The sequence below is a fragment of the Natrinema sp. LJW11 genome, assembly GCF_056135975.1.
Map to the genome: position 1 here is coordinate 611,213 of NZ_JBWBDM010000002.1, position 57,671 is coordinate 668,883.

A 57,671-nucleotide genomic window follows, 5' to 3' on the forward strand; every position below is an offset into this window, starting at 1 on the left:
GTTTCTCGATCGTATCGGCGAAGGTGTGGCCCCAGCCCCGCCCAGCTCCGTCGGATAGCGATTTGACGTGACAGCCGGGGACGCCCCACTTGACGAACGACCAGTGATCGCTGTGGGGACCGAGTTTCGGTACGGTGCCGATCGGATGGTCGTACCGGTCCGCGACCTCGTTCGCCGCGTCCCGGAGCGCGTCGAATCCGTGGGTGACGATCGAGAGCGTCCGATCGCGGACGACGCCGTCGTTGTTGACCACCGCTTTGATCGACTCGCGATCGATCCGCTCGGCGGCCCGCGTCGAGCCGACCAGTCCGACCTCCTCGGCGCCGAAGGCGACGAACTCGACGCGGGTCTCGAGGTCCCCCTCGCGATCCGCGAGGGCGTTCGCGATCTCGACGATCATCGCGGTTCCCGCCCCGTTGTCCATCGCTCCCTCGGCGATGTCGTGGGCGTCGACGTGACTCGTCACGAGAACGCGCTCGTCGGTGTCGGGACCGAGTTCGGCGCGGACGTTCTGGCTTTCCGCGGGGTGGATATCGGCTTCGACGGAGAGCGTGATCGACTCGCCGTCGAACCGGCGGGCCAGCCGCGACCCGACCTCGCTCGAGACGCCGACGGCCGGGATCTCGCCGACGGGATCCTCGTCCGTTCCGACGCTACCGGTCGGGGGGAGACAGCCCTCGACGTGATTCCGGTAGACGAACCCCACCGCGCCGTTCTCGACGGCGTGATAGTACTTCTCCCGGCGGTGGAGGTGCCGGTCGTAGTAGTCGGGCACGTCGCTGCGGACCATGACGACGGCGTCCTCGACGTCGCTCTCCTCGAAGTCCGCGGGGAGGCCGTAGCCGAGATCGATCAGCGGCGCGACGACGCGGTCGGACGGACTGCGCGGCAGCGCGATACAGTCCTGCGTGGTGTCGCCGACCGTGATCGCGCTGTCGCCCCGGGTCCAGCCCTGAATCTCGAACGACTCGAGTCGGGCGTCTCGCGCGCCGACGTCGGCGAGCGCGTCCCGCGTCAGCTCGGCGGCTTCGCGTTCGCCCTCGCTGCCGGCCATGCGATTCCCCACGTCGACGAGGGCCTCGAGGTGGTCCCAGCCGATGTCGCTCTCGAAGACGGAGCCGATCCAGGCGGTCATGACTGGACCGTGGACCGATGGACTGGTAACTGTACCGCTCGGTCGCGACGGACACCGAGAACTGTCCGACGGGTTGTAACCGTTGGTGACACGACAAACTACGAATCTTTTTCACGCCGCTCCCTCTCGGACTCGATATGCGGGAGACGCTAGCCGACTGGCGGCCGGCCATCGACGAAGCGATCGCCGACCTGGTTCCGCGCGAGGTCGACGCCGACTACCTCGAGTCGTTCTTCGGGTCCCCGACGTACGAGTACGATCCCCACGGCATCCAGCGCGCGCTGGCGACGCCGCTGTGGGATCTGCTCGACCGCGGCGGCAAACGGTGGCGCGCGATACTCTTCCTCGTCTTCGTCGAGGGGTTCGGCGAGGACCCGGCAGCGTATCTGCCCTACGCCTGCATTCCGGAGATACTGCACAACGGGACGATCATCGTCGACGACGTCGAGGACGGTGCCACGATTCGGCGCGGCGAACGCGCGCTCCACCGCCTCTACGGCCGCGATATCGCCCTCAATGCCGGCAACGCGATGTACTTCCTGCCGTTGAAGGTCATCAGCCGGAATCCGGCCGACCTCCCGGCCGCTCGGCGCCTGGCCGCCTACGAGATGCTGATGGACGAACTCAACCGTACCCACCTCGGTCAGGGGATGGACATCTGCTGGCACAACGAACGCGACGTCCGGATCAACACGGCGCAGTATCTGGAGATGTGCGCGTGCAAGACGGGCTGTCTCGGCCGGATCGTGGCTCGCCTCGCCGCGATCATCACCGACCAGCCCGACGACGTCGAGGAAGCGATCGCCGAGTACGCCGAACTGACCGCGGTCGCCTTCCAGATCGGCGACGACATCCTCGACGTCGAAAACTCGCTGGGCCGGGCCGGCGAGTTCGGCAAGGAGTTCGGCAACGACATCCGCGAGGGGAAGAAGACCCTCATGGTCATCCACGCCATCGAGGCGAGCGACGCGGAACGGGCCCGCCGGCTGCAGTCGATCCTCGAGGCCGACGAAAATACCGACGAGCAGATCAGAGAGGCCCTGGAAATCCTCGAGGCCGCCGGCAGTATCGAGTACGCCCGCGAGCGCGCGCTCGAGCTGGCCGCCGATGCGCGCGCGGCGATCGACGGCGTGGACTTCGACGCGGAGACGACCCGGAAGCTCGAGGAGTTCACGGAGTTCGTCATCGAGCGCGACGAGTAATCGTCCTCGCGGGGCTCGAGCGGTTCGGTCGCGAGGCGGCGACGGATGAGAATTCGACCGCTCCATTCGAAATTCGAGACAGTCACGAACGGTGAACAGTAGGGCCAGATACTACAGTCTCGAGGTGGAACCCCGGGTATGGCCGACCACTCGAGGCGGACCGAGACCGATCGCACGGACGCCACGAAGCCGTGGCCGATCCTCGTGGCCCTCGGACTCGTCGGCTCGGAGGTCGGCATCGTCGTCGATCTCGTCCCGATCGCCGTCGGCGGACTCGTCGTCTTCGCCGCGAGCGTCGCCGGCATCCTCGCGGACGCCGACTACGTGGACCGGCCGCTCGCGTTCGCGGCCAAGTTCGGCGCGGCGTTCGTCGTCGGCGGCGCGTTACTGGCCGCCCACGGCACCGGAACCCTGTCGATCGCCCCCCTCGAGCCACTCACTGGACTGGCGAGTCGCGGCGCGGCGCTCGTCACCGCCGGTCTGGTGACGATCATCGGGGCCGGCCTCGTGCGATCCCGCCGAACCCAGAGCAACGAGAGCCGCGGAATCGAAACGTGAATCGAACCGGTCTCCGAACGAATCGCGCAAGACGCCCCGAACCTGATACCTCACTATGAGCCGACGTGCCTTCGACGCGGAAGTGGCGCTCGACCTCGCAGTCAACACGGTCCCCTTCCTGATCATGGCGTTTTTCGTCGCGGTCTTCGCGGTGTTCAACCCGTGGGGGTTCGATCCACTCCAGTCGACGATCCAATTTTCGATCCTGGTGGTGACGATGGTGTCGCTCGCGATCGTGACCTACATCGCGGCTCGAGCGATTGAAACCGACGACCGGACGCGACACGACACGTCCGAGACGTAAGGATGCGACACAGCACGTTCGAGCTGTGAGGACGCGAACACGACACGTCCGAGACGAGATGTCGGCCGAGAGCGCCGCTGGTCGAGTCAGTTGATGATGAGGACGAATCCGGTCACCGCCATCAGCAGCGTGATCCCGACCAGCAAGAGCAAGAACAGTTCCTTTTCGGAGGGGCGGCGCTGCGATGCCGGTCGGTCGGAATCGGTGTTATCGGGGCTCATGGACGACCACTATCGGCGAGATACGCGGCAGAGAGGGAAGAGCGTTTCCCAGCGATTCGGAATCGCCGGTCGAGAACGCAAGCGGAGCGGCCGATCGCAGAGCTAGCATGTGGCCGAGGGGAGACTACCTGTCGAACAGTCGTACTACGATGAGGGCGTCCTCGACTTGCGCTCGATCCGCTCCGCGGCGCGCGGGTCGACGCAGTTCGAACAACGAGCGGGACCTGCGATCCGAGCAAACAGTCTCTCACCGCAGTCAGGACAGCTTCCATCAGGATACCGAACCATACACCTAGAAGACAAGAACGGGACCATAGGTTTTGCGGCTATCCCGGTCCGGGAGGAAACGACGGGAATGCGCGTATTGTGTCCTCGTCGGGAATCATTCACTCATTCTTATGGGATGCGATACCATCACGGGACGTGCATCGCTCGTCAGAACGCGTATTCGATCGGGAACCCGGGATCGCCACAGCACAAAGCCCTCCATCCGGGACGGCGTAGCGGGAGTCGTGATCGACGATCGAACGATCGGCGGCCGAGGTGCCGTCGCCGGCCTCGGCCTCGCGCTGATCGCCGCGACCGCCGCATTCGGTGCACTGCTCGGTGCGACCCTGCCTGTCTACACCGGGCTCGAGGAGATCACCGTCGTTACACTCGCGGTGCCAGTTTCGCCGCTCACGCTGGCCGTCTACGGTGCCGTCGCCGTCGGCACCCTATTGGTCTCACTCGGCGCCGTCGTCAGCGTCCTCTCTCGGTTCGACGACGGCTCGTCGTAGCGCTTCCACGACGGGCGGTCGTCGGGCCAGCCTACCTCGTAGGAACGGTCGTCAGGCCAGCCCGATGTTCTCGCTGTACGCGCCGTACTGGTCCTCGAAGACCGCCATGATCTCGCCCATCGTCGCGTAGGCTTTCACGGCGTCGACGATGTACGGCATCGCGTTCTCGCCGCGTTCGCTGGCCTCGCGGAGCGCGTCGAGCGCGTCCGTCACCGCCTCGTCGTCCCGATCCGATTTCACCTCCTCGAGGCGGCCGAGCTGGCGTTCGGCCGTGGTCTCGTCGATCTGGAGGATATCGGGGCTGGTGTCCTCCTCGAGCGTGTACTCGTTGACGCCGACGACGACCTCCTCGCCGCGCTCGACGCGCTCCTGGTACTCGTAGGAGGCGTCCTGAATCTCCCGGAGGAAGTAGCCGTCCTCGATCCCCGTGAGAATGCCGTCGCGGACCGAGCCGTCACCAATCTCCCGGATCTCCTCGATGTAGCGCATCGTCCGCTCCTCGATCTCGTTCGTGAGCGTCTCGACGGCGAAGGAGCCGCCCATCGGGTCGACGATGTCCGCCGCGCCGGACTCCTCGGCGATGATCTGCTGGGTTCGCAGCGCGACGCGGACCGCATCCTCGCCGGGCAGGGCGAGCGCCTCGTCGAAGCTGTTGGTGTGCAACGACTGGGTGCCGCCGAGGACGCCGGCCAGCGCCTGCATCGTCACCCGAGCGACGTTGTTCAGCGGCTGCTGGGCCGTCAGCGATTGGCCCGCCGTCTGGGTGTGGAACTTGAGCCGCTTGGACTCGTCGGCCTCGGCATCGTACCACTCGTCCATCACCCGCGCGTAGATCCGGCGGGCCGCCCGGAACTTCGCGATCTCCTCGAAGAAGGAGTTGTGACAGTTGAAGAAAAAGGAGAGCCGCGGCGCGAACTCGTCGACGTCGAGTCCGCGCTCGATCGCGTCCTCGGCGTAGCCGAAGCCGTCCGCGAGGGTGAAGGCGAGTTCCTGGACCGCCGTCGAGCCCGCCTCGCGAATGTGATAACCCGAGACCGAAATCGGATGGAACTTCGGGGTCTCCCGCGTGCTGAACTCGAGGGCGTCCGTCACGAGATCGAGCGACGGTTCCGGCGGGATCACCCACTCCTTCTGGGCGATGAACTCCTTGAACATGTCGTTCTGGAGGGTTCCGCGGAGTCGCTCGCGGGGAACGCCTCGCCGATCCGCCAGCGCGACGTACATCGCGTAGATCACCGGCGCGGAGGGGTTGATCGTAAAGGAGGTCGAGATCTCCGCGAGGTCGATCCCGTCGAAGAGGATCTCCATGTCCCGGAGCGTGTCGACGGCGACCCCCTCCCGACCGATCTCGCCCTCGCTCATGGGGTCGTCCGAGTCGAGTCCCATCAGCGACGGCATGTCGAACGCCACCGAGAGACCGGTCTGCCCCTCGTCGATCAGGTAGTGAAAGCGCTCGTTGGTCTCCTCGGCGGTGCCGAAGCCGGCGAACTGGCGCATCGTCCACGTCCGCCCGCGGTACATCGTCGGGTACGGTCCCCGAGTGTAGGGTTCCTCGCCCGGGAACCCCAGATCCTCGAGATAGTCGAGTTCCGAGACGTCCTCGGGGGTGTAGAGCCGATCGACATCGTGGTTCGAAACCGTCGCGAACCGGTCCTTTCGTTCGCCGTGGCGCTCGAGGACCGGATCGAGCGACTCGTTCTCCCACCGCCGGCCCTCCTCGCGAATCTCCTCGAGATCCTCGTCGTCGTACATGGTCGTAATATTTGCCGACGATGCAATGAAGGTTCGGGGAGGACGGATCGAAATGAAAACCGGTCGGTGGGAGAACCCGATCCGCGGGAGGGACGACCAGTGTTCGAGGTCGAGACGAGTCGATTTGACGGGAGAAGGGGGCGGTCGTCGGACAATCACCGACTCCGACCGGCGGCGTCCGACGAGTGTAAGACACCGTCACGAGCGGCGGCTACCGACGGCGTTACTCCGTCTCCCTGCCGTCACCGCCGTCGGACTGGAGTCGCTTCGTCGTCTGCACCAGCGGATGGCGGGCGTAGTCGACGACGTCGATGTCGTCGATCCGCTCGAGACCCTCCTTTTCGGCCGTACGTGCCATCCCCAGATCGATTTCGTGGTCCACGACGATGACGTAGGCGTCCATCTCGTCGATCCCCAGCCGGTCGGCCGCGAGCACGCGGTGGTGGCCGTCCGCCAGCAGGAGGGTGCCGCCGTTGTCGATGACGACCAGCGGCTCGGCGAGTCCCCGCTCGAGTTCGTAGCGTCGCCCCTCGAGTTCGTCGGCGTAGACCCGTCCCTGCGTGGGCGTCAGGTCCGAGAGCGGAACGGTCCGGCGCTGCTCCGTCAGGTCGATCTCGTGGATCTGCTCGAGGGTTCGCATCAGCTTGCCGACCTTCTCGGGGGTCGCGCGCTCGATCTGACTGCGGATGACGTCCGCGTTGGAGATGATCCCCACCAAATTGCCCGCGTCGTCCACGACGGGGAGTTTCTGGATGCCAGAGCGGAGGATGACTCGAGCGGCGTCGTTTACCTTCATCTCGGGGTGGGCGACCAGGAGATCGGTCGCCATGACCTTGAAGATCAAATCGTCGTCCTCGGCCAGCAGCAGGTCGCGGGCGCTGACGAACCCCTCGACGCGCCGCCGCTCGCAGACCGGAAAGCCGCTGTGCTCCTCGCTCTCGGCGATCCGGGTCGCGACGTCACGGACGGTCTCGTCCGGCGATACCGTCGCCACGTCGCGCGTCATATACTCCTTGACCTGGGGTTTCGTCCGGTCCGATACGACGTCCATACACGGGGACACGGGAGCGGCGCGCAAAAGTACTGTTACTGACGCTGCCAACCGATCTTCTACTCTCGGCTCTCGACACCGCTCACGCCGACTCGCCGTCTTCCGGCTCGCCGCGCTGGGTGAACAACCACTCGCTGGTCTGCGTGTACGCGCCCACCGGGACTCCGGGTCGCGTCCGAATCGCCTCGAAGAACCGGTTCGTGATTACTTCCTCGACCACGCTAACGATCGATTCGACCTCCACTTCGTGGTCGGCGCTGCCCAGAATCCCGATCTCGAGTTGCGCGCCGGCCATGTCCGCGTGGCCGCCGGCGCTGCCGATCCGATCGAACCCGTCCCGGAGCGTCTCGCCGAGGTCGACATCGCTGGCTCGCGAGCGGGCCGACAGGAACACCATCTCGTCGTCGAACCCGAACACGAGCGTTGTCTCGACGCCCTCCATCGCGAGCAACTGATCGGCCGCCTGGGGCAACGCGTCCCGATCCCCGATCCGGCCGACGCTGGCGACGGCCACCGAATCTCGCTGAACGCGGTTCTTGATCGCCCGCGCGATCGTCTCGAGGGTCTCGCCCTCGAGCGAGGGCTGTTCGATCTGGCGCAAAATCGACGTATCGACGTGGGGAGACAGGGTGGAGGCGGCCCTGAAGTCGGCGGGCGAGACTTCTCGCGTGAAATCGTTCGTGTCGACCCGAATGCCGTACAACAGCGCCGTGGCCGTCGAGGGGTCGAACGCGAGATCGAAGCGATCGAGGTACTCCGTCAGGACGGAACTGGTCGCACCCGCACCCTCCCGGAGGTCGACGAACTCGCCGGGAACCGGCCCGCGCGGCGGATGGTGGTCGATGACGATATCGACGTGAAGGTCCGCCGGAAGCTGATCGTTGACGCCGGGGCGAGAGTGATCGACCAGCGCGAACGCCGAGTACTCCGCGAGCGAGTCGTCGGGAGCCATGTTTCGCAGCTCCAGGTCGAGCAGGTTGACCATGGCCCGGTTCTCCTGGTGGGAGATATCGCCGAAGTAGCAGGCGTCGGCGGCGACGCCGACGGACTCGGCGACGTCGACGAGCGCGACCGCGCTCGCGATCGCGTCCGGGTCCGGATTGTCGTGGGCGACGACGGCCAGCCGACCGTCGATCCGCCCCAGCCGCTCCCGGAGTTCGATCGCCGCTTCGGCGGACGGGCTCGCCGTCCCGTCGACCGCGCGGTCGGCCATCGCGTCCGTCGGGTCGACGATCCGATCCGCGAGTTCTGCGAATCGGTCGCGGTCGGCGGCCGTCGCGTTCCCGCCCAGATAGGCCACGATCACGGCGTCGGGAAACCGCTCGCGCGCGGCCTCGAGCGCGGCCCGATTGACGTCGGTTCGGTCGCTCGCGACGAAGATCACGTCCGGCGCGTCGACGTTCGCGATGGTGTCGGGATCGGCCGGTTCCGCGCTCCGAGCCGGCACGCTCTCGTCGCGCAAGGTCTCGACGACGCTCTCGTCGTCGGTGATGACGAGTAGCCGGCCGTCGCGCTCGGCGACCCGCTCGGTCACCTGACGGCAGACGGTTCCGCAACCGAGCACGAGCCGAAAAACCATTTGTCGCGGCTTGCAACCCCGAGGGGTAAAAGCTACCGGGTCTCCCGTCGGGCGACTACGCGACGACCGCGGCCGCCGCCTCGGTCGCGGCGTCGGCGATCGGGCCGAACGCCGGCAGGATGAGGACCGTGATCACTGCGGCGACGATGATCGCCGCGTAGAGCCCGGTCGGCTGGGCGAGGCGATCCCGATCGACGACCGGGTCCTCGATCCAGAGCGCCTTGACCAGCCGCGAGTAGTAGTACAGCGAGAGCGCGCTGTTGACGACGAGCGCGGCGGCCACGACGAGCAGGGCCGCGTTGTCCGCGGCCGCCTCGATCGTCGCGGTGTACAGGAGGTACTTGCTCCAGAAGCCGCCGAACAGCGGGATGCCCGCGAGGCTGAACATGAAGACCGCCATCGCGGCGCAGGCGAACGGCGCCTGCTTCGCGAGGCCGCTGTAGTCCTCGAAGGTGCGGCCGACGCCCCAGTACTCCGCCAGGCCGACGAACAGGAACGCGCCCGTGTTCATGAAGCCGTAGACCAGCAGGTGCATCATGGCCGCGCCCATGACACGTTCGCCGGCCCCGGTCGAGAGGGCCGCCAGCCCGATCAGCACGTAGCCGGCGTGCCCGATCGAGGAGTAGGCGAGCATCCGCTTGACGTTCTCCTGGGTCGCCGCCGCGAAGTTCCCGACCGTCATCGTGACGATCGCGAGAATGACGAACGCCCACGTCCAGTCGACGCCGATGACGGCGGTCGTCGCCTCGAGCGGGAACGCCGTCGTGAACACGCGGAAGGCGAGCACGAAGCCGGCGGCCTTCGAGGCCGAAGAGAGGAACGCGGAGATCGGTGCGGGCGCGCCCTCGTAGGCCTCGGGCGCCCAGAAGTGGAAGGGGACGCTCGCGGTCTTGAACGCGATCCCGCCGATCAACATGAGGATCCCGAGACCGAGTAATCCGCCCATCTCGCCGGCTCCGCCGAGGTTCGCCGCGATCGCCTCGAGTTGCAGCGAGCCGGTCGCGCCGTACACCAGCGAGACGCCGTAGACGAAGATCGCTGACGAGAGCGCCCCGATCAGGAAGTACTTCAGGCCCGCTTCGACGCTGCCGCGGTTGTCCTTCAGGATCGCGACGAGCGCGTACGACGGCAGGCTCGTCAGCTCGAGCGCGATGAAGATCGTCACCAGACTGTTCGACGCGGCCATCGTCGACATCCCGGTCGCCGCGAGGATGACCAGCGAGTAGTACTCGGCCTGGTAGGTGTGATCTCGCAGGTAATCGTAGCTCGCGACCGTGACGAGGGCCGTGACGACCGCGATGATGATCATGAAGTACAGCGCCAGCTGATCGACGACGAACTGGCCGTCCATGATATCGATGACGCCGTAGTTGTCGATGCCGGTCGCCCCGACGCCGGCGGCGGTGAACCAGACGGCGACGGCCAGCGACGACAGCGACCCGGCGACGGCGGTGCCGGCGAGCAGCGCGCGGTTCGTCGAGCGCGGGTTGATGCTGTCGAGCAGGAACAGGACGAGCGCCGTCCCCGCCAGGATCAGTGCCGGTGCGAGCGCCGTCCACTCGGGAAGTTCAAGGACCGCCATCAGAGATCACCTCCCTGGACGATCGGATCGATTGCGTCGGTTATCATGTCGAAGATCAGGTCGGGAGCGACGCCGAGGGCGATGATGAGTCCCAGCAGGACGACCATCGATGCGACGTCGTGGACCGGCGCGCGGCCGACCTCGTAGTCGGTCTCGAGTCGATACGGGCCGAACACCGTCCGCTGGAGGGCAAAGAGCAGGTAGCCCGCGACGATGACGATGCCGAACATCGCCAGCGACGTGAAAACGGCCGAGTACTCGAGCAGTTCGGAGCCGAAGGAGCCGAAGAAGATGAAGTACTCCGCGGCGAAGCCGCTCATCAGCGGCAGCCCCATGTAGCCGAAGGCGCCGGCGATGAGGATGCCGACCGCGATCGGCATCCGGTCGGCCATCCCGGACATGTCGGTGACCATCCGGGTGTGAGTCGCGTTGTAGATGACGCCGACGGCCATGAACATCAGCCCCGAGATCAGGCCGTGGGAAACCATCTGGAACGTCGCGCCGCCGACCCCGAACTGGGTGTACGCGACCAGTCCGAGGATGACGTAGCCCATCGACGAGACGGAGGAGTAGGCGACGATCCGTTTGAGGTCGGTCTGGGCGAGCGCCAGCATCGCGCCGTAGATGACGCTGATGACGGCGATCGCCGCGATCGGCACCGCGTAGGCCTCGACTTGCTCCGGGAACATCGTGAAGTTGAATCGGAGCAGGGCGTAGGTCCCCATCTTCAGCAGCACGCCGGCCAGCAGTATCGAGGCCGGCGTCGGCGCCTCCACGTGGGCGTCGGGCAGCCACGTGTGGAACGGGACGATCGGCACCTTCACCGCGAAGCCGAGGAACATCGCGACGAAGACGACCGATGCGAGGGCCGTCCCGCCGAGACCGAAGAGCCCTTCGGGACCGCCCTCGAGCATCGCCGTCGCGATTTCGGGCAGCGCGAAGGAGGTGACCGAGTCGCCGAGCCCGAAGACGAGCGCGATGAACGCGCCGAACATCACCAGCGACGCCACGTTCGTGTAGACGAAGAACTTGATCGCGGCGTACTTCCGGCGCGGGCCGCCCCAGATCCCGATCAGCAGGTACATCGGGATCAGGACCGCCTCCCAGAAGACGAACCAGAGGAAGAAGTCGAGCGCGGTGAAGACGCCGAGCAGCATCGCCTCGATGAAGAGGACGAGCCCGTAGAACTGGGACTCGCGCTCGTCGATCGGCGTCCACGAACTCACGATCGCCAGCGTACAGAGGATCGTCGTCAGGACCACCAGCGGCATGCTGATCCCGTCGACGCCGACGAACCACGAGATCGACCGCCCGCCGATCTCGAGCCACGCCGCCCGCGATTCGAACGCCAGTTCACCCTCGAGCAGGGCGTTCCCGCTGCCGTCGAACGCGGCGAACAGCCACAGGGACAGGGCCGCCGGCACGAGGCTGATGGCGAACGCAAGTTTGCCGGCGATGCGATTCGGCGCGACGAACGTCACCAGCGCGCCGATCAGTGCGACCGCGATCAGTGCTTCGATCATCATGCGAACCACCCTCCGAGATAGCCGAGGACGAGTAGTAAGCCGATGAACCCGCCCACCAACAGCGCCGCGTAGTTAGTCACGATACCCGTCTGGAGCCGCTTCATTCGATCGCTGCCGAACAGACTGATCGTCGAGGTCCCGTTGACGACCCCGTCGATGACGGTCTGATCGAACCGGTCGGCCGCTCGAGCCAGCGGCAGCGTGAACCCTTCGGCGAGCCAGACCTGGTACTCGTCCTGGTAGTAGTTGCTCTTGAGGACGCGGTACGCGCCGCCGATCTTTCGCGTGTGACGCGACGGGTCGGAGACGTTGTACAGCGTGTGTGCCGTGAACGCGCCCGCCAGCGCGAGGCCGAGCGACAGTCCGGCGCTCAACAGCATGGTGGTGGTCTCCGATCCGATGTAGCTCTCTTCGAAGGCCACCGTCTCGTGGTAGGCGTGGTAGGTCAGTCCCTCGACGTAGCCGTACTCGCCGTCGAGCCAGTGCTCGAGGAAGGTGATGTCGAGGTTCAGCAGGTTCGCGACGGGCGCGAGATTCGCGAAGCCGGCGACGGCCGCGAGCGTCCCGAGCGCGAGCAGCGGGACCTTGACGGCCCAGCCGACCGCGTGGGGCTCCTCGGCCGTCTCGGAGCGCGGCTCACCGTGGAAGGTCAGGAAGACCATTCGGAAGGTGTAGAAGCCGGTGAAGAAGACGGCGAGCAGTCCCATCGCGTAGGCCGCGAGGATGACCGGCTCCGCCAGGCCGACGGCCAGCGCGTCGAACAGCACCTCGTCTTTCGACCAGAAACCAGAGAAGGGAACGATCCCAGCGAGCGCGAGCGCGCCGGCGAGGAACGTGTAGTAGACGACGGGCGCTTCGTCCTTCAGCCCGCCCATCTCCCACATGTCCTGCTCGTGGTGCATAAGGATGATGACGGCACCGGCACCGAGGAACAGGAGCGCCTTGAAGAAGGCGTGGTTCATGAGGTGGAAGACGCCGGCAACGTAGCCGCCGACGCCCAGTCCGAGCATCATATAGCCGTACTGGCTGATGGTCGAGTATGCCAGCACCTGCTTGATGTCGTCTTTGACGACGGCCATCGTCGCGGCGAACAAGGCGGTGAAGCCGCCGACGAAGGCGATGATCGCCAGCGCGGTCGGAGACAGCGCGTAGTAACCGAACATGCGAGCGACCAGGTAGACGCCGGCCGCGACCATCGTCGCCGCGTGAATGAGTGCGGAGACGGTCGTCGGACCCTCCATGGCGTCGGGCAGCCAGGTGTGGAAGGGGAACTGCGCGGACTTGCCCAACACCCCGCCGAGCACGAGGAGTCCGGTGATCGTCACCCAGGTTTCGGCGTCGAAGCCGAAGAGAGTCGCGCCGTCGTCGATCGCCGTCTCGGCGGCGGTGACGAAGGACTCCTCGCCGGCGAACCCGACCGTGCCGAACGTCGCGGCGATGGCGACGACCCCGACCAGGAAGAAGTAATCACCGAAGCGGGTGACCAGGAACGCCTTCTTCGCGGCCGAGGGGGCCGATTCCGTGCGGAACCAGAACCCGATCAGCAGGTACGAGCAGAGCCCGACGAGTTCGAAGAACATGAACGCCATCAGCAGGTTGTCCGCGAAGACGAACGCGAGCATGCTGAAGGTAAAGAGGCCGAGTTCGGCGTAGTAGCGCCGGAGTCCGGTCTCCCCTTCGGCGTTCATATACCCGAGGCTGAAGACGTGAACGAGCAAGGCGACCAGCGAGACGATCACCAGCATAAGCGCCGAGAGCGGATCGATCAGAATGCCGAAGGTGAAAGCGATCCCCTCGGCACCGGTCGCGCTCGCGGCCGCGCCGGCCGTCCACTCGTAGAGCGTCGTGTGATGCGTCTCGCCGCCCGCCACGGCCGCGAACATGACGAGCGACACGACGAGCGAGCCCGCCGTCGCGATGATGCCCGCGAACGCGCCCTTCTTCGGCATGTACTTCCCGAAGACGAGCGTGACCGCGAAGGCCACGAGCGGGAACACTGCGATCGCCGGTGCGAATCCGAACGGTCCTGTTGCTGTTGCTGCCATCTTACCACCTCATCGTCGTCGGTACCGTGACGTCGACGTCACGGAAGTTGCGGTACAACACCAGGATGATCCCGAGTCCGACGGCCACTTCGGCGGCAGCGAGCGCCATCGTAAAGAGCGCGAACAACTGCCCCGTGAGGTTGCCGTGATAGAACGCGAACGCGATCAAATTGATATTCGCCGCGTTCAGCATGAGCTCGACGGACATCAGGAACAACAGTGCGTTTCGACGCGTCAGCACCCCGAAGAGACCGATGCAGAACACCGCCATCGACAGCAGCACGTAGTACTGCACGTCGACGGTCATCGATCCACACCTCCCGTCTCGGCTGACCCACCGTCAGCCCCGCCGTCGGTGACGGCCGGCTCCGGACCCGTCTCGTTGCTCGAGGCTTCGGCGGTGCTCGAGAGCGCGGCGACGGGTTCGCCCTCCGCTTCGCGCTTCGCGAGGACGAGCGAGGCGTCGAGCGCGGCGTCGAGTGCGATCGCCACGAGCAAGACGGCGGCGAGGAACGGTTCCGTGCCCCCGATTTGCTGCAGCGAGTCGAAACCGAACAGCGCGTAGCCGAGTTCGGCCGTGATCGAGACGTCGTCGGGGAAGCCGGCCCCCGCGGCCTGGGTCATCGGCTCGAAGGCCGTGTTCAGCGTGATGAGCGCCATCACGCCGAACAGCCCGACGGCGAGTAGCCCCGGAACCAGCGTCTTGCCGAGTCGAAGTTTCGGACCGGTCGTCATGCCTGTACCACCTCGTCTGCGTCGGCGTCGTCGCGCTCGGTCAGCATGACGGCGAACGTGATGAGAACGAGGACCCCGCCCACGTAGACGAGGACCTGCATCATGGCGACGAATTCGGCCGCCAGCATCACGTAGTGAACCGCCACGCTGAGCAACGCTACGCCAAGCAGGAGCGCCGAATGCCACGGGTCCTGCATGAGCACGACACCCACCGCGCTGGCCAGCGTCACGATGGCGAACAGCGCGAACGCGATCAGCTCGTAGTTCATGGTTGTTGATAGTGCCCGTTTGCGGGACGGGCGGACCCGTTACTGGTAGTCGACCTCCCCCTCACCCTCACCGACCCACGCGCCCCGGTCGGGTTCGCGGGCGGCGAGCGGGTCGATGTCCTTGTACCACGGTACCGCCTTCAACTGCTCTTTGTTGTAGACGAAATCGTGTTTCGTGTCCGCGGTGAACTCGAAGTTCTCCGTCAGCAGGATGGCGTCGACCGGGCAGACCTCCTCGCAGAGTCGGCAGTAGATACACTGCCCGATGTGGAGGTTGTACTGCTCGCCGTTTCGCTGGTCGTCCATCACGATCTGGATCGTATCGTTCGGACAGACGTTCTCACACTGGCGACACCAGATACACCGCTCCTGACTGAACTTATGAACGCCCCGAAATCGGGGCGAAACGTCGGGTGCGGTCTCCGGGTACTCCACCGTGAAGGTGGAACCGTCCAGTGCGTGTTTCATCGTCGTTGCCATCGATTTGAGTATCCCGATCATGCTATCAGTCCCACGATTACCGCGGTCAGGACGAGATTGGCGAAGGACAGGACCAGCAGCCCCTTCCAGCCGATCTCGATCAGTTGGTCGATCCGGACGCGCGGCACCGCCGAACGCAGCCACTGCGTCGCGAAGAACACCGCCCAGATCTTGATGAGGAACCAGACGATGCCCGGAAGAATCGGTCCGGCGGGTCCGCCGAGGAAGATCGTCGCGATGATCGCGCCGCCGAGGAAGATGTGGAGGAACTCCCCGAGGTAGATCAACACGAAGTAGACCGAGGAGTACTCGGTCTGGTAGCCGGCGACGATCTCGGTCGGTGCCTCCGGCGTGTCGAAGGGATTACGGCCGACTTCCGCGAAGTTCGCAATGAGGAACAGGACGAACGCGAAGGGGTTGACGAACGCGTACCACGTCGGGATCGAGATCCCGGCGATCTCTATCAGCGTCTCGTGTTGAGCCGCGACGATCTCGCCCATCTGTAAGGTGCCGGCGAAGATCACGACCGACATCCCGGTGACGACCAGCGGGATCTCGTAGGCGATGTTCTGTGCCACCGCGCGAAGCCCCCCGATCAGGGAGTACTTGTTCGCCGACGCGTAGCCGGCCATCACCAGTCCGAGGCTCGCGATCCCCGAGACCGCGAAGACGTACGCCAGCCCGACTTCGGGATCAGCGAGGTGGATCCCGCTGCCCATCGGGATAACGGCGAATCCCAGCAGCGCCGACGCCGCGACGACGATCGGCGCGAGATCGTAGGCCGGTCGATCCGCGTTCTCCGGGATGACCAGTTCCTTCGAGAGGAGCCGGACGGCGTCGGCGACGATGATGAAGATCCCGGCCGGTCCGAGTCGGTTGACGGCGATTCGGTCGGTGAAGGCGGCGGTGATCTTCCGTTTCGCCCACGGACCGGCGACGCCGGTCATCGCCAGCATCAGATTCCCGATGACGAAAGCCGCGATGAACGTCGCGAGCAACTCACCGCCGAGTCCGAACCCGTCCAGACCGGTCAGCTCGCCGATCCGTTCCGGGAGCAAGACGGTATCCTGCAACGGAGACGCAGCAACCGCACCGAACATCCTAGCGGTCCACCTCCCCGAGCACGATATCGAGGCTGCCAAGCGACGCGATCAGGTCCGGGACGTACTCGCCTTCGGACATCTCGGGCAGCGCCGACAGGTTGTGGAAGCACGGACTCCGGATTTTGAACCGACCGGGTTTGTCCGTCCCGTCCGACCGGATGTAGATCCCGAGTTCGCCCTTCGCTCCCTCGACGGCGCGGTAAATCTCCGTGTCCGGGTCGGGCTTCAGCGTCCGCGGGACGTTGCTCTGGACCGTCCGCTCGTCCTCGGGCCAGTCCTCGAGCAGGTCGAGACACTGCTCGATGATCTTCGCGGACTCCTCGACCTCCTGCATGCGCACGAGAACGCGGCTGAAGTTGTCGCAGCCGTCCTCGGTGACGACGTCCCACTCGAGGTTCTCGTAGTAGCCGTAGGGGTCGTCGCGACGGAGGTCGTAATCGATGCCGGAGCCGCGGGCGACCGGGCCCGTGCAGCCGTACTGTTTGGCGACCTCGGGCTCGAGGATCCCGGTGTCGTGACATCGGATCTGGAAGATCTCGTTGCCGGTCAGCAGGTCGTTGTACTCGTCGACCTTCGCGGGGAGCCCGTCGAGGAAGTCCCGCGTCTTCTCGACGAACTCCTCGCGGGGTTCCGGCAGGTCCCAGGCGACCCCGCCCAGCCGGAAGTAGTTGAACATGAGCCGCTGGCCGGTCAGGTCCTCCAAGATGTCCTGGACGACCTCGCGGTCGCGCATGCCGTACTGGAAGATGGCGGTGAAGTCGCCGTAGACGTCCAGCGCGAACGTGGCCAGCGCGAGCATGTGCGCGGCGATCCGGCACAGCTCGGCGCTCATCGTCCGGATGACCTGGGCGTACTCGGGGACCTCGATGTCCGCGAGGTCCTCGGCCGTGCGCGCGTAGGCCCACTCGTTGAGCAGGCCGGCCGAGACGTAGTCCCAGCGGTCCGGGTAGGGCATGATCTGGTGGCGATAGGTTCCCTGCTGGCACATCTGCTCCTCGCAGCGGTGCAGATAGCCGATGTCGGGGTCGACGTCGAGGACCGTCTCGCCGTCCAGCACCGTCTCGATGTGGAGCACGCCGTGGGTCGCCGGGTGGTGCGGGCCGATGTTGAGGAACATCGTGTCCGACTCGTCGTCGTGGTGGTCCGGCTGGACCGGGTTGGCGTGCTCCGAGAGGGTCACGAGCTGTGGTTTCTCCTGATCGTAGCCCCGCGAGAGCGGATGGCCCTGCCAGGTTTCGGGGAGGAGGATCCGACGCGGGTCGGGGTGACCCTCGTAGTCGATGCCGACGAGGTCGAAGGCTTCCCGCTCGTGCCAGTCGGCCGTCCGGAAGACCGGTTCGGCGGTCTGGCTAACCGGCTCGTCGGTGGTCGTCGGGACGACGATCGAGACCTCCTGGGTCGGATCGGCGTACTTCCGGAGGTGGTAGATCGACTCGTACCGGTCGACGTACTCCTGTGCCGTGAGATTTGCGAGGTGGTCGAAGCCGGCCTCGTCCCGGAGGTCCGTGAGGACGTCCTGAACGTCGTCCGGCCGGATGACGAACCCCGGCGCGTTCAGGTGGTCGTCGCGCGAGAGCGCACGATCGCCGATCAGCGCCGCGAGTTCGTCCTCGCTGACTTCCACTGACGGCCCTCGCTCGAGTCCCGTGCTCATGGCGAATCAGCCCAGTTGTATCGCATGACGAGGTCCTCCTCGTCGATGTCGTCGGCGAGCTTCTGAACGAGTTCGTCCTGGGGCAGGTCGCCGAACTCCTCGAGTTCGTAGGGCTTGACGACGACCGGAGTCGATTCGCCGTTGCGGATCCGCTCTTGTAGTTTGGCGATGCCGTAGACGAGCGCTTCCGGTCGCGGCGGGCAGCCGGGAACGTGAATGTCGATCGGGATGATCTCCTCGGCACCCTTGACGACGTTGTAGCCCTCCTGAAAGGGGCCGCCGGAGATCGTACACGAGCCCATGCCGACGACGAACTTGGGTTCGGGCATCTGATCGTAGACCCGCTTCATGCGGGGGCCGAACTTCGAGACGATCGTTCCGGGAACGATCATCACGTCGGCCTGTCGGGGCGAGGCGCGCGGAACGCCGGCTCCGAAGCGATCCAGATCGTGTTTGATCGCGTACGTGTGCATCATCTCGATGCTGCAACACGCGATCCCGAACTGGAGCATGAACATCGAGTTGCCCCGCACCCAGTTCATGAACTTGTCGAACTTCGTGAGGATGAACGGGGTCGACCCGAAGGCCTCGCGAAGCTTGGAGTTGAAGCGGTCGTCGGCACCCTCACCGATCCGCGAGTCGCGGGTGTCCGACGACGGTGCGGTGCTGTCGTAGATCTGCTGGCGTGGTTGTTCGCTACTCATTGTCTGTCAGTTTCCAGCTGGCGAGCTGTCTGTGCCCACTGTACTGCGCCGTTGCGCCACGCCCACGCGAGTCCGACGAGCAGGATGGCGACGAACAACAGCATCGGCCCGAGCGCACTGACGAGCGAGATTTCCTCCGCCGCGAGCGCATCCTGATAGGCGACCGCCCACGGAAACAGGAGGACGGTCTCGATATCGAAGATGACGAACAGAAGCGCAACCATGTAGTACTGAATATTGAACCGGATGCGCGTTCCGCCGGTCGGAATCTCGCCACTCTCGTAGGTGGCGCGTTTGCTCGTTTCGGGCACGGTGGGTCGCAGGAGATACGATACCGCCATCATCCCGAACGGTATCAACACCCCGACGAGTGCCAGCGCCCCGATGGCGATCCAATCATTCATCTCGGTAACGTTCGAGGGTTCAAACCGCACGCACATAAGGGTTGATTCTTCGTTTTCCGGGGAAACACGGGCCAGAAAGGGAGTTCAGCTCGAATAGACCCTCGTGAATAATCACCTTATACTATATATAGCTGTGTGGAGAGTGAACGGATCGGTAATCGGGTATTGCTCGAGGCCGAAATCGACCGCTACGCACCGCGTGTGGTGGTAATTTCTGCCACGCAGACGAGTAACTCGCCAGACCGGAAGCGCGACCGGGAGCTCCGATCGCAGTTTCGGAGACGCGCGGAGCAGAGACGCGCGGAACATCCTCCCTCCGTACTGGGCGACGTTACTGATCCCGATACCGGAGCTTACCGATCCCGGTCCCGGAACGCCGGCGTCCCGGAGTCGTGGAGTTCTCGAGAGACGGCGCCGACGCCCTCGCGCAGGTCCTCGCGGTACGCGACGAGTCGGTCGCGAACGTCGTCGTGCTGGCGGGCGAGGATCTGAGCGGCCGACAGCGCGGCGTTGAACGACTTGCCGGCGTCGACCGCGACCAGCGGCGCCCCCGTCGGCATGCCGATGACGCTGTCGACGGACTTCTCCTGGACCGGAACGCCGATGACCGGCAGCGGATACGCGATCGACGCGGTCATGTTCGGGAGGTCCGCGGATTTCCCGCCCGCACCGGCGATAATCACGTCGAGGCCGCGCTCTTCGGCCGTCTCCGCGTACGCCGTCATTAGGTCCGGCGTCCGGTGAGCCGAGGTCACGTAGGTCTCGAACGTGAACCGTTCGTCGGGCGCGCTCTCGTAGTCGGTCTGCTCGGCGAAGCCGAGTTCGTCGACGAACGCGTCGTAGGCACCCCGGCGTTTCCCGCCGGTCATCATCGTCTCGAGGTCGGAGTCGCTCCCCATCACGATGCCGACGTCAGGGGTCTCCTCGGACGGGCGATCCTGTTCGGCCTCGCGGTGCAGGCGCTCGATCAGTTCGCTGACGCTGTCGCTCATGACTGGTCGTGGTCGGGCGAGTGACTTGAAACAGTGGCAAACGGACCGAGCGACCGGGACGACGCAGGTAGCTGGCTACGTTCGGAACGTCACGCGCTCCTCGAGGTCGCGCGCGGCCTGCAATAGCGCTTCGACGTCGGCGTCCTCGGTCTCGCTCGAGACGGTGACGTGGCCCATCTTGCGCAGCGGTCGGGCTTGCCGCTTGCCGTACCAGTGGAGGTGCGCGGCGGGCGTCTCGAGGATGTCGTCGAGGTCCCCGAGCGCTGCGGGCTGCTCCTCGTCGACGTCAGCCAGTAGGTTCGTCAGAACGGTCGGCGAACGCAGCTCGGTCGACCCGAGCGGCCAACCCAGTACCGCCCGCACGTGCTGTTCGAACTGCGAGCTCTGGGCGCCCTCGATCGTCCAGTGGCCCGAGTTGTGCGGGCGCGGCGCGATCTCGTTGAGCAAAACGTTCCCCTCGCGCGTTTCAAACAGTTCGATCCCGTACACGCCCCGTCCGTCCATCACCTCGAGCACGTCGCGCGCGACCGAGTGAGCGCGCTCGGTGACGGCCCCGCTCGAGCGCGTCGGAACGACGGTCTCCCGAAGGATCTCGTCCTCGTGGATGTTTTCCCCGATCGGGAAGGTCGCGATTTCGTCCGCGCCCTCGACCGCGATAACGGACACCTCGCGCTCGAAGTCGACGAACGATTCGACCATCGCGGGGCCGGCGACCGACTCGAGGGCGTCCGCGGCGTCGGCTTTCGACTCGACGGGGACGTTACCGCGACCGTCGTAGCCCCCGGTGCGGGCCTTGAGCATCACCGGCGCGCCGTAGTCGTCGATCGCCTCGCGGACGTCGTCGGCGTCCTCGACCGCGCGGAACGGCGGCACCGGAACGCCGGCGTCCTCGAGTTCGCGCTTCTGGACGAGTTTGTCGTGAATGGTCTCGAGCGTCGACGGCTTCGGGTGAACGGGCGTGCCCGTCTCCTCGCTGACCCGTTCCATGACGTCCTGATCCGCGAGTTCGATTTCGAACGTGAGGACGTCGGCGCGCGCGGCGAGTTCGCGGATCCCCGCCTCGTCGTCGAACCCGGCGACGATCTGGTCGCGAGCCATCGGCGCGGCGGGGCAGTCCGGCGTCGGATCGAGCACGACCACCTCGACGCCCAGCGGCGCGGCCGCTTCGGCGAGCATCCGCCCGAGCTGTCCCCCGCCGACTACGCCGATCGTCGGTCCCGGCGTCCGTAACGTCGTCATGCGCGCCGATTCTCGTCCGCCGCGCTTAAGAATTCTCAAAATGGGCCGTCGCTCGAGAGACGGTGTAGCGGCTTCGTTTTCCTATAAAAACCTTCGTGCAGAGCGCCCGCCTCGGAAACCGGACGGTATTATATATCTATGTGGCAAGCCACAGATACGAATATGCAATCGAGCGTCTCGCGGCGTCGAGTGCTCGCCAGCGGGGGGTTGAGTGTACTCGCGTCGCTCGCCGGCTGTCTCGCGACGGGACGAGGTGAAACGGAGACCGTGACGAAAACGTACGAGACCGACGATCTCAGTTCGCTCTCGCTCTCGGCCGAGAACGGTTCGGTCACCGTCGAGGGGAAACAAGGAGACACGGTCGAACTTCGGGGTCACAAAGCGGCCCCCACCGAGGACGCTCTCGAGTCGCTCTCGATCGAGACCGGCCGCGACGACGGACGTCTCGCGGTCGAAACGCAACGGGAGGACGTCCCGTTCCTGTTCGGTCCCGACCCGAAACTGGCCCTCGAGGCGACGGTTCCCGACGGCGTTCGAATGGCCCGCGTGGCGACGACGAACGGCGACGTCGACGTACGGGACGTAACCGGCGAACTGGCGACCGACACGACCAACGGAGAGATCGACGTTCAGGGGGTCGACGGGGCACTGGTCGCCGACAGTACCAACGGGTCGGTTCGGGTGACCGGCGTCGACGGCGACGTTCGCGCGGCGACGACCAACGGCGACATCGACGTCACGGTCGCGGACGGCGACGGCGATCTGACGGCCGAGAGCACCAACGGCGCGGTCACCGTTCGCGCACCGCCCTCGCTCGACGCGACCGTCAGCCTCTCGACGACGAACGGCGAGGTCTCGCTCGAGGGGTTCGACGGGTCGGAGGCCACGAGCGAAGATTCGATCGAAACGACGCTCGGTGACGGGACACGTCGGCTGCGAGTCGACACGACCAACGGCGACGTGGTGGTGCAGAACGAAAACAGCGGGTAAGGTCGCCAGACGAGAGGGAACCGGCATCGCAGTTGAGCGAACCAGACACACATCCGGTGGCGGCGTGTCGGGAGGCGGCCGCCCGAGAACGGTACCTCTTTTACCCGCCCTCTCCACCGCTCGCCTATGACCACGCTCGGACTGGTGGTCGCGGAATTCAACCGTCCGATCACCGAGCAGATGGAGCAGGAAGCGCTCGAGGCGGCCACCGCCGCGGGCGCCGAGGTGTACGAGACGGTCCGCGTCCCAGGAGTCTACGACGCGCCGCTGGCGGCCGACCGACTCGCCCGCCGCGAGGAAGTCGACGCCGTCGCCGTCGTCGGAACCGTCATCACCGGTGATACGGATCACGACCAGGTGATCACCGACGCGACCGCGCAGGGACTCTCCGACGTGAGTCTCGAGCGCGATACGCCCGTGACCCTCGGCGTGACCGGTCCCGGGATGTCCGCCGCCGAGGCGCGAGAACGCGTCGAAAACGCGGCGAAAGCCGTCGACGGCGCGCTCGATCTCGTCGACGAACTCCCCGACCCCAGTCCCGCTGCCGATTCAGACTAGATCCACAATGACGATGGAATTCACCGACCGCGTCAGCCGAGTCGAACCGTCCGCAACGCTCGCCATCTCCGCGCTCGCCACCGAACTCGAGGCAGAGGGCGCAGACGTCGTCGACCTGAGCGTCGGCGAACCCGACTTCCCCACGCCCGAGAATATCGTCGAGGCCGGCAAGGACGCGATGGACGCCGGCCACACCGGCTACACGACCTCCGCCGGCATCCTCGAGTTGCGCGAGTCCATCTCGGAGAAACTCGCCGACGACGGCCTCGATCACAGCACGGACGAGATTATCGTCACGCCCGGCGCGAAGCAGGCGCTGTACGAGATCGTCCAAGCCCTGATCGGCGAAGGCGACGAAGTCGCCCTGCTCGACCCCGCGTGGGTCTCCTACGAGGCGATGGTCAAGATGGCCGGCGGCGATCTGACCCGCGTCGACCTCTCGGACTCGGACTTCCGGCTCGAGCCCGCCCTCGACGACCTCGCGGCCGCGGTGTCGGACGAAACGAAGCTGCTGATCGTCAACTCCCCGTCGAACCCCACCGGCGCCGTCTACTCCGACGCGGCGCTCGAGGGCGTGCGCGACCTCGCCGTCGAGCACGACATCACCGTCATCTCCGACGAGATCTACAAGGAGATCACCTACGGCGTCGAACCGACGAGTCTCGGCACGCTCGAGGGGATGGCCGACCGCACGATCACGGTCAACGGTTTCTCGAAAGCGTACTCGATGACCGGCTGGCGGCTGGGCTACTTCGCCGGTCCCGAGGACCTGATCGATCAGGCCGGCAAGCTCCATAGCCACTCCGTCTCTTCGGCCGTCAACTTCGTCCAGCACGCCGGTCTCGAGGCGCTCGAGACGGAGGACGCCGTCACGGAGATGACCGAAGCGTTCGAGGAGCGCCGCGACCTGGTCGTCGACTTGCTCGCCGAATACGACGTCGACGTGGCAGTGCCGGAGGGCGCGTTCTACATGATGCTCCCCGTTGCTGATGACGATCAGGCGTGGTGTGAGGGTGCGATCGAGGACGCCCACGTCGCGACCGTGCCGGGGAGCGCCTTCGGCACGCCCGGCTACGCGCGAATCTCGTACGCGGCGAGTGAAGAGCGACTCGAGGAGGGGCTCGAGCGGCTGGCAGAGGAAGGCTACTTGTAAGCTCTATTCGGCGATTTTCGGCAGTATCTTCACTGAGAGTATACCGTGTTTTCGCTGGCCGCAGCGCATCGACACAATCACGACCAGACGCAGGTTTATATGTGATACCGAGGCCACCCCCTGCGTGGATTGTCCGACGTGTGGGAAATCGCTCCGAACCCGAGGCGGACAGATAGCCGTTTCTCCTCGCGCCGAAAAGTAACACTATTGTGATGCCGTCGTCTAACTCGGAGTGAGGAGTCCCGTGGTGATGAGCGGTTCCAACGGAACCGCGATTCTCACGGGACGCCGAGTGAAACGAGAAGTCCCGTGGTGTAGTGGCCAATCATATGGGCCTTTGGACGTGTTCGGTACGCTCCGTCACGGAAGCGAGCCCATGACGGCAGTTCGAATCTGCCCGGGACTATATCAAATATTTTCTATAAATTCGATCGAAGAGCCTCTCGGACACCGACCCAGTCCGCTACACGACTGACAGTCTATCGGCGTCGTCGCAGGTATCGCGTTGGGAGTATACCGAGAAACGGCACTGTTCAAGAACGTTTACGGGAATACGCCGTACTCGTCTAACACCTTCATAGTAATTCCCTCTGTCTCGAGGATAGTCACTATGTTCGGAACGAGCGGTATCCGCGGAACTGTCGGTGAGGAGGTAACGGCCGACCTCGCGCTCTCGATCGGTCGGGCCGTCGCGTCCGACGGCTACGACCGCGTCGTCGTCGGGCGGGACGCTCGAGAGAGCGGCAAGGTTCTAACCGATGCAGTGACCGCTGGACTGCGCGAGTGTGGCGCGGACGTACTCGAGGCGGGGGTCGCGCCGACGCCGACGATCGCGAGGGCGGTCCCGCGGGAGAACGCGGACGCCGGAATCGTCGTCACGGCCTCGCACAATCCCGCGCCGGACAACGGGATCAAGCTCTGGGACGCGTCGGGCAAGGCGTTCGATTCCGACCAGCGGGACGCGATCGCGACGCGAGTCGAGGCGGACGACTACGACCTGGGGCCCTGGGACGGACACGGCTCGCTCGAGTCGCTCGAGGATTCGATCGATCGACACGCGACGGCGTTGACCGAGGCCGTGTCGATCGAGGACCCGCCGAGCGTCGCCGTCGACGTCGGGAACGGGACCGGGGGGATAACCGCGCGCGTGCTCTCGGAATCGGGCTGTGACGTCGTCACGCTGAACGGACAGCGGGACGGACGCTTCCCCGGGAGACCGAGCGAGCCGACTCGAGAGACCCTCGGCGACCTCTCCGCGCTCGTCGAAGCGACGGACGCCACGGTCGGGATCGCGCACGACGGCGACGCCGATCGGATGCTGGCCGTCGACGAGACCGGCTCGTTCGTCCCCAAAGACGTGCTCCTGGCCCTGTTCGCACGCGAGACTGCGACGGACGGCGACGTGGTCGCCGCCCCGGTCGATACGAGCATGGCCGTCGACGACGCGCTGGCGGCCGTCGGCGCATCCGTGAGCCGAACCCGGGTCGGCGACACGTTCGTCGCCGACCGCGCGACGCAGCCGGACGTGGTCTTCGGCGGCGAACCGAGCGGCGCGTGGATCTGGCCCGAGGAAACGCTGTGCCCGGACGGCCCGCTCGCAGCGTGTAAGCTCGTAGAACTCGTCGCCGATCGCGAGCCGCTCTCGTCGCTCGTCGACGACATCGAGACGCACCCGATCCGCCGCGCGTCGGTTTCCGTCGAGGAGAAGGTCGCGGTGATGAATCAGGTTCGCGATCGCGTCAGCGAACGGTACGACGACGTCGACACGCTCGACGGCGTCTACGTCGACGTCGACGACGGCTGGATCCTCCTGCGGGCGAGCGGTACTGAACCTGTCGTCCGGCTCACGGTCGAAGCACGGGACGAGTCCAGGGCCGAACGACTGGAAGCCGATGCCGTCGGCATCCTCGAGACAGCGATCGCGACGATAGCCGGAATTCGATCGTGACCATCGATCGGTTCAGTTGTCAAATGGGCGGTATTCAGGCCTCTGTGTCGGGTTTAACGCATCGATAATGAAGTGTTCCGTGTCCTATGTCGAGTGTAGATACGTGGTGCAACGAACAACACTGCTGCCGTGGGACGACGGCGGCGGTCGAACGAAATTATTGGTTATAAACAGACAAGAGAAACGATGACTCGGGAGTTTCGTCGTGATGACGCGACATCGACGGGGAGTACTGCGAGCGAATCGAGCGGACTGGACACGCTGCTCATCGGCATCGATGCGGGCTGTCTGCCGGTGTTCGAGCGGCTGTTCGAAGACGACCGGATTCCGGCCATCGAGGGGCTCTGCTCTGAGGGGGTGGCCGCGCCGCTCGAGTCGCAGATTCCGCCGTGGACGCCGAGCGCCTGGCCGTCGATCTACACCGGCGTCAACCCCGGCAAACACGGCGTGGTGGGCTTCGTCGGCTACGACGGCTACGACTGGCACGTGACGAGCAACGACGACGTCCACGAGCATCCGCTGTGGACGCTGCTGGATCGACACGACCGCTCGAGCGTCGTGGTCAACGCGCCGGTCACCCACCCGCCGGACGAGTTTGAGGGGGCAGTCATCCCCGGGTTCCTCGGTCCCGAGGATCCGCCGTGCCATCCCGATGGGATCCTCGAGGAGGTCCGCGATGCGATCGGGGAGTATCGCGTCTATCCGAACTACACGCGCGACGACGATTCGCTCTCTGACGACGCGAAGATCGAGGAGTATCGGAATCTCGTCCGGATGCGCGGGGAGGCGTTTCGCTATCTCGCCGACGAGTTCGACCCGGATTTCGGGTTCGTCCAGTTCCAGAAGACGGACACGGTCTTCCACGAACTGAGCGGCGAGAAACGGCACATCGATCCCGTTTACGAGGCGGCTGACGAACAGATCGCGTCGATCCTCGAGGCCTGCGATCCGGACCGCGTCTTCCTCGTGAGCGACCACGGGATGGGAACGTACGACGGTTACGAGTTCCGAATCAACGAGTACCTCCGCGACGTGGGATTCCTCGAGACGACGACCGGCGGCAAGGGAATGCCGTCCTGGACGCCGATGCGCAGACGCCTGCGCGAGGGCGAGGAGTACGACACGTGGGAGCCGGGGACGGTCGCACGTGCGGCGTCTGTCGCCGCGCGATTCGGCGTCACCGCCCGGCGCGTCAGGACCGCACTCGAGCGGGTGGGGCTGGCGGACGTCGCCATCGAGCACGCGCCGGGTGGGATCACTCGGACGGCGAACGAACAGGTCGATTTCGCCGAATCGGAGGCCTACGTTCGTGCCCGGACCGAACTCGGCGTTCGAATCAATCTCGAGGGCCGGGAGCCAAACGGCGTCGTTCCACAGGAGGAGTACGAGGAACTCCGAGAGAGTCTCATTCGAATGCTACAGGCCGTCGAGACGCCCGACGGCGAGCCGTTCTTCGAAACGGTCGCGCCGCGCGAGCAGTACTTCCACGGTGACGAAATCGACGAGACGGTTGACGTCGTCACGATCCCCGCCGACTTCGAGCACATGCTCTCCGAGCAACTGGGCGAGGGCGATTACTTCAGCCCGGCCGAACCCTGGAACCACAAGCTCGACGGGGTCTTCGTCGCGGCGGGCGAGGGAATCGACGAAAACGCCGCGCTCGAGCGGGCGCACCTCTTCGACGTCGCGCCGACGATCATGGCTGCGATGGGGGTTCCCCACAGCGACCGCATGGACGGCACCGTCGTCCCCGTCGTCGATTCGGGGGAGTCGACATCCTATCCGGAGTACGATGAGGGAGAGGAAACGAACCGACCGGCAGCGGACGGAGACGTGACGGACCGACTGGCCGATCTCGGGTACATGAACTGACACGGTTTGCTGTACCGATATACCGGCGCGATCGCGATCCAGCCTGCGGTCGCGTCGGAACGGACTGCCAGTCGACCGTCCGTGAAGGAGTCCGAGACTCCCGCTAAGACGATCCGCTGGAACTGCGTACTGGCACACCGACACGGTGGGTCGAAGGTGTCCCGGCACTAACTGACAGGAATCCGTCTTCCTCCCGAGCCGAGCGGGTCGATTTGGCCTACGAAAACGCTCTTAGCCGCGTTATAAGTATGGGCTACCGGGCCCCATATCGGTGTACGACATTGACATCTCAATGGGATTTATCGCAGCGATCCGCCTCGTCCACGACGAGCTTCCGTTAGTACCGACGATCGAGCGACAGTCGGGTGTGACGCTCCGGTACGAGTACGGAGCGAGGACCCGCGAGCAGCGTCTCCAGTTCGTCTCCGCATTCGGCGACGAGCACGAGACCCTCGAGGAGGTGATGGCTGCAGATCCTACCGTCTCGAACGCGACGTGCGTCGCGACGTTCGAAAACCGATCGATCTACCGCGTCGTCGTCGAGACCGACCTCGAGATCGTTCCCGATCGCTGTGCCGAAGTCGGCCTGTTCGCCTTCAGAATCACGAGCGCCGAGGGGGGCTGGTGCGCGCGGGTTCATCTCCCGGATCGCGACGTGCTGTCGGCGTTCCGGAGCCAGTGTCTCGATCGGGGCATCTCGTTTCACGTGAACCACCTGTACGACTCGTCGGTGTCCGACGAGCAGACCTATTTCCTGACCGAACGACAACACGAGATCCTCACGATGGCCTACTACGCCGGCTACTTCGAGGTACCACGCGGTGCCACGCAGGACGATCTCGCCGATCGGCTCGATATCTCGGATTCTGCGGTCTCCCAGCAGATACGGCGCGCCGTTTCCGAACTGATCGCCGCGACGCTCGAGAACGATCGCGCGCCAGAGGAATACGGATAGCATCGGCCGATATCGTAATTATTGTTATTTTACAGTTCGAGTCATATAACGGCAATTCAGTACAATAGCTGACCCCGATATCGGCGATTAAAGAGGTATTAAAGGCCATATAACGGGGAAGGAGAGTCTACGTCCTGCTAATTCCCATGTCTAACTGTATATTGAATAACCATTTCAAAAATAGGACTTGTTTTCCCCCTATCGATAACAGGAACCGCATCTGCCACTTAAAAGCTTGCTATCCGAATCCATAGATACTGGACCCCATCATCACTCAGAAAGAAGTGACTTTCAATGTCGGATAGAAGTGGTATGCAGCGCTCGAATCGTAACGTTTCTCGTGGCTCTCGATCGGTCGAGGGGGATGACGGTCGGCCGTCTCTCGAGGAAGGACCGTCGAAGACACAGTCGAGACGTCGGTTTCTGGGAGGAACAGTGGCGGCATGTGCCGCCGGAATCGGACTGACGTCGACAGCCAGCGCGTCAACGGATCGATACGGACACTACTACGACGACTACGCGACCGTCGTGGACGTAACCGAGGCCGGAGCGGACGATACCGGCACCGAATCGATCACGCCCGTGCTCGAGAGACTCCGAGACGACGATACACTGCTCGTGTTTCCCGAAGGGGAGTACTTCATGGACGAGCAGTTCAGATTCACCGGCTTCGATAACTTCGGCGTCGTCGGCGATAACGCGACGCTGATTCCGGCGAACTTTCACGAGTTCGCCGGGCGACAGCATCGACTGTTTCGCCTCGGCGTCTCGTACAGTCCCGGAGCCAATCTCCGCTTCGAGGGATTCGACGTCGATCAGTCGGCCCCCGAGACGGGAATCAGGACGATCGAGGCCTACGCGTCCGACCGACTCGAGGTACGCGACATCACCGTTCACGGTCACCACGACAGCGGGACGTGGGGGCCGGGCTTGTTCAACGTCACCGACCCCGATGGCTACGGAATCGTCGAACGGTTTCGAGCGCCGGACGGGGGTGCGTGGGTCGATAACACGCCGAATGCGGGCAATCGATGGCGCGGCCCGATCGGCATCGAATCGAACGAAAACGAGGGGACAATCGAGTTCAGGCGCTGCCAGCTCGGCGCGTTCCCGAACAACGGCCTCTACGCGGCGGGTGGCAACGGAAAAACCATAGTCTCCGGCGGACTGTATCGGAACAGTAACGGTGCGAACATACGTGTCGGTGGCGAAAACAGCGAGATTCGGTGGCCGACCGTCCAAGTCGACTCGTCGCGCCCAGAGGACAGGACCCAGCGTGGCATCCGGATCGAGAACGGGAAAAACATGAAGATCCACGGTGCTGCCGTCGAGATCACGTCACCCATGCCGACCAGTCACGCGATTTCGGTGATGAACACCTGCGACAGCGCCCGGATCGAAAACACTCGCGTGGAGATACGAGGGTCGGATGTGAACCACGGAATCGTCATCTCGCCCAACTGTGGGAACGCGACGATCGTCGACACGGCGATCAACCACGAAACTGCAGGCGGCTATCCGCTCTGGATCCGGAACACCGATAATACCGATCGAGTGCACGTCGAAAACGTCACGATCACGGGACGGTCGGGCAGCGCCAGCGGCTTCCGTGACGGGATTCGCTGCGAACGCGATAACTGCCGCTTCAGCAACGTCGAGGTTACGCAGCACGGACGCAACGGGGCGGACCGAAACGCCATCGTCAACACGGGCACGGACGTGAAGGTCTACCAGAGCGACCTGCGCGCCAGTCAGTATCCGCTCGTCAACCTCGGCTCCGACGTGCTCGTTCGCGACTCGACGCTCGAGTCGTCAGGAGACGAGGAGGCCGTCTGTCTCTACGAGTCGGCGTCGAACGCGGCGTTCAAAAAGAATCGGCTGGTCGACGGGATCCGCGACTACGGTGCGAGCGGCGTCACGACTTGGGAGAACACGTACCAGTAGTCGGCGACGCACGGCTACATCGGTAGTTCGTCGCTTCGTCTCTTCGTTACTCCGTTTCTTCACCGCCGTCACCCACATTTTCCGTCGGTTCGTCCACCGTCCTATATCGCCACAAATTCGGCTCTCGAGCCCGTTTAACCCCCGTATAATAACGCCGCGCTATAGCAACCGTCTCGTTACAGTGAGCACGTCGGATCGTGTCCGATCGTCAGGGGGGATGGCTGTCGAGTGGCAGCTCGAAGGAACCAGAGAGAAACCGTGAACAGGAGTATTACGAGCGGCGTCGTGTCGGTCGTCAGTGCGAAACTCATCGTTCTCGTCGTCACTGCGCTTTCGACGCCGCTGCTGTACCGATTTCTCGGTGCATCGGGGTACGGCGAGTACGCGTTTTTGCTATCCATCTTTGCGATCTACATGATCTTCGTCAGTTCGGGGATCACGGACGGCGTCCGAAAGTTCCTCGCCGAGGACCGCGGCGCGGCGAACTGGAGCGAACACGTCGTCGGTTTTTACTTCCGGCTAGCGATCTTGCTGGCCGGTCTCGGGGCGCTCTTGCTGGTATTCGCGACCAGGGTCGGGCTCGTCAGCCTCGCCTTCGGATCGGAGCTGACGACCTACTTCTACGCCCTCGCCGCGCTCGTTATCACGGCGCAGTTCCGCGACTTCGCGCGGAAGACGCTCATGGGGTTCGGCCTCGAGCGGTACTCGGAGCCGCTCAAGGTTCTCGATAAAGTCGGCTTCGTCGCGGTCGCACTCCCGCTAACGTACGTCGGCCTCGGCGTGATGGGGGCGCTCGCAGGGCATCTATTCGCGAGCCTCCTCGTCGGTGTGATCGGGCTCCTCCTCGTTCACCGTCGGATTTCCCTGTCGTCCGTCTTCTCCAGCCCCACGGAACAGTTCCCTCGGACGGAGATGCTCACGTTTAACTCGATGAGCATCGCGCTGATCTTCCTGCTGATGTCGCTCTACCACATCGACATCATCATGCTCAACCACTTTCGATCGGACGCGTCGGTCGGTAACTACAAGGCAGCGCTGACGCTCGCCGAGTTTCTCTGGTTCGTCCCGATGGCGATCCAGACGGTGTTCGTCCACTCGACGTCGGAGCTGTGGTCGCAGAACCGCTATCGGAAGATTTCGGCCCTCGCATCTCGGACGACGCGCTACACGTTTCTGCTGACGGCAGTTATGGCGGTCGGACTCGCGGCGCTAGCTGACGTCGCCGTGCCGATCTACTTCGGTGCCGAGGCCGAGCCGGCGATCACCCCGCTGCTGTTGTTACTCCCCGGCGCTCTCGGTTTCGCGCTCGCACGACCGATCCTCGCAGTATCGCAGGGGAAGGGGACGCTCCGGTATCCGGTCGCGGCGACGGGGGCCGCGGCCGCGATCAACGTCGCGCTCAACGTCACGCTTATTCCCCGCTTCGGAATGGGGGGCGCGGCCGTCGCAACCAGCGTCGGATACGGATCGATGTTCGCCTTCCACTGTCTGAGTGCGCGACGCATCGGCTTCAATCCGCTCGAGGACGCGCGGCTCGGTCGAGCGGCACTGACTACCGTCCTCGCAGCCGTTCCCATCGTCGCCCTCTCGGCGGCGATTTCGAATCCGTGGCTCGCGCTCGCGGTCGTCCCGCCCGTCGGATTCCTCCTCTTCATCACGTTCGCGCTGCTCGTCGGCGCACTGGATCCGGCCGAGCCGTTCGAGTTGCTGTCGTTATTCCCCGGTCCGATCGGGGGGACGGCGGATGCGATTCACGGCCGGCTCACGGCCGGCGAGAACGAGGAGACGACTCGGAACTGGTTGCAGCTGTTCCTGTTCGTCGGCGGGCTCTCCCTGCTCGTCGCGGGACTCGTATTCGGAATGCTCGACCCCGGATTGCAGAGCGTCGCTCCCTGACCCAGTCCCATCCGACGCTGTCGCTCGAGTCGACCGCCGGTCGCGACGAGCGGACGTAACACAGAAGACGGCTGAGAGTCGAGCGAAACGGCGAAGCACCGCGCTATGTCCGAACACAGCGGGTCCGACGTTCGATCGACGCACGCGGTTCTCTCGCAGCTGACGTCGGCGTCTCCCCGACCGTACCAAACACTGTTCCGACGACCGCACGTTCTTCCCGAAGCGGCAGACGCCTCAGTCATACCGCCGGTCACGGCAACGATACCATCGGCTCTTCATCGCCACAACCGGTCATACACCCGCGTTCGGAGCCACTGACGGCCACTACACACCGGATCGACTAGAGAGGAGCGCGGTTCGGAGCGAGCACCGTGAGTGAGAACTGCGGACTGTGCGATCAGCGTGAAAACCGTTTCAGTGGCTACGACAACAGATCCGTCGCAGTGACGACCTCTACGTTCCGTTCGTCGATGTACTCGAGCAGGTCCGCGAACGCCTGCACGCTCATCCCGTCCTCGCCGATATAATCGAACTGCAACACCGCGAGCTGACCGTACTCGGCGGCGTAGTCGACGTACGTTTCCGTCACGTCGCCGGCGTCGCCGGCGAAGAATCCCACGTTGTAGGGGTCGGTGAGCGGCAGTCCGTTCGGACCGCCGCCGAACCGGAACGCCTGTTCGTGGTGTTCCTCGACGAGGTCGCGAGCGGTCGGAGTGAGTACGTTCCGCGGCGTGACGAAGTGTTTCGCGCCGTCCTCGAAGCCGAGGCTCTCGAGGTGCAGTTTCGTGTCTCGAATCATCCGCGCTTGCTCTTCGGGGGAGTACTCGTGGAGGAAGTGAGCGCCGGTTCGCGGCCGAGCCGCCATGTCCCAGCCCGCGTCGCTCAGTTCCTCGAGCCTGTCGATCGTGAGCCGCTCGCCCTCACCGACGGCCTCGGGTATGACCGCTTCGACGCCCGCGTAGCCGTAGGACTTCATCCGTTCGAAGGCCTCCGCGTAGTGACTCTCGAACATCCCGTCGAACAGGAGCAACACGTTGCCCGTCTCCGGTCGATCGACGACGCGGAGGTCGTCGATCTGACAGTCGATCGCGCCGGACGTGTCGCCGCGCCGACGAGCGGTCAACCGAATCTCGCTGACGTCCGTCAGATCCGGCTGGGCCTCGAGCTGACCGGTTCCGAAGTCGACGCGGACCCACCGATCGGACGGTCCGATGAGCGTCCGCTGCAGCACGTGAGCGTTTCGCGAGTTCGGCGCGAACAACTCGAGCGTGAGTCGGAGCTGCTCGCGGCCGGTGAACTTGACGGCGAGCGAGAGGTTCGAACCGCTCAGGTCCACTCCGTCAACCACCGTGTAGATCCCCGCGTACTCCGTGCCCTCGCTCGCGGTGAGGTGAGCCGACTGCGATCCGCCGTACGGATCGTCGGTCCCGGCCTCGAGGGTGCCGCCGTCGATCATCGCGATCCAGTCGTCGAGGGACTCGAAATCGTCGATCGATTCCCCGGGCAGTTGCGGTCCGTCGGTTCCGGATCGATCGGTGTCTTCGTTCGGCCTCGAATCCGTCGACGAGGTATCGCCGCCACGCAGCTCCCGCAACTGCGAGAGGCACCCGGAGAGCCCGAGTGTTCCGGTCGCCGCAACGGTAGTCATGAACGCTCGTCTGTTTCGGTTCGTCATTAGCCATTCCCATGTGTCGTTTGATCTTTCTTATACAGATGTTAGCCGAGCGTTGCCGATCGACGAGATTCGATCGCTGTCACCTCGAGCGGCCATCAGTCGCGACAGACAGGGCTGTTCGTCACACCGCGCGGTACCGCCGCCGCGACGCACACGCCGCTGCGTGGACGGATACCGGCGAATTCCGTCGTTTAGTTACGCGATAATAATCCGATCGGAACCGGTAGAACCGGGAAATGACTCGAGTCAGCGTCATCATCCCGACGTACAACAGAGCGGCGACGCTTCAACGCGCGATCGACAGCGCGCTCGAACAGACGATCGACGACCTCGAGGTCGTCGTCGTCGACGACGGATCGACCGACGACACCGAATCGGTGCTGGCCGCGTACGAGGATCCGCGAGTTCGGACGGTTATCCACGCGACCAACCAAGGTGCAAACGTCGCCCGGAACACGGGTCTCGAACACGCACGCGGGGAGTACGTCGCCTTCCTCGACTCGGACGACATCTGGCACCCCGAGAAACTCGAGCGCCAGCTCGCGACCCTCGAGGATCGATCGAGCATCTGGGTCGGAGCCTACTGCGACACGGCGTACGATCTGTCCGGAACGAGCGGCTGGTTCCGGTCGACCGCCGCGTCCGTGCTCGCTCGAGGGGACGGCGAACCAACGAAAGAGGGCAACGACGAGCTGGTCGGTGAGATCCTCGCCGACAACGTCCAGCCGGGTGCCGGCTCGACGCTGCTGGTCCGCACGGCGGTCGCCAGGGAGGCCGGCGGCTTCGACGAGGAACTGGATCGGTTCCAGGATCCCGAGTTCTGTCTGCGCGTCCTCGAACAGGGCAAACTCGCCTGCGTCGACGAGGTTCTCGTCGACCGCGACGATACCGGTCACCCGGCAGCCGATGTCATTAAAAACGCCAGCAGGCAGTATCTCTCGGCGTACGAAGACGAGGTCGAACGCTTCGAGGAAGAGGGGTACGAGATCCGCTCGAGCCACGAACTCATCCTCGCGAAGCGGTACCTCGCGGAGGGACGATTCCTGCGAGGGGCGTGGCACTTGCGAAACGCCGCCACGTCGCCGCGGTCGTACCCCGGTATCTGCTGGGTCACCGGTATCGGGGTTCGACGGCGACCGCTTCCGGTCGTCTTCGTGCTCGGCTTCCTGCTCGTCGCTCTCGCGGTCGGGCAGCGTGCGGTCTCTCGGTGAACAGAGCCGTTCCCTGCCGATTACTTTCGGGTCGGAACGGGGAGTGGAGACGCGTTCTATCGAGGAAAACCATTGCAGAAGCGAAACGCTTCCGTTGCCGCCGGTTATCGCACCTGTAATAAAGCCGACCGGTGACGACGGGCCGGACGGATGAGACGCGATTTACTTTCACGGAGATCCGTACTGGGCGCGACAGCCGGTTTTGCACTCGCGAGTGCAAGTGCCGCCAGCGTCGTCGGCGGTGCGATCCAAAACGAGGAGGGAAGCGTCAGTCGAGACTCTATCGTTATCCGGGAGGGAACCGACGAGGAGACGACGGCGTACGTGACGACCGCCGACGCCGACGGACCGACGGCGATCGTCGTCGGCGGACTGCACGGAAACGAGACCGCGGGGTATACGGCCGCGGGGCGGATCGCCGACTGGACGATCGACGCCGGCACGCTCGTTGCGATCCCCGAGGCGAACGCCGTCGCGATCGAGCGCGGGACCAGGAACGACGACGAGGGGAACAACCTCAACCGGCAGTTCTCCGAGGGGGAGACGCCGGGAACGGCGCTCGCACGCGCCATCTGGGACGTCGTCAGCGAGTACGACCCCGACATCCTGATCGATCTCCACGAGTCGACGGGGATCTACGCGGGCGATCCCATGGACGGGGTCGGCCAGGCGATCTTCCACTCGAGCGGTAACGAGGCGGCTGACGCCGCGGACGCGGCCGACTACGTCACTCGGAACTACGTGAACGACCCCAATCTCAGGTTCCAGACCGGCCCGTTCTCCATGCCGGACACCGATCCGAGCGGCTTGCTCGCTCACAAAGCCGCGCGCGACCTGACCGCCGACGGGTTCCTCGCCGAGACCGTTTCGACCGACGTCGAACTCGAGACGCGCGTCCGGTGGCATACGGCCATCGTCGAGCGGCTCTTGGAGGGCGAATTGCTCCTCGAGGACTCGGACAGCGGCAGTGCTCCTGAAGAACCGGTCGACGAGGAGCCGCCGGATTCTGAATCCGAGTCCGAGGAGCCTGCCGACGAGAACACGGGTGATGATTCCGAAGCGTCCGGAAACGAGGACGACGACGAAACCGCAACCGAAGACAGTGACGAAACCGCAACCGAAGACGGCGACGAAACCGCAACCGAAGACGGCGACGAAACCGCAACCGAAGACGGCGACGAGGCCTCGGACGACGATAGCGAGGCCGCAAGCGATGAGTCACCGACCGCGAAGATCGAGGTCAGTTCGGCGCGGACCAGCGAAACGGCGCTCGATCCGGGCCAGACGGTCACGCTCGACGCGTCGGGGTCGTCCGATCCGGACGGCGAACTGGTCGACTACGAGTGGTGCGTCAAAAACGACGACTCGTTCGACCAGACCGGCGAGACGATCGAGGTGACGGTCAGCAAACCCGGCGAACATCCGGTCCTGCTGCGCGTCGTCGACGACGACGGCTCGACCGACACCGATCGGATTACGCTCGCGACGAACTGCTGAGTCGCTGGTTGTCGGGCCGGCCGCGCGACCACGACGACGGCCACGGCCGGAGCACCGTCGTTTCCGACTCGCGAACAGCGACAGTCTCTATCGAGACGCAGTCCGCTTCGAGAAGTATTCCGCGCGAACCGAGCGGGCGAGCCGACCGTCGCCGATCAGAGGTTGCTCGTCCGCATTTTCCAGAGATCGTCGAACGTGATGACCTCGATGTCGGCGCTATCGATGTGCTCGAGTAGCGTCTCGTAGTCGCCCTCCGGCATCGTGTTGTTGGCATCGAAGGCGTGGAAGTTCAGGATCGTACACTGGTTGTGCTGTGCGGCGAGATCGACGCACCGTTTCGAGATCTCGAGGTCGTGCCCGATCGTCCGCGGCAACGCGAGCGGATCGAAGCCGTAGACGTTCGTCGTGTTGACGTTGCCGGCCTGATTGAAGCCGCCGCAGTAGTGGTATTTGGTGGTCAGCTCGAGGCTCGCCTTGTCGTAGCTGTTGTGCGGGTAGACGATGTAGTTCGCCCCTTCGAACCCGTTGTCGATGTACCACTGTTTGTCGGCTCTGAGCCTGGCTTCGAGATCCGATTCGTCGGTTTCAGCCATCGGATCGTGCGTCCCGTGGACGACGATCTGATCGCCCGCCTCCTGTCGTTCCGTGAGCTCCGAGCGCGACATGGTGTCGTCTACGCCCTGTTCGACCCACCGCGGAATCGGTGCCTGCACCGTCTGGAAGCCGTACTCGTCGTGGAGCGGCGAGGCCTTCTCGTAGTAGTCGCGCATCCCGTCGTCCCAGCTGAGCATGACGTACCCCTGATCGGGCGTTTCGTGCGTGCGCAGATCGTCGATCCAGACCTCGGCTTCCGACATGGAGTGAAGCAGTTGGATCTCGATCCGATCGAGGTGATCGAGCGTGGGTGCCTGCCCGCTTTGCTGGAAGACCCCCGGACTCGCTCGGAACCACCCGACGTCGGGCGAACGGTACGTGATTTCGCGGAGCGAGTACACTTTCGAGCTCCCGAACCGGTCGACGAGGCGCAGGTTGACCGTGATGCTCTGGGGCGTCGTCGTCCGTATAGCGAAGGACAGGTCCGTGTCCGTCATGTCTTCGCCGCTGAGGCTTCGCTGGGCGACGACGTTCTCGCTGCCGTTCGACTGGAGCTTGAAGCTCTGCTCGCCGGCGAAGACGGTGTCCGTGTCCGCTTCGCCCGATCCCTGCTCGACGGTCCAAGGCTCGAGGTCGCTGAAGTCGTCGAACGACTTGCCGGGTCGACGAAGGCGTTCCCGGCTGTCGAATTCCGTTTCGAGCGGCGGAACGCCGTCGGACAGCCCCGGTACCGAGTCGTCCGAATCGTCCGTCGTGTCGTCCGATGAGTCCCCGTTCCCCATGCCGGTCGCAGATCTGATCTGGTCCGCACAGCCCGCCATCCCGGTGAGACCGGCTGCACCCGACAGTGCGAGGAACCGTCGTCGTGTCGCGCGTTTCCGTGACATTAGCGATCCGATGGTACTGCCAGCAATCCTATTATTATAGATCTAATAGTCGGGATCGGGGGCCGCTCGTATCGGCGCTCAACGGACGTTTCAGTACTTAACAGTCGCATAGTTATTGAGAACTCCCGCGAAGAGGAGAGTAGAAAGGCGTTCGGAAGCGGGGGTGTGGGGAGGAGCGTTTTCCACGCGCCGATCGGACGCCGTCTCCGCGGTGGTCTTCGACGATGAACAGGGAACTCTTCGGTGTATTCGGCGGTATTGACGCGTTCGAACGGTTCAGGTCCAGTGAGGACTTCGACGAAGTACTCACCGGATCGACCGTCACGGTCGGAATCAGGGATTCCGATCTCGGGACGCCCGGCTGGAGCGCGACGTACACTCGCGACGACGGCTACTGCCTCATCTGGGGCGAGGCGTACGTTCCCGACGACGAGCCCAACACCGCTCGCTGGCTCCTCGAGCACTACGAGTCGGAGGGGGACGACGCACTGGAACGGCTCAACGGGTCGTATCTGGCCGTGATCGACACCGAAACGAGCGACGAAGCGTTCGTCGCGACGGATCCGGTCCGGTCCCGAGAGTGCTTTTACACCGACGAGCCCGGGGCTCGCGTCTTCGGAACCGATTCCGCCGAAGTCGCGCGCACGATTACGAACCCGACGCTGCATCGGAACGGGATCCTCGAGTTCCTGCACCTGGGGGTGACACTCGGCGAAAAGACGGCCGTCACGGGACTGCACCGACTCCCGATCGACAGTCGACTCACGCCCGCATCGGTCGACCCATTCGAACGATTCGTCTACGAGCCCCAGTCGCTCCCGGAATTCGACCCGGTCGGCGAACTCGCCGATCGCCTCGAGCGGGCGATCGAACGGCGGTCGTCGCTGCCCGGACAGAAGGGCATTCTCCTCTCGGCTGGCTACGACTCCCGAATCGTCCTCTCCCAGGTCGACGACATCGACTGCAGTTACACGGTCGGTTCGCTCGACGCACAGGAGGTCCGCGCTGCGAGAACGCTCGCCGCTCAGTACGGTGCGAGTCACACCGCCTTCCCGCCGGACGAGCGGTATCTCCGGCCCGACGAGTCGAAGATCCCGTACTCACAGGGGATCAAGGAGTCGTTGCACATCCACCACGCCGGCTATACGGACGAGATCGGGGTCGATACGATGTATCACGGGCTCCTCTGTGATACGTTCTTCCGGGGCCATTTCACCGCCTCGAAGACCGTCGACGTCCTCGACAAGCGCATCCCGACCGGCGGACTCGAGTCCGATCCCGACCCCGTCGAGGTGTTCCTCGAGAAGTTCGGGTACAGCCGCGACGCCAGCCTCGAGTTGGCCGACCGAACGTCCTTCGACGTCGATCCGGAGGCGTTCGTCAGGGAGGCTATCATCGACGAGTTCGACTCGAGACGGTCGCGTGCGGATCGAGTACAGAACGCGCTGTCCTGTTGTGGCATCGCCAACCAGCCGTCGATACCGTTTCACAATCACCTCTCCGATCACTTCGTGACGTCGTTTCTGGCGACGGATCGCGAACTGATCGACTGGCATCTCAAGACGCCGCCGGAACACCGAACGACGGACACGTTCCTCCGTGCGTGCGAGCGGGTCGACGACGATATCCTGCGACACAGACCCCCCGATCGGCCGTACGATGCGGCGCTACTCAACGAGGTCGAAGGGTTCGTTCGCCGGAAGACGCCGTTACTCTCGTCGTTCGAACCGCCCTGGCCGGACCGGAAGACGCTGTTCGAACGCCACGACTTCGATCGACGGCTACTGGGCGATCTCGAGCACGTCCACGGCCTGCCGGCCAGACACAAGCTCCGGCTCACCGACCTCCGCGGGTGGCTCGAGTGCAGGTCGGAGTTGCGAGAGCAACTGCTCCCGTGGCTTCGGCCACCGGATCCACTCGTCGCGTAACGCCTTTGACTCGTCCCGACGGTGTGCGAGAGTGGATAGTTGCAACTTCGATAATCACCTTCGAAAACGCTCTAATGCCTCTTTATTCCGTTCACGAGCGCTAAACCGTGAGAAGTCTTATATACCGCGGTGTTTTAGCGCGGAATATGCGTCTGACGCCGTCTTGGTTGCGCTCTTCGTCCGCGGATTCCGCCGAAGAGCGGTCCGAGGGTTCCGATGCACTTTCCGGTGTGACGATGGTCTACGCTCCGGGAAGCGATTTCTCGGAGGACGGTACGATCGACACCCGCATCGGAGACTTCATTCCGGAATCCGATGCCGCCCTCGTCGCCGTCCTCGATGAGATGAACACTCCGGTGACCGTCGACGAAGTTACCGATACGTTGGTCGAACCGGCTCGCCCATCGATCGAAACGTGGGCGACGATCCACGAACGACTCCACCAAAACCGCCTGCCGGCACTCGACGCGAAGGGTGCCATCGAGTTCGACGAAACACAGGGGCTGATCGAGCGGTCAACGGACCGATCGGACGAGGACCAGTCCCTTTCACGAGCGAGGCTTGCGGCGATCTCGGTCGGGTTAGCGCTCGTGCTCATCGTGTTCGTCTCGGCGTTTATCCTCATTTCGTGACGAAGAGACCCGCGAGTACCGTTCCTGTACTGATCACGCTGTGACGGGAGCAGTTCGCTACCCGTCGTTAGTTGACGAGTCGGCTGATCGTGAGCACCGTGAAGAGCGACAGGATGAGTGCGCTCAGACCGATCCCCGAGAGGAACGAGGTAAACGGTAGCTCGATCACTGCACCGAGGAGGATCGCATAGGAGACGATCGTTGCACCGATATAGTAGTCCTCCCACTCCGGGCTCTCAGCGGCCGTCTCGTCGGCCGATTCGTCGTCCGAGTCCAGCTCGAGGTATTTGTCGACTCGATCGGCGAGTGGCTTTCGTTCGACGATGCCGCGGTTTTGCTGGTAGTCGATCAGGCCAGCCTCGTCGAGCTTCGAAAGGTGCGACTGATAGAGCGGGATGTAGACGCGCTGGCGCTGCGTGGACGTGAGCTCTTCGACGGTGGTATCGTGCTCCCACGCTGCGACCTGTTCTGCGACATCGCGCATGCGTACGGGTCCCTCAGAGCCGCGGAGGTACCGGAGGACCATCCGACGCCGTTCGTTTTGGAGGAGATGAAAGACATCGTCTTTCGAGAAGCTCTGCTCCTCGGAGGGACAATCAGCTTCGTCAACCTCGTCCTGAGCGTCGTCGGTCACACCCTGCTCATCTTTCTCTTCGGAGCTGATATGTTTCGCTTTCATTTCGATAATCAACCCTATTCAGGAGAGGGTAATAAAGGATAGAAATCGTGTATCTGAGAATTACTTGATTCACGTGATTTCATAACTGACGATCTACTTTTTAGTTGTTTTTATACCCCGAAATACTAGTCTAGAGGCCCTGATTGTAGCGTTTTGAATAGGGGACAGGGTGTTAATTTCGAGGGAATACTCTGCGCGGATTTCGGAGTCTTATCCCGATTTTCAGATCGTTCACGCTCCTATGGCGCTCAAGCATCGGAGTTCAAAAACCGAGTGGATTGGTTGTCGAGATCATTATAACTCAGCGTCAGACGACCGTCAGACCCACCCGTTATATCGGGCTTATATTGGCGATAATAAACCGCCACTGTCCCCTGGTGACGAGACAATGAGCGACAACCGCTTGTGGTATTTCGATCTGGCACTCGTCGTCGCAGTCACTGGCGCCCTCACGTTCGGAATTCTTTCAGGAGTATCCGGACCGATACGAATCGCGTTGTCGATTCCACTCATTCTCTTTCTTCCCGGCTATGCGCTCGTCTCTGCCCTCTTTCCGGACAAGCCCAACGACGACTATCGCTCCTTCGATCAAGAGAAGACTGGCCTCGGCAATCCACTGTTGGTTAGTGGCGGACTCGAGCCGATCGAACGAACCATCCTGTCAGTCGTTTTCAGCGTTGCACTCGTTCCCGCGATCACCCTTTTTGCGAGCGTAACCCCTAGGGGTTTGACGCTCGAACCGGTACTCTCCGGACTTGCGGTAGTGACGGTCGTCCTGGCACTCTTCGCGATCGGTTCTCGCTATCGCTGTCCGCCCGATAGACGGTTCGTTCCCACGGTTTCGTCGATATCTCCGTTCTTCACCCGAGGACGACCGAGCCCGTACGAGCGAATCGACGTTCGCCCGTACAACATCGCCATCGTGATCGGAGTCGTCTTGTTGCTCGCGAGCGCTGGGTTCGCCCTCGCGAACCCGCCACAGCACGATGGATATACGGAGATTTCCGTGGAAACGGACAACGTCACCGGCGACACCGACACGATCTACGACTCGACGTATACCGCGGGAGAGAGCCAGGAGCTGCAGGCGACGATCACGAATCAGGAACACGAAGAGCGACAGTACACGACCGTCGTGTTGCTCCAGCGGGTGAGTTCCGACGGGGAGAACGTGACCGTCAACGAGTCGGTCGAGATGGATAGGCAGCGTGCGACAGTCGCCGACGGCGACTCCCACCAGCAGACTCTCGAGATCACGCCGACGATGCGAGGCGACGACCTTCGGCTGACCCTGTTACTCTACGAGGGCGAAGCGCCGGCGGAGCCGACGGCTGAGAACGCCTATCGCACGCTTCACTTGCCGATCGAGGTCTCGTAAATGTGGCCGTGGGGGCATCTCGCGTTCGCGTATGTCCTGTACTCGCTGGCCAGGAACGTGCTCTCCCGGACATCTCCCTCGGCCCAGGAAACGATCGCCGTCGCTGTCGGCTCACAGTTTCCGGATCTGATCGACAAACCGCTCGCCTGGACGTTCGGAGTCATGGAGACCGGATACGCTGTCGGGCACTCCATTTTTGCCGCGCCGTTTATCATTCTTGCAGCGTATGCGGTCGCTGCTCGTCGAGGAAACCGAATCCTCGCGGTTGCGTTCGCGTTCGCACACCTCTCGCACCCGGTCGCCGATCTGCTCAACCGCGTACTCAGGGGGCGACCAGTCGACCTGCGAATCGTTCTCTGGCCGATCGAATCGCCGCCACCGGCCACGCAGGGCGGTTTCATCGACCATTTCGCCCGCTACTTCGTTCAGTACGTGAACGCGATCGTCACCGGCGGACTAACGTCACAGGTCGTCTTCCAGTCGCTATTGGGTCTCGCCGTCCTAGCACTCTGGCTGTTCGACGGTGCGCCGGTCGCTGCTGACATCTGGCGGGGGTTGCACGCTCAAAGACGGCAGTGAACGGCAATCCAGCGGCGTCGGAACGGTCTCGAGCGAGTCACGACACATTCGACGTTGTTCTGTTCTCCGGTCGCTGGGTTCGCTACTGTAGCTGTTCTCTCGGCCGCTCCGTCCGTGAGTCGACCGGGCGAACGACGGGGCAGTAGCTACAACGTCAGCCGTGACCGCGGGTCGTCGCTGTCCCGCTGGGCGTTCGATCGAGCGCACCGCTGGTCGGCACAGTGGCCGCGAGCGGCGTTTCTCGGCCTCGAGACGGTCAGAGACAGGGTGGCATCCGTGAACAGGCCGAACAGGTGGTACTGACCGTTCTGATACCGGTGAGATGCGACAGAAAGAATAGCCCGTTCGATTCGTCGTCAGGTCTGCTTCAACGATTCGAACGCGAACGAGTCGAATCGCCGACGAGAGCGGCGATCAGTTCCCCGCCGGGGAAGGCGTACAGAACGTCACGTCCCCGTTCGTGTAGACCGTCCCCTGATCCGGACGACAGATTCGCTCTCGAGAGGGGTTCATTATCTCCGCGTTCCCGTCGGCGTCCGGGAAGAACACCGCGTCGGTCGATTGCTCCGTTCGATAGACCGTGTAGCTGTGATTCGTTGCGCCGCCGTCAGGAACGGTCGCGGTCGTCGTCGACGGATAGGCACCAGTCCGACTGATTAGCGTCTGATACGGGTGGTCAGTGTGGAGTTGTTGATCCCTGCGGATTTCGTCACCATCCGGTGAGCCGGTCAGTTCGCCGATCGCCTGAGCCGCGGCGAGCTCCGTCTGGTCGTACGCGAGGCGCTCGTGGTGATCCGAGAAAACCGGGTTGTCGGCGTTGCTCCCGGGAGCGAGGACCATCGCGCCGGGAAAGACGAGCGAGACCAGGATCAACACGGTGACGGCGAGTGCCGGCGTCAGACTCCCCCGAAGCGTCTGGAGCCCGATCGCACCGAGGATGGCCATCGGCGCGTAGAGGAACGCGAACCAGCGCGTCGGGATGAAGTTCCGGATGCCGAACATCGGCAATCCGAGGACGAACACGAGCATGAACGCCGCCGCGAGCAGGAGGGTGAACACCGACTGTTCGGCGCGTCGTCTGTGGACGACGTACAGACAGCCGACGAACGTCGCTCCGAGCAAGAGCAGGAAGCCGAGCGCGTCCACGTAGGGAACCACCTGATCGATCAGCGACGGTGCGGCCTGGGCCCCCGCCTCACCGCCGTCGGACGAGGACGCGCTCGCGATATTGAGGAAGCCGGCGCTCTCCTCGAGCGTCTGGGAGAAGTAGCTCAGAACCGTGGCCAGGAACGACTCCTGTCGGTACGGCGTGAGCGACCAGACGAAGATCGTCAGCCCCAGATTGAAGACGACGAGACCGACGAGGTTGACCGGTTTCTTCGTCCGGAAGACGCTCGTATCGAGCCGCGTCAGCCCCAGCGGACCGATCACGAACACGACCTGTGCGAGGAACGCCGCGAGCAACAAGACGAGCATGATGAACGTCGACACCTGGTGCGTGAGGATGACGGCGACGCTCATCAGGAGGAGGAGGGAGAAGTCCCGGATCGTGTACTCGATCCGCATCACCCGGATCAGCGCGTACAGCATCCCGAGGAAGAAGACCAACCCCAGACTCGTCGGAATGAGGTGCATGCCCCACCTCGCGACGTGGCTCGAGAACGCGTAGAGCGCCGTCGCGAGCACCGCCCACCGCACCGGGACGAGCAAGTTCGTCGTCGAGTAGACGAGCAGGGCCGCCAGGGGCATCACGAGTCCGACGGAGAGGTACAACGCGGTGCGAATCGGCACGTCGTACAGCAGTGACGAGGTTGCTACCAGCAGGTGGTAAAACGGCGAACCGTAGTGTTTGTCGTGGGAGATCCCGCTTAGCGACTGCTCCGTGAGAATCGCGTCGACGAATCCCTGATGCGTCCAGATGTCGATCCCGACGTATCCCGGCGTCGCGTACAGTGCGGTAAACCGGAAGACGAACGCGAAGCAGACGATCTGAAACACCAGTAGTCCGGGATGGAGGTCGCGATCGCTCGCGAAGAGGATCTGGCCGATAACGAGCGTCCCGACGACGCTCGCCAGTCCGAAAAAGAGGAGGGTTCGCTCCCCCTGTATGACGGTGAGCGTCACGAGCGCGGCGAGTCCGACCAGTACGACGCTCGGGAGCGCCATCGTCACCGCGGACGGGAGAGTCGGGAACGCCTGTGAGTCGTCCCGCTGCTGGTACAGGGACAGCAGATACAGCGCACACGCGGTTCCGAGTACCAGCGGAACGGTATTGATGTACAGCTGCGACGTGAGGAATCGGAGCGGGAATAGCAACGCTGCGAATAGGAACCCGCCGATCGCCGCGAGCGTGTCGAGTCGCAGCGGCCGGAGTTCCGACAGCGAGCTAAACTTCATGACTGACCCCCGCTCGATGGGCCCTCCCGGTCGGACGCTCGAGGACGCGACGATACACGTCGAGAACCTGGTCGCCCATCGCCTCGAGCCCGAGCCCGTCGATCGCTTCGCGCCCGTTCGATCGGCGAGCGCCGTCGAGGACGCACTCGAGGCCGGTGGCGAGCTCGTCGTCGGTCGTACCCACGACGCAGTCGTCGACGTCGCCGATCGTCTCGCGGACGAAGCCGACGTCGGTCGAGACGATCGGGACGTTACAGGCGGCGGCCTCCTTGACGACCAGCGGCCCGCTCTCACGCTTTGAGGTCACGAGGAGGACGTCGCTCGCGTTCATGTAGTAGGGCATGTCTTCGTAGGGGACGTCGTCGATCGTCCGTACCTCGAGATCGACGTCGGCGCGGTCGGCGACGCGTTCGGCCCGCGGGAAGTCCTTGACGTCCCGACTCCGGTCGTACGGAAAGAGCGCGATCCGCGCGTCGGTGTCCCAGCCGATCCGATCGCGAGCCTCCTCGCGCGGGATCGGTCTGAACAGCTCCGTGTCGATGCCGAACGGAATCTCGACGTGTTCGGCGTCGAGTTCGGTGGACATCGCCGGGCTCGGGACGATCGTCGCGTCGGCGAACCGAGCGCCGGATCGGCTGATCCGACGGAGCCATCCCATGTCGCTCATCAGGTCCGTCCCCCAGAGGCTCAACACGACGGGGCGGGTCGGCTGGGCGAGGAGGAACGGTGCGACGAGGCCGTAGTGGCCGTGGACGAGATCGTACTCGTCCGACAGTACGTGCGAGAGGACGCGCGGGTAAAAGCGGAGGTAGTCTACCGGCGTCCGCGGGGAGTCGGCACTGTACTCCCCGGGAACGCCGATGACGGTACATTCGATACCGCGGTCTTCGAGGACCGATATCTGCTGTTCGAAGAACGAACGCGTGGAGGTGATGAGATGAAGGACGTGCATAGTTAGCCTGGATTCGACGCGAGCCTCGATTTGTTCGGATCGGTTCCCGAGCCCGCCGTCTCGACCTCTCGGACGATGACGTCGGTGACGTCGGTCCGGTCGGCGAGGAGCCGGTCGCGTCGGCGCTGCCACGTCGATCGGTCGCCGTCCTCGACGATCGATATCGCTCGCTCGAGCGATCGAGCGTGGCGATCCTCGCCGTTGCAGCTGAACACGAGATCGTACTCCTCGTCGAGTTCGGTCACGTACCCGAGCGCGAGCGAGTTCACGTACACCGCCGGCGTTCCGAGGACAGCCGCCTCGGCTGCCATCGTCGCACCCTCGCCGACGAAGCAGTCCGCGTAGGCGAGCAAGTCGTGCATCCGGTCCGGCGCCATCGTGTACCGGCGGGACTCGAGTTCGGCCGGCAGATCGACCTCCGACGTGAGCAAGACGGTCGCGCCGGCGTCCTCGAGGCGCTCGACGACGTCGACGGGATCGTCGAATCCGCCCTGCCCGACGTCGTGCGAGGAGTCCCAACTGCTCAGTCGCATCACCACCAGCGTGTCGTCCGGCTCGAGCCCGGCGTCCGCGAGGACGGCGGGATCGGGCTCGAATCGGTCGGGATGGAGGTACGCGAGTTCGTGATAGCCGGGGTACGTGCGGTGCTTCGAGCCGATGTCTCCCTGATAGCACTCGGGCGTGCAGACGACGTCGGCGAACGGATACGCGAGTTTCGTGATGATCGTCGCGTGTTCCGTGTCGTAGAAGACGACGCTCTTCGCACCGACCACCGACGCGACGTGAGCCGCGGCGACGCCGCCGATCGCCGTGATCACGTCCGGCTCTATCCGTCGCGCCCGTCGCAGGAGCCGCGTCTCGTAGGTCGCCTGTACTGCTGCCAGCGAGAACAGCGAGTGCGACTCGCCGGCCAGCACCTCGTGGTCGATCTCGGCGCGCTCGAGCAGTTCGACCGTTACCTCGTTTTCGCGGGCGAAGACGTGGAGTTCGTGGCCCTGCGACTGGAGTTCCCGGATCGCGTGCTTGAAGAAGTGGACGTGACCCGGATGCTGGATCGTCACGATCGCACGCATCAGCGACGCACCCCCAGTTCGGCGTTGTCCCTCGCGTCGGTTCGCATCGCGACCAGGAACAGTCCGACGCTGGTGAGAAGCGAGAGCGCGGCCGCGGTCGGTTCGCGCACCGACGCCTCGCCGTCGACTGCGTTCACGCCACCGAGGGTCGCGATCGCTGCTGCGGCCGCCAGCACGGCCATCCCCGCCGCGTAACAGAGGACGGTGGGGTGCAGTTTATCGGCGGTGAACTGAGACAGCATCCGCTGACAGAAGCCACGCAGGAGCGTGATCGAGGTGACCGGGATGAAAGTCTTGTACTCGATCGTACTCTCCTCGTCGGCGTAGACGGCCGGCATCGACACGTCCGCGACGCGCATCTCCGCGACGTTCAGTCGGACGAGCAGGTCGTTGGGATACTCGTGATCGTCCGGAAGCGACTCGATGTCGACCGCCGACAGCGCGTCGTGAGAGATCGCGGTGTACCCGTTCTGGGGGTCTTGCAGGCGCCAGTAACCGCTCGCGATCTTCGTGAGCTGGGTCAGGACCCAGTTGCCGAACAGCCGGAACGGTGGCATCTCCCGACGCGAGGCCCGATCGGCGAGTCGATTCCCCTTCGCGTAGTCGGCGTCGCCATCGACGATCGGATCCAGTAGCTTCGGGAGCTGATCCGGGTCCATCTGTCCGTCAGCGTCCATCGTGACCGTGATATCGATGTCGTCATCGCGCGCGTGAACGTAGCCGGTCCTGAGCGCGCCGCCGGCACCCTGGTTCTCCGCGTGCCGAATGGGGACGATTTCCGGCCCCACGACGGCTCCACCGTCCGGAAGGGAGGCGCGGAGGCGCTCGCTACCGTCCTCGGGCGCTTCGTCTTCGGCGGACTGATCGTCCTCCCTCGAGGCGGCCGCGTACTTCCGGATGATCCGCCAGGTGTCGTCCGTCGAGTCGTCGTCGACGGCGTAGATGCGGTCGACGAACTCGGGCATCGTCGCGAGGACGTCACCGACGCGATCTTCCTCGTTGTACGCCGGGACGATCACGCCGATCGTGTGTCTTCGGTACATTATAAACTGCGGTAGACGAGTTCGGCGTCGGCTGCATCGTTCGATTCGAACGCGCCCGCCACGTCGATCAGCGCGGCGTCGTCGTCGAGGTCTGCCGCGACGTCGTCGAGTTCGATACCCTCGAACTCCGAGTGCGAAGTCGTGAGGAGAACGGCGTCGAACCCGTCGAACGAGAGCGATTCCTGAATGTCGATGTCGAAGGAGTTTCGGATCTCGTCGTGGTCGGCGTACGGATCGTATCCCGCGACGTCGATGTCGAACTCGCGGAGGTGGTCCACGACGTTCGCGACCTTCGAACTGCGGATGTCGCCGACGTCCGACTTGTACGCCAGTCCGAGTACCAGCACGCGACTCTCTCGCAGGGTCTTGTGACACTCGTTAAGCGCCTTGATCGTCAGCTCGGCGACGTGGTTCGGCATCGACTCGTTGACCGTCCGACTCGTCAGCATCAGTTCCGGATCCACCCCTTCTCGCTTCGCGCGATGCGCGAAGAAGTACGGATCGACCGGAATGCAGTGCCCGCCGACGAGCCCCGGCCGGTAGTCGTGGAAGTTCCACTTCGTCCGCGCCGCCTCGAGCACCTCTCGCGTGTCGAGTCCCATCCGTTCGAAGGCCATCGATAGCTCGTTGACGAGCGCGATGTTGACGTCGCGCTGGATGTTTTCGATGACCTTGCACGCCTCGGCGACCTCGATCGACGGAGCTGGGTGGACGCCCGCGTCGACGACCGATCCGTACAGCGTCGCGACGTCCTCGAGAACCGTGTCGTTTTGCGCACCGACCACCTTGACGACGTCCTCGAGACCGTGATCGTCGTCGGCCGGCGTCGCGCGCTCCGGCGAGTAGCCGACGAAGAAATCATCGCCCGCTCTCAGTCCGGACGCGTCCTCGAGCGCCGGGACGAGGACCTCGCGCGTCGCGCCCGGGTAGACGGTCGACTCGAGGACGACTGTAGTGCCGGGATCCAATTTCGACCCGACGGTCGTCGCCGCGCTCTTCACGTAGCCGAGGTCCGGCCGCTCGTCGTCGTCGATCGGCGTGGGAACCGCGATGATGACGTAGTCGGCCTCGGTGATCGTGGCCGCGTCGGTCGTATAGGAGATGTCACCGTCCTGGATGGCTTCGTCGGTGAGGTCACCGGTCGTGTCGATACCCTCCTGCAGTCGGTCGACCGTCACGTCGTCGACGTCGTAGCCGATCACGCGATAGTCCGACTGCGCGAATCCGACCGCGAGCGGGAGCCCGACGTATCCCAGCCCGACGACGCAGATCGTCGCCTCGCGGGTCGATTGCTCCGTCGCGTGCTCGAGGGTGGTTCCCTCACCGCTCGATTCGAGCGCGTACTGACCGCTCGCTCGCTCGTCCGCTCGCTCTTCCGTATCGCCAATTATCGTGGTCATGAGTGATCGTTGTCGCGTGGCCGTCACACGACCGAGTGCGACGGTAACTGTTCGAAAGTGGGACCCCGCCAGCGGCGGGGCCCGCCGTAAAATCGAAAAGCCGCTGTCGGGGGTTTACTATACCCCGGATAAACGATTGCAAGCGTTCCACGCAGTGAAACCGGGAACGGGCGGGCGCTATCGACGGCAATGACCAGTCAACGGCTCGGTGCCCGGATGAGAGCTTAAACCGTTGTTAAACCCTCCTATACGGACTCATAATGAAGGTCCCTTGAGCCGGAGTACCAGTACGGTCGGCGAGTTCACGTCATCGTGGCTCGGCTCACGCACCGGCCGTCACAGAACCGCGTAATCATGGTGTCCAATCCCCAGATCGGAGTCGGAGCCCAGCTCGCATCGATTCATAGCGCCGTCTCGATCGGAACGGGTCAGGCTTCGACTCACCACCAGGGGGCTCACGCGATTCCCTCGAGGGCGATTGTCCCCGGGGCTGGCGATCACCCCGATGGACCGTTATCCGCGATACAACTGCTTCGCGTGTCGTCGTTCTGGGAAGCGGCCCTGATCGCTGTTCTGTTCTTACTGATCAGCGCACTCATCGGGATTCGCATGGGCGACGTGTTGTCGGAACGCGAACTCGAGATATCGTCGCTCCCGTTCGTCGTGAACGCAGCGGCTGAAACGGACGAATCGGTCAACGCGCACGCGGACGATCAATGGGCGTCCGAATCGTATCTGTCGCCCGAAACGCCACCGAAGCTCCTGAGCGACGAGGGGAAGGTCGTCCGACTGCTCGTCGCAAACGACGGTCGCATTCGCCAGCACCAGATCGCCGACGAAACGGGCTGGTCGAAGTCGAAAGTCAGCAGGATCTGCTCGCAGATGCACGCTGACGGGACGATCGAAAAGCGATCGGTCGGGCGAGAGAACGTCATCGTCTTCTCCGAACCACTGCCCGACGACGAGACGCGTACGAACGAAATCGGGAACCCACAGTCGGCCCTCGACTGACGTCGTGGGTGTCCCCGACTTCGTTGGCGCACAGATACCACCGCCATCCGAAGGTGCTCCGTTCGAAGGGGCTCGACACACCGCCCTATCGAACTGTGACAACCGACGATTCAGCTGATTTCGGTGTACCCGTAAAACCGGATAAAATGGAGAACACGCGTTTTCGAGATCCCATTGTACGGTCAGTAGAACGCCCGTTTTGCACTCCATCCACGGATCGGCCCGCAACTCCGAACTCTCGAGCTGGGGCCGGTGGATCGGTCGTCTCGGACTGAGTCAATTATAGTAGCTACTGAGCGGCGCTGCACACCCGGCCGCACGACGGGAGCGCGGTTCGGAGCGGCGCGGTTCGGAGCGAACAGAGTGAGCGAGAACCGCGAGGTAATAGCGCGGGATCGAAGATCCCGCGAACCGTGAGCGAGCCAGTCAGGCGAGAACCGCGTTACGATCGATAGTGAACCGTTTCAGCGGCTGTTAGAAGTCTTCGAGTGGGAGTTCGCACTTCCACAGAGGTCGTACGGCTGCGAGTCGGTGATCGAATCGGCGAACCGCTCTCGGTTACTCGTTCGACCGCTGACGGCCGACAGCGTAATCGGTTTCCCCGTCTCGAAGCGGCCTCTCACCCCCAGCACGAGAGAACTGCACGAATGTCGCGTTCTGCTGGGACAACGGGCAGGGTGAGATGTGAAGCCGGAGTTGGAATAACGAATGGGGTGTTATGCACTCGATAGTCCGCGTGATATTCGCAGTACGGTCTTATTCGTGGTATAGTAATGCCCGCTGTTGCCCGTGCTAGGAGTAGCACCCGATCCGTCGGCAGTGAACGGATGGGGTCGATGATACCAATGACACGGAACAGTCCTCCACGTACGGCAGCGGTCTCGAACCGACTCGCGACGTCCGCCACAACCGCCGGTCGCCCTACCGACCACCGTTCCGATAGTGTAGCGTGGTCGCTGGCCACCGCTCGAACGGAGGTGATCGGCTGATGTGCGGTATTATCGCACGGATCGGTCACGGGAACGCAGCTGAGACGCTCATCTCGGGGCTCGAGAACCTCGAGTACAGGGGCTACGACTCGGCGGGGATCGCCGTCCAGAACGGTTCCGGTGTCAAGGTCCACAAGTGCTCGGGCGAGGTGTCCCGCCTCAAATCGAGTTTAGACGGACAGCCTCACGGAAACATGGGAATCGGCCATACCCGATGGAGCACCCACGGGCCGCCGACCGACGAAAACGCCCATCCGCACACGGATACGGCGGGTGACGTCGCGGTCGTCCACAACGGCGTCATCGATAACTACGACGAGCTCAAGGCCGAACTCCGGGCGAAGGGCCACGAGTTCGAGAGCGACACCGACTCGGAGGTCATCCCGCACCTCATCGACGAATACCGGGAGGAAACCGGTGACACCGAGCGGGCGGTCCGCCGGGCCGTCGACACGCTCGAGGGGAGCTACGCGATCGCCGCGATCGTCGACGGCGAGGAAGCGGTCTACGCCGCACGGAAGGGATCGCCGCTCGTCCTCGGTCTCGACGACGAGGAGTGGTACCTCGCGAGCGACGTGCCGGCGTTCCTCGAGCGCACCGACGAGGTAATCTACCTCGAAGACGGCGATATCGTTGTTCTCGACCCGGAATCCTACCAGATCTCCGATCTCGACGGGACCCCGATCGAGCGATCGACCGACACCGTCGACTGGGATCCGGAGGACGCGGGCAAAGGCGAGTACGACCACTACATGCGCAAGGAGATCAACAACCAGCCGACCTCCCTCGCCAATACGATCGAGGGTCGGATCGAGGACGGCGACGTCGCCTTCGAGAGCCTCCCGCCGGGCTCGTTCGACGATATCGACACCGTCCAGTTCGTCGCCTGCGGGACGTCCTATCACGCGGCGATGTACGGCGCACAGCTGGTACGAGAGGCCGGCCTCCGAACCGAGGTCCTCCGTGCGAGCGAGTACGCGTCCACGTCCGGGCCGGTCGACGAGAACACGCTCGTCATCGCGGTCACCCAAAGCGGCGAGACCGCCGACACCCTCGATGCGGTCCGGAAAGCGACCGAGCGCGGCGCTCGGTCGCTCGCCGTCACCAACGTCGTCGGCTCGACGGCCGCGCGCGAAGCCGACGATGCGATCTACATCCGCGCCGGCCCGGAAGTCGGTGTCGCGGCGACGAAGACGTACTCCTCGCAGGCTGTCACGCTCGCGCTGCTCACCCAGCGCATCGCGGCTGACGTCCCGGAGGGGACTCCCGCCGACGATCGAGCGGGGATGCTCGAGGCGCTCACGGACCTCCCGGAACACGTCGAGGACGTCCTGGAGACGAGTCAGGCGGAAGCGCTCGCCCGAGACGTGTTCGATAGCAAGTCGTACTTCTTTATCGGTCACGGGCTCGGCCACTCGGTGGCCCTCGAGGGCGCGTTGAAGTTCAAGGAGATCACCTACGAGCACGCGGAAGGGTTCGCCGCCGGCCAGCTCAAACACGGTCCGCTCGCCCTCGTCACCGAGGAGACGCCGGTGTTCGCCGTCTCGACCGGTAGTGACAGCGACAGTAAGACGAAGACGAACGCGATCGAGGCCCAGTCCCGCGGCGCGCCGATCGTCGCCGTCGGACCGGACGATCAGTCACTCGTCGACGTCGCCGACGACCACCTGTCGGTACCCGACACCCATCCCGTCTGGGCCGGCCTGCTCGCCAACGTCCAGCTCCAGTTGCTCTCCTACTACGCCGCGAGGCAACTCGACCGCCCGATCGACAAACCGCGCAACCTCGCGAAGAGCGTCACGGTCGAATGATCGCTGCATTTCTCGAGTAACGTCTTTTCGACGCGTCCGTTCGACGCCGACTGCGGCAGTTCTCGAACCGATACCGGACGGAAACGGTCGCGTGTATTCAGCGAACGGTGAGTTACATCGCTCGAGGAGCGACGGGATGACGGGTGACGGCTCGCTCGACCGAGAGACGACGGCGCGGTCACACGCCCCTAGACATCGAGTGGTGACGCACACCTAGAACAGCAGGCGGCTATACACACCCGAAACGCCAGGCAGCCATACGTATCCGAAACGCGAACAGCCATCCGCATCTGAAACGCTGAGCGGTCACGGCCACTCGGACTGGCCGAGATTCGTCAGCCACGATCGTCCGCAGCGATACGGGCGATACTCGACATGCTGCCGAGTCGAGTATCGAGACAACAGCAGCGGACGGATCCCGTCCTTGCTCGCACCCTTCCCGCCCGAGTCCGTCAGCGGTCTCCGTCACTGCGTCGCAGTCGTCACGGGACGCGCCGGGTAAGGATACCACTCCGCTCGAGTGAGCACGAGGATTCGTTTCGCGTGCGTCCGTTATCCGAGTGATCACGGCGATTCCTCGAGGGGAGAGAGGCGCTCGTCACCACCGCCTCTGTACTGCTTCCTGCCATCGATGTCCAGCGAACACGGTGATCGATGGTCGCCACGAGTGATCGGATGATGAAACAGGGGCCACTGAAACGACTGTCGATGAGACGGGGGCAATAAAAACGAGTGCTGCGTGATCTTTGGGCTGTCTCGAGACTCCGCGTCGCGTTCGACCCTCGATCAACGAACGAGTCGCCGTGGGGCGGTTCTGCCAGTACGAGAATAGATCCGGAGTCGCGTCGACGGCGAGCGGGCGGTCGATAGACGAACCTGACGCGACGGAAAACGCCGAAAACCGTGAAAACGAGCGGCAAAACGCGTCCGGACTGGACCGCCGCTACCCGTCGGACCTCTCGTACCTCACGACCTGTCTCGTGTCGCCATCGACTTCGACGGTCTGTTCGTCCGACTCGTTCCCGTCTACGGTCACGGTGTACGAGTACTCGCCGTTCTCGCGCTCGAACTCGGCCTCACCGTTCTCGTCGACGGTTTTGTCGTCTTTCCCCCCAAACAGCTCGTTCGACTCGAGCGAAACGGTCGCGTTCTCGAGCGGGTCACCGTTCCCGTCTTGGACGGCGAACGTGACCGTGTTACTGTCGCCGCTCGAGTCGTCACCGCCCGAGCTGTCGTCTTCTTCCTCGAGTGTCAGCTCGATCGATTCGTCGCTGCCGTCGATCTCGACGCTGTCTTCAGCGGACTGGTAGCCGTCCGCGTTCGCGGTAACGCTGTAGGTGCCGTCCTCGACCTCCCACTCGACCTCGCCATCTCCGCCGGTCGTTTTCTCGTCGCTGGAGACGTCGTCGAGGCTCACGTCGGCCCCGTCGACCGCGTTACCGTCTTGGTCTACCACGGACACGGTCAACGCGTGTGTTCCGGCGTCGCCGTCGGTACTATCTCCGTCGTCGCTGCCGTCGCTGCCGTCACCGTCAGTAGTACCATCATCACTGTCGCCGTCGCCGTCACCACCGTCACCGGAATCGCTATCACCGCCGTCGGTATTGCCGTCACCACCGTCACCGGTATCGCTGTCACCGCCGTCGGTATCATCGGTTTCGTTTCCACTGCCAGCGTCCGCGGCGTCGCCGTCCGACGAATCGATATCGTCGGCCGGTTGGCTCGAGTCATCGAATCGATCGGTGACCGACCCGATGGCGCTGGTGACCGATGCCCCGCTCGCAGCGAGTACCAACCCGGCCAGGAGGAAGACGATGCCGCTGATGGTGAGTAAAACCTGGACGCTGCGCTGAATCGATCGGGTCTTCGTTCCGTGTTCTTGCGTATTGCGGCTCATTATCGGTAATTGAGGGATTGCAATCCGGTGATCGGTGGGTTACGCACTCGTCGTCTCGCTGATCGCTGTGATCGTCACCCGGCGTCGGGCTGCGGGGGACCAGTCGGCCGTCGCCCCGCTCGAGCGATCAGTTTCCGCCGCCGGAACGACCGCGTCCTCGGGCGAATATCGGTTCAGACGGCCGCTCGAGGCGTTGTGTTGGTCGCGTTGCCCGTTGCGGACGGGGATGCGAGATTTCATTACGCGATACTTTCGCTGTTCGGCGGTTCACTATACGGATCATAAACCGGTTTCACTCGCACAATTGCCAGCGCTCAGCGCCGGAATAACGCGGATTGCCGCCGTCGGTTCGAACCGGCGATATCGTTTCGGACGCCGTCAGATCCCGTGTGCAGGAGTACCGGCTGAACGACAACTGTAGTAGCCACTGCCTCTCTGCGCTTTGCTCTCCCCGGCAGCACCACTCGGATCAGTCGCCGTCGGGGTCGGCCCCGGGATCGTCAGTCGAATCTTCGACCAGTTCGAAATCGGTCGAACCGCACGAACAGCCGTCCTGGCCGATGATCTGAATCTCGCCGTCCGGCCACCGTCGCGCCGCGTAGGCGGACCCACATGCCGTGCACGCTGCGAGCACCCTCGTTACATCGTCTTTGTGCGCCATCCCCGCCGGTACGTTTGAAAAACACCGGAATGAAGGTTTCCACTCGACGGAGAGCGTCACGAAAGCGGACCAGTTCCACACTGGAACGACGCGACGGGCGGCTCAATCGCGGTAGACGATGTACCCCTGCGCCTCGAGTTCCTCGAGCACCTCGTCGGGGACCGTCGCCTCCGGCGCGCTCGTCTCCGCGTACTCGAGCTCGGTGTCGCCGACGACCTCGAAGGCGTAGTCGTCTCCATCGTAGTCGACGACGACGCGCGCGTCTTCGATCGTGAGATCCATCGGAATCGGCTCCGCATACGCCGACGCCGCCTATAACGTTGGGGCGGGAGATGGCTGGGTGGCGGTGTTCGTCGGAACGGAGACGGAGAACGAATGACTCGTGTCGATCGAACCCGCCGCTCTCGAGTCGAAGGCCGGCTCGGAGGGGACCGAACGTCGCCGTCGTTTCAGGGGAGGGCAGTTGTGCCGTCGTTTGGGGCGGGAGACCGGGCCGTTATTCGTTGAGGTGGCCGCGATAGCCCTTCGGTTCGAACCCGCGCCGGCAGATCACGCGCTTGCGACCGACGGTGATGGCGCTGACTTGGTCGTCGTCCTCCATGCGATCGATGACGTCCTCGAGTCGATCCGTCGACCACCCCGTTTCCTCTCGAATGGTCGATTGGTCGACGCGGCCGCCGCGTTTGACGAGCAGTCGGAGAATTTTATCTTCGTCGGGGAGATCGTGTTCGTCGACGCCGTACTCGA

General features: G+C 64.1%; 51 protein-coding genes and 1 tRNA gene (2 of these 52 running past the window's edge). 21 read left to right on the forward strand and 31 right to left on the reverse strand.

Annotation, left to right across the window (positions count from 1 at the left end; genetic code table 11):
• Positions 1-1,135, reverse strand: partial view of a M28 family peptidase gene (locus AC0QDI_RS07665; protein ID WP_474666823.1) — the 5' portion only. Its footprint begins 188 nt before the window's first position; the window shows 1,135 of its 1,323 coding nt (coding positions 1-1,135); it begins with the start codon at positions 1,133-1,135; its stop codon lies beyond the left edge, outside the window.
• 137 nt (positions 1,136-1,272) lie between these two features.
• On the opposite strand from AC0QDI_RS07665, the gene AC0QDI_RS07670 reads away from it, so the two are divergent.
• The 3 genes from AC0QDI_RS07670 (at position 1,273) to AC0QDI_RS07680 (ending at position 3,199) form a co-directional block, all read left to right on the forward strand.
• Positions 1,273-2,337 carry a polyprenyl synthetase family protein gene (locus AC0QDI_RS07670; protein ID WP_474666825.1) on the forward strand — a complete coding sequence of 355 codons (1,065 nt, stop codon included), beginning with the start codon at positions 1,273-1,275 and terminating at the stop codon, positions 2,335-2,337.
• Positions 2,338-2,475: 138 nt separating this feature from the next.
• Entirely contained in the window at positions 2,476-2,895 is a 420-nt protein-coding gene (locus AC0QDI_RS07675) for a DUF7541 family protein (protein ID WP_474666827.1), read from the forward strand.
• A 55-nt stretch (positions 2,896-2,950) separates the two neighbouring features.
• Complete coding sequence (locus AC0QDI_RS07680) at positions 2,951-3,199, forward strand: DUF6684 family protein (RefSeq protein ID WP_474666829.1); 249 nt, start codon at positions 2,951-2,953, stop codon at positions 3,197-3,199.
• 86 nt (positions 3,200-3,285) lie between these two features.
• Here AC0QDI_RS07680 and AC0QDI_RS07685 read toward each other — a convergent pair whose 3' ends face one another.
• Entirely contained in the window at positions 3,286-3,420 is a 135-nt protein-coding gene (locus AC0QDI_RS07685) for a hypothetical protein (RefSeq protein ID WP_474666831.1), read from the reverse strand.
• Between the two features lie 512 nt (positions 3,421-3,932).
• Between AC0QDI_RS07685 and AC0QDI_RS07690 the strand changes: the two genes are divergently transcribed.
• A complete protein-coding gene (locus AC0QDI_RS07690; protein ID WP_474666833.1) occupies positions 3,933-4,199 on the forward strand; it encodes a DUF7520 family protein in 267 nt (88 codons plus the stop codon).
• Positions 4,200-4,250: 51 nt separating this feature from the next.
• Here the strand turns inward: AC0QDI_RS07690 and AC0QDI_RS07695 are convergent, their stop codons facing one another.
• The 16 genes from AC0QDI_RS07695 to AC0QDI_RS07770 all read right to left on the reverse strand — a co-directional run bounded on the left by AC0QDI_RS07695 (position 4,251) and on the right by AC0QDI_RS07770 (position 21,314).
• Positions 4,251-5,951: a methylmalonyl-CoA mutase family protein gene (locus AC0QDI_RS07695; protein WP_474666835.1), complete on the reverse strand. Its 1,701-nt coding sequence runs from the start codon at positions 5,949-5,951 to the stop codon at positions 4,251-4,253.
• Between the two features lie 223 nt (positions 5,952-6,174).
• Positions 6,175-7,002, reverse strand: coding sequence for a CBS domain-containing protein (locus AC0QDI_RS07700; RefSeq protein WP_474666837.1), 828 nt, complete (start codon positions 7,000-7,002; stop codon positions 6,175-6,177).
• An 82-nt stretch (positions 7,003-7,084) separates the two neighbouring features.
• A complete protein-coding gene (locus tag AC0QDI_RS07705; protein WP_474666839.1) occupies positions 7,085-8,581 on the reverse strand; it encodes a DHH family phosphoesterase in 1,497 nt (498 codons plus the stop codon).
• 55 nt (positions 8,582-8,636) lie between these two features.
• Positions 8,637-10,163, reverse strand: a complete 1,527-nt coding sequence (locus tag AC0QDI_RS07710; RefSeq protein ID WP_474666841.1) for an NADH-quinone oxidoreductase subunit N — start codon at positions 10,161-10,163, stop codon at positions 8,637-8,639.
• On the reverse strand, positions 10,163-11,689 hold the full coding sequence (locus tag AC0QDI_RS07715; RefSeq protein ID WP_474666843.1) for a complex I subunit 4 family protein: 1,527 nt from the start codon (positions 11,687-11,689) through the stop codon (positions 10,163-10,165). Before AC0QDI_RS07715 ends, AC0QDI_RS07710 begins: the two co-directional genes overlap by 1 nt.
• Positions 11,686-13,734, reverse strand: coding sequence for an NADH-quinone oxidoreductase subunit L (nuoL, locus tag AC0QDI_RS07720; RefSeq protein ID WP_474666845.1), 2,049 nt, complete (start codon positions 13,732-13,734; stop codon positions 11,686-11,688). Before nuoL ends, AC0QDI_RS07715 begins: the two co-directional genes overlap by 4 nt.
• 1 nt (position 13,735) lies before the next feature.
• Positions 13,736-14,041, reverse strand: coding sequence for an NADH-quinone oxidoreductase subunit NuoK (gene nuoK / locus AC0QDI_RS07725; protein WP_006181260.1), 306 nt, complete (start codon positions 14,039-14,041; stop codon positions 13,736-13,738).
• Positions 14,038-14,469: a hypothetical protein gene (locus tag AC0QDI_RS07730; protein ID WP_474666847.1), complete on the reverse strand. Its 432-nt coding sequence runs from the start codon at positions 14,467-14,469 to the stop codon at positions 14,038-14,040. Before AC0QDI_RS07730 ends, nuoK begins: the two co-directional genes overlap by 4 nt.
• Complete coding sequence (locus AC0QDI_RS07735) at positions 14,466-14,738, reverse strand: NADH-quinone oxidoreductase subunit J (protein WP_273738785.1); 273 nt, start codon at positions 14,736-14,738, stop codon at positions 14,466-14,468. The genes AC0QDI_RS07730 and AC0QDI_RS07735 overlap by 4 nt, the downstream gene beginning before the upstream one ends.
• 39 nt (positions 14,739-14,777) lie before the next feature.
• Positions 14,778-15,239, reverse strand: a complete 462-nt coding sequence (locus AC0QDI_RS07740; protein WP_098724238.1) for a NuoI/complex I 23 kDa subunit family protein — start codon at positions 15,237-15,239, stop codon at positions 14,778-14,780.
• Positions 15,236-16,318, reverse strand: coding sequence for a complex I subunit 1/NuoH family protein (locus AC0QDI_RS07745; protein ID WP_474666849.1), 1,083 nt, complete (start codon positions 16,316-16,318; stop codon positions 15,236-15,238). The genes AC0QDI_RS07740 and AC0QDI_RS07745 overlap by 4 nt, the downstream gene beginning before the upstream one ends.
• 1 nt (position 16,319) lies before the next feature.
• A complete protein-coding gene (locus tag AC0QDI_RS07750) occupies positions 16,320-17,975 on the reverse strand; it encodes an NADH-quinone oxidoreductase subunit D (RefSeq protein WP_474666851.1) in 1,656 nt (551 codons plus the stop codon).
• The gene (locus AC0QDI_RS07755; RefSeq protein ID WP_273738782.1) at positions 17,972-18,679 is read right to left on the reverse strand and encodes an NADH-quinone oxidoreductase subunit B; all 708 of its coding nucleotides are present in this window, start codon (positions 18,677-18,679) and stop codon (positions 17,972-17,974) included. Before AC0QDI_RS07755 ends, AC0QDI_RS07750 begins: the two co-directional genes overlap by 4 nt.
• Positions 18,676-19,083 (reverse strand): NADH-quinone oxidoreductase subunit A, encoded by a 408-nt coding sequence (locus AC0QDI_RS07760; RefSeq protein WP_273738781.1) that lies wholly within the window; start codon positions 19,081-19,083, stop codon positions 18,676-18,678. The genes AC0QDI_RS07755 and AC0QDI_RS07760 overlap by 4 nt, the downstream gene beginning before the upstream one ends.
• A gap of 353 nt (positions 19,084-19,436) precedes the next feature.
• Entirely contained in the window at positions 19,437-20,075 is a 639-nt protein-coding gene (locus AC0QDI_RS07765; protein ID WP_474666853.1) for an AIR carboxylase family protein, read from the reverse strand.
• Positions 20,076-20,150: 75 nt separating this feature from the next.
• Entirely contained in the window at positions 20,151-21,314 is a 1,164-nt protein-coding gene (locus AC0QDI_RS07770; RefSeq protein ID WP_474666855.1) for a 5-(carboxyamino)imidazole ribonucleotide synthase, read from the reverse strand.
• Between the two features lie 162 nt (positions 21,315-21,476).
• Between AC0QDI_RS07770 and AC0QDI_RS07775 the strand changes: the two genes are divergently transcribed.
• From AC0QDI_RS07775 to AC0QDI_RS07815, 9 genes are all read left to right on the forward strand, one after another.
• The gene (locus AC0QDI_RS07775) at positions 21,477-22,304 is read left to right on the forward strand and encodes a DUF4097 family beta strand repeat-containing protein (RefSeq protein ID WP_474666857.1); all 828 of its coding nucleotides are present in this window, start codon (positions 21,477-21,479) and stop codon (positions 22,302-22,304) included.
• Positions 22,305-22,430: 126 nt separating this feature from the next.
• A complete protein-coding gene (gene ribH, locus AC0QDI_RS07780; protein ID WP_474666859.1) occupies positions 22,431-22,862 on the forward strand; it encodes a 6,7-dimethyl-8-ribityllumazine synthase in 432 nt (143 codons plus the stop codon).
• A 7-nt stretch (positions 22,863-22,869) separates the two neighbouring features.
• Positions 22,870-24,015 (forward strand): pyridoxal phosphate-dependent aminotransferase, encoded by a 1,146-nt coding sequence (locus tag AC0QDI_RS07785; RefSeq protein WP_474666861.1) that lies wholly within the window; start codon positions 22,870-22,872, stop codon positions 24,013-24,015.
• A 303-nt stretch (positions 24,016-24,318) separates the two neighbouring features.
• Positions 24,319-24,421, forward strand: a tRNA-Gln gene (locus AC0QDI_RS07790).
• 204 nt (positions 24,422-24,625) lie between these two features.
• Positions 24,626-25,963 (forward strand): phosphoglucosamine mutase, encoded by a 1,338-nt coding sequence (glmM, locus tag AC0QDI_RS07795; RefSeq protein WP_474666863.1) that lies wholly within the window; start codon positions 24,626-24,628, stop codon positions 25,961-25,963.
• A gap of 186 nt (positions 25,964-26,149) precedes the next feature.
• Entirely contained in the window at positions 26,150-27,835 is a 1,686-nt protein-coding gene (locus AC0QDI_RS07800) for an alkaline phosphatase family protein (RefSeq protein WP_474666866.1), read from the forward strand.
• Positions 27,836-28,127: 292 nt separating this feature from the next.
• Positions 28,128-28,790, forward strand: coding sequence for a helix-turn-helix domain-containing protein (locus AC0QDI_RS07805; protein WP_474666869.1), 663 nt, complete (start codon positions 28,128-28,130; stop codon positions 28,788-28,790).
• 435 nt (positions 28,791-29,225) lie between these two features.
• Positions 29,226-30,734 (forward strand): right-handed parallel beta-helix repeat-containing protein, encoded by a 1,509-nt coding sequence (locus tag AC0QDI_RS07810; protein WP_474666872.1) that lies wholly within the window; start codon positions 29,226-29,228, stop codon positions 30,732-30,734.
• Between the two features lie 258 nt (positions 30,735-30,992).
• Positions 30,993-32,630, forward strand: a complete 1,638-nt coding sequence (locus AC0QDI_RS07815) for an oligosaccharide flippase family protein (protein WP_474666874.1) — start codon at positions 30,993-30,995, stop codon at positions 32,628-32,630.
• 421 nt (positions 32,631-33,051) lie between these two features.
• Here AC0QDI_RS07815 and AC0QDI_RS07820 read toward each other — a convergent pair whose 3' ends face one another.
• The gene (locus AC0QDI_RS07820; protein ID WP_474666876.1) at positions 33,052-34,305 is read right to left on the reverse strand and encodes a polysaccharide deacetylase family protein; all 1,254 of its coding nucleotides are present in this window, start codon (positions 34,303-34,305) and stop codon (positions 33,052-33,054) included.
• 236 nt (positions 34,306-34,541) lie between these two features.
• On the opposite strand from AC0QDI_RS07820, the gene AC0QDI_RS07825 reads away from it, so the two are divergent.
• Positions 34,542-35,516 (forward strand): glycosyltransferase family 2 protein, encoded by a 975-nt coding sequence (locus tag AC0QDI_RS07825; RefSeq protein WP_474666878.1) that lies wholly within the window; start codon positions 34,542-34,544, stop codon positions 35,514-35,516.
• 150 nt (positions 35,517-35,666) lie between these two features.
• Complete coding sequence (locus AC0QDI_RS07830) at positions 35,667-37,013, forward strand: PKD domain-containing protein (protein WP_474666880.1); 1,347 nt, start codon at positions 35,667-35,669, stop codon at positions 37,011-37,013.
• A gap of 155 nt (positions 37,014-37,168) precedes the next feature.
• On the opposite strand, the gene AC0QDI_RS07835 is transcribed toward AC0QDI_RS07830, so the two are convergent.
• The gene (locus AC0QDI_RS07835; protein ID WP_474666882.1) at positions 37,169-38,494 is read right to left on the reverse strand and encodes a polysaccharide deacetylase family protein; all 1,326 of its coding nucleotides are present in this window, start codon (positions 38,492-38,494) and stop codon (positions 37,169-37,171) included.
• 224 nt (positions 38,495-38,718) lie between these two features.
• On the opposite strand from AC0QDI_RS07835, the gene AC0QDI_RS07840 reads away from it, so the two are divergent.
• Both AC0QDI_RS07840 and AC0QDI_RS07845 read left to right on the forward strand, forming a co-directional pair.
• Complete coding sequence (locus AC0QDI_RS07840; protein ID WP_474666884.1) at positions 38,719-40,422, forward strand: hypothetical protein; 1,704 nt, start codon at positions 38,719-38,721, stop codon at positions 40,420-40,422.
• 236 nt (positions 40,423-40,658) lie between these two features.
• Entirely contained in the window at positions 40,659-41,054 is a 396-nt protein-coding gene (locus tag AC0QDI_RS07845; RefSeq protein WP_474666886.1) for a hypothetical protein, read from the forward strand.
• Between the two features lie 67 nt (positions 41,055-41,121).
• Here AC0QDI_RS07845 and AC0QDI_RS07850 read toward each other — a convergent pair whose 3' ends face one another.
• Positions 41,122-41,733 carry a DUF7344 domain-containing protein gene (locus AC0QDI_RS07850; RefSeq protein WP_474666888.1) on the reverse strand — a complete coding sequence of 204 codons (612 nt, stop codon included), beginning with the start codon at positions 41,731-41,733 and terminating at the stop codon, positions 41,122-41,124.
• A 388-nt stretch (positions 41,734-42,121) separates the two neighbouring features.
• Here AC0QDI_RS07850 and AC0QDI_RS07855 point away from each other — a divergent pair, with 388 nt between their 5' ends.
• Both AC0QDI_RS07855 and AC0QDI_RS07860 read left to right on the forward strand, forming a co-directional pair.
• A complete protein-coding gene (locus tag AC0QDI_RS07855) occupies positions 42,122-43,111 on the forward strand; it encodes a DUF1616 domain-containing protein (RefSeq protein WP_474666890.1) in 990 nt (329 codons plus the stop codon).
• Positions 43,112-43,690 (forward strand): metal-dependent hydrolase, encoded by a 579-nt coding sequence (locus AC0QDI_RS07860; RefSeq protein ID WP_474666892.1) that lies wholly within the window; start codon positions 43,112-43,114, stop codon positions 43,688-43,690.
• A gap of 414 nt (positions 43,691-44,104) precedes the next feature.
• Here the strand turns inward: AC0QDI_RS07860 and AC0QDI_RS07865 are convergent, their stop codons facing one another.
• The 5 genes from AC0QDI_RS07865 to AC0QDI_RS07885 are packed head-to-tail and all read right to left on the reverse strand — an operon-like array spanning position 44,105 to position 50,555.
• Entirely contained in the window at positions 44,105-46,087 is a 1,983-nt protein-coding gene (locus AC0QDI_RS07865) for a hypothetical protein (RefSeq protein ID WP_474666894.1), read from the reverse strand.
• Positions 46,077-47,039, reverse strand: coding sequence for a glycosyltransferase (locus AC0QDI_RS07870; RefSeq protein WP_474666895.1), 963 nt, complete (start codon positions 47,037-47,039; stop codon positions 46,077-46,079). Before AC0QDI_RS07870 ends, AC0QDI_RS07865 begins: the two co-directional genes overlap by 11 nt.
• A 2-nt stretch (positions 47,040-47,041) precedes the next feature.
• The gene (locus AC0QDI_RS07875; RefSeq protein WP_474666897.1) at positions 47,042-48,112 is read right to left on the reverse strand and encodes a DUF354 domain-containing protein; all 1,071 of its coding nucleotides are present in this window, start codon (positions 48,110-48,112) and stop codon (positions 47,042-47,044) included.
• Positions 48,112-49,155 (reverse strand): glycosyltransferase family 2 protein, encoded by a 1,044-nt coding sequence (locus tag AC0QDI_RS07880; RefSeq protein ID WP_474666899.1) that lies wholly within the window; start codon positions 49,153-49,155, stop codon positions 48,112-48,114. The genes AC0QDI_RS07875 and AC0QDI_RS07880 overlap by 1 nt, the downstream gene beginning before the upstream one ends.
• Positions 49,155-50,555, reverse strand: a complete 1,401-nt coding sequence (locus tag AC0QDI_RS07885) for a nucleotide sugar dehydrogenase (RefSeq protein ID WP_474666901.1) — start codon at positions 50,553-50,555, stop codon at positions 49,155-49,157. Before AC0QDI_RS07885 ends, AC0QDI_RS07880 begins: the two co-directional genes overlap by 1 nt.
• Positions 50,556-51,092: 537 nt before the next feature.
• On the opposite strand from AC0QDI_RS07885, the gene AC0QDI_RS07890 reads away from it, so the two are divergent.
• Positions 51,093-51,566, forward strand: coding sequence for a helix-turn-helix transcriptional regulator (locus tag AC0QDI_RS07890; protein ID WP_474666903.1), 474 nt, complete (start codon positions 51,093-51,095; stop codon positions 51,564-51,566).
• A gap of 988 nt (positions 51,567-52,554) precedes the next feature.
• Positions 52,555-54,366 carry a glutamine--fructose-6-phosphate transaminase (isomerizing) gene (gene glmS / locus AC0QDI_RS07895; RefSeq protein ID WP_474666905.1) on the forward strand — a complete coding sequence of 604 codons (1,812 nt, stop codon included), beginning with the start codon at positions 52,555-52,557 and terminating at the stop codon, positions 54,364-54,366.
• A 943-nt stretch (positions 54,367-55,309) separates the two neighbouring features.
• Here the strand turns inward: glmS and AC0QDI_RS07900 are convergent.
• The 5 genes from AC0QDI_RS07900 to AC0QDI_RS07920 all read right to left on the reverse strand — a co-directional run.
• A complete protein-coding gene (locus AC0QDI_RS07900; protein WP_474666907.1) occupies positions 55,310-56,263 on the reverse strand; it encodes a carboxypeptidase regulatory-like domain-containing protein in 954 nt (317 codons plus the stop codon).
• A 39-nt stretch (positions 56,264-56,302) separates the two neighbouring features.
• The gene (locus AC0QDI_RS07905) at positions 56,303-56,503 is read right to left on the reverse strand and encodes a hypothetical protein (protein ID WP_474666908.1); all 201 of its coding nucleotides are present in this window, start codon (positions 56,501-56,503) and stop codon (positions 56,303-56,305) included.
• 229 nt (positions 56,504-56,732) lie between these two features.
• Positions 56,733-56,924, reverse strand: coding sequence for a hypothetical protein (locus AC0QDI_RS07910; RefSeq protein ID WP_474666910.1), 192 nt, complete (start codon positions 56,922-56,924; stop codon positions 56,733-56,735).
• Positions 56,925-57,026: 102 nt separating this feature from the next.
• The gene (locus tag AC0QDI_RS07915; protein WP_474666912.1) at positions 57,027-57,206 is read right to left on the reverse strand and encodes a hypothetical protein; all 180 of its coding nucleotides are present in this window, start codon (positions 57,204-57,206) and stop codon (positions 57,027-57,029) included.
• A gap of 214 nt (positions 57,207-57,420) precedes the next feature.
• Positions 57,421-57,671: the 3' portion of a helix-turn-helix transcriptional regulator gene (locus AC0QDI_RS07920; protein WP_474666914.1), read on the reverse strand. 145 nt of this gene lie beyond the right edge of the window; only the last 251 of its 396 coding nucleotides appear in the window; its start codon lies off the right edge, out of view; it ends in the stop codon at positions 57,421-57,423.

Bases quoted from the DNA above. Each gene is read 5' to 3' on its own strand.
- AC0QDI_RS07670 (WP_474666825.1), top strand. From the start codon at position 1,273: ATGCGGGAGACGCTAGCCGACTGGCGGCCGGCCATCGACGAAGCGATC.
- AC0QDI_RS07675 (WP_474666827.1), top strand. From the start codon at position 2,476: ATGGCCGACCACTCGAGGCGGACCGAGACCGATCGCACGGACGCCACG.
- AC0QDI_RS07680 (WP_474666829.1), top strand. From the start codon at position 2,951: ATGAGCCGACGTGCCTTCGACGCGGAAGTGGCGCTCGACCTCGCAGTC.
- AC0QDI_RS07685 (WP_474666831.1), bottom strand. From the start codon at position 3,420: ATGAGCCCCGATAACACCGATTCCGACCGACCGGCATCGCAGCGCCGC.
- AC0QDI_RS07695 (WP_474666835.1), bottom strand. From the start codon at position 5,951: ATGTACGACGACGAGGATCTCGAGGAGATTCGCGAGGAGGGCCGGCGG.
- AC0QDI_RS07700 (WP_474666837.1), bottom strand. From the start codon at position 7,002: ATGGACGTCGTATCGGACCGGACGAAACCCCAGGTCAAGGAGTATATG.
- AC0QDI_RS07705 (WP_474666839.1), bottom strand. From the start codon at position 8,581: ATGGTTTTTCGGCTCGTGCTCGGTTGCGGAACCGTCTGCCGTCAGGTG.
- AC0QDI_RS07710 (WP_474666841.1), bottom strand. From the start codon at position 10,163: ATGGCGGTCCTTGAACTTCCCGAGTGGACGGCGCTCGCACCGGCACTG.
- AC0QDI_RS07715 (WP_474666843.1), bottom strand. From the start codon at position 11,689: ATGATGATCGAAGCACTGATCGCGGTCGCACTGATCGGCGCGCTGGTG.
- nuoL (WP_474666845.1), bottom strand. From the start codon at position 13,734: ATGGCAGCAACAGCAACAGGACCGTTCGGATTCGCACCGGCGATCGCA.
- nuoK (WP_006181260.1), bottom strand. From the start codon at position 14,041: ATGACCGTCGACGTGCAGTACTACGTGCTGCTGTCGATGGCGGTGTTC.
- AC0QDI_RS07730 (WP_474666847.1), bottom strand. From the start codon at position 14,469: ATGACGACCGGTCCGAAACTTCGACTCGGCAAGACGCTGGTTCCGGGG.
- AC0QDI_RS07735 (WP_273738785.1), bottom strand. From the start codon at position 14,738: ATGAACTACGAGCTGATCGCGTTCGCGCTGTTCGCCATCGTGACGCTG.
- AC0QDI_RS07740 (WP_098724238.1), bottom strand. From the start codon at position 15,239: ATGATCGGGATACTCAAATCGATGGCAACGACGATGAAACACGCACTG.
- AC0QDI_RS07745 (WP_474666849.1), bottom strand. From the start codon at position 16,318: ATGTTCGGTGCGGTTGCTGCGTCTCCGTTGCAGGATACCGTCTTGCTC.
- AC0QDI_RS07750 (WP_474666851.1), bottom strand. From the start codon at position 17,975: ATGAGCACGGGACTCGAGCGAGGGCCGTCAGTGGAAGTCAGCGAGGAC.
- AC0QDI_RS07755 (WP_273738782.1), bottom strand. From the start codon at position 18,679: ATGAGTAGCGAACAACCACGCCAGCAGATCTACGACAGCACCGCACCG.
- AC0QDI_RS07760 (WP_273738781.1), bottom strand. From the start codon at position 19,083: ATGAATGATTGGATCGCCATCGGGGCGCTGGCACTCGTCGGGGTGTTG.
- AC0QDI_RS07765 (WP_474666853.1), bottom strand. From the start codon at position 20,075: ATGAGCGACAGCGTCAGCGAACTGATCGAGCGCCTGCACCGCGAGGCC.
- AC0QDI_RS07770 (WP_474666855.1), bottom strand. From the start codon at position 21,314: ATGACGACGTTACGGACGCCGGGACCGACGATCGGCGTAGTCGGCGGG.
- AC0QDI_RS07775 (WP_474666857.1), top strand. From the start codon at position 21,477: ATGCAATCGAGCGTCTCGCGGCGTCGAGTGCTCGCCAGCGGGGGGTTG.
- ribH (WP_474666859.1), top strand. From the start codon at position 22,431: ATGACCACGCTCGGACTGGTGGTCGCGGAATTCAACCGTCCGATCACC.
- AC0QDI_RS07785 (WP_474666861.1), top strand. From the start codon at position 22,870: ATGACGATGGAATTCACCGACCGCGTCAGCCGAGTCGAACCGTCCGCA.
- glmM (WP_474666863.1), top strand. From the start codon at position 24,626: ATGTTCGGAACGAGCGGTATCCGCGGAACTGTCGGTGAGGAGGTAACG.
- AC0QDI_RS07800 (WP_474666866.1), top strand. From the start codon at position 26,150: ATGACTCGGGAGTTTCGTCGTGATGACGCGACATCGACGGGGAGTACT.
- AC0QDI_RS07805 (WP_474666869.1), top strand. From the start codon at position 28,128: ATGGGATTTATCGCAGCGATCCGCCTCGTCCACGACGAGCTTCCGTTA.
- AC0QDI_RS07820 (WP_474666876.1), bottom strand. From the start codon at position 34,305: ATGACGAACCGAAACAGACGAGCGTTCATGACTACCGTTGCGGCGACC.
- AC0QDI_RS07825 (WP_474666878.1), top strand. From the start codon at position 34,542: ATGACTCGAGTCAGCGTCATCATCCCGACGTACAACAGAGCGGCGACG.
- AC0QDI_RS07830 (WP_474666880.1), top strand. From the start codon at position 35,667: ATGAGACGCGATTTACTTTCACGGAGATCCGTACTGGGCGCGACAGCC.
- AC0QDI_RS07835 (WP_474666882.1), bottom strand. From the start codon at position 38,494: ATGTCACGGAAACGCGCGACACGACGACGGTTCCTCGCACTGTCGGGT.
- AC0QDI_RS07840 (WP_474666884.1), top strand. From the start codon at position 38,719: ATGAACAGGGAACTCTTCGGTGTATTCGGCGGTATTGACGCGTTCGAA.
- AC0QDI_RS07845 (WP_474666886.1), top strand. From the start codon at position 40,659: ATGGTCTACGCTCCGGGAAGCGATTTCTCGGAGGACGGTACGATCGAC.
- AC0QDI_RS07850 (WP_474666888.1), bottom strand. From the start codon at position 41,733: ATGAAAGCGAAACATATCAGCTCCGAAGAGAAAGATGAGCAGGGTGTG.
- AC0QDI_RS07855 (WP_474666890.1), top strand. From the start codon at position 42,122: ATGAGCGACAACCGCTTGTGGTATTTCGATCTGGCACTCGTCGTCGCA.
- AC0QDI_RS07860 (WP_474666892.1), top strand. From the start codon at position 43,112: ATGTGGCCGTGGGGGCATCTCGCGTTCGCGTATGTCCTGTACTCGCTG.
- AC0QDI_RS07865 (WP_474666894.1), bottom strand. From the start codon at position 46,087: ATGAAGTTTAGCTCGCTGTCGGAACTCCGGCCGCTGCGACTCGACACG.
- AC0QDI_RS07870 (WP_474666895.1), bottom strand. From the start codon at position 47,039: ATGCACGTCCTTCATCTCATCACCTCCACGCGTTCGTTCTTCGAACAG.
- AC0QDI_RS07875 (WP_474666897.1), bottom strand. From the start codon at position 48,112: ATGCGTGCGATCGTGACGATCCAGCATCCGGGTCACGTCCACTTCTTC.
- AC0QDI_RS07880 (WP_474666899.1), bottom strand. From the start codon at position 49,155: ATGTACCGAAGACACACGATCGGCGTGATCGTCCCGGCGTACAACGAG.
- AC0QDI_RS07885 (WP_474666901.1), bottom strand. From the start codon at position 50,555: ATGACCACGATAATTGGCGATACGGAAGAGCGAGCGGACGAGCGAGCG.
- glmS (WP_474666905.1), top strand. From the start codon at position 52,555: ATGTGCGGTATTATCGCACGGATCGGTCACGGGAACGCAGCTGAGACG.
- AC0QDI_RS07900 (WP_474666907.1), bottom strand. From the start codon at position 56,263: ATGAGCCGCAATACGCAAGAACACGGAACGAAGACCCGATCGATTCAG.
- AC0QDI_RS07905 (WP_474666908.1), bottom strand. From the start codon at position 56,503: ATGAAATCTCGCATCCCCGTCCGCAACGGGCAACGCGACCAACACAAC.
- AC0QDI_RS07910 (WP_474666910.1), bottom strand. From the start codon at position 56,924: ATGGCGCACAAAGACGATGTAACGAGGGTGCTCGCAGCGTGCACGGCA.
- AC0QDI_RS07915 (WP_474666912.1), bottom strand. From the start codon at position 57,206: ATGGATCTCACGATCGAAGACGCGCGCGTCGTCGTCGACTACGATGGA.